52 protein-coding genes, 1 pseudogene and 1 riboswitch are annotated in these 56125 nt (G+C 74.4%); of the genes and pseudogenes, 25 read left to right on the forward strand and 28 right to left on the reverse strand.

Going from position 1 to position 56125, the window contains the following annotated elements:
* The first annotated feature begins 548 nt into the window (after window positions 1–548).
* The 4 genes from AB0J86_RS35130 to AB0J86_RS35145 all read left to right on the forward strand — a co-directional run bounded on the left by AB0J86_RS35130 (window position 549) and on the right by AB0J86_RS35145 (window position 4781).
* Window positions 549–1196 (forward strand): hypothetical protein, encoded by a 648-nt coding sequence (locus tag AB0J86_RS35130; protein ID WP_363862010.1) that lies wholly within the window; start codon window positions 549–551, stop codon window positions 1194–1196.
* A 392-nt stretch (window positions 1197–1588) separates the two neighbouring features.
* Window positions 1589–2470, forward strand: coding sequence for a DUF4142 domain-containing protein (locus AB0J86_RS35135; protein WP_363862011.1), 882 nt, complete (start codon window positions 1589–1591; stop codon window positions 2468–2470).
* Between the two features lie 32 nt (window positions 2471–2502).
* On the forward strand, window positions 2503–3498 hold the full coding sequence (locus AB0J86_RS35140; RefSeq protein WP_363862012.1) for a Pecanex-like protein 1: 996 nt from the start codon (window positions 2503–2505) through the stop codon (window positions 3496–3498).
* A gap of 365 nt (window positions 3499–3863) precedes the next feature.
* A complete protein-coding gene (locus AB0J86_RS35145; RefSeq protein WP_363862013.1) occupies window positions 3864–4781 on the forward strand; it encodes a DNA-3-methyladenine glycosylase 2 family protein in 918 nt (305 codons plus the stop codon).
* Window positions 4782–4980: 199 nt separating this feature from the next.
* Here the strand turns inward: AB0J86_RS35145 and AB0J86_RS35150 are convergent, their stop codons facing one another.
* On the reverse strand, window positions 4981–5553 hold the full coding sequence (locus AB0J86_RS35150; protein WP_363862014.1) for a TetR family transcriptional regulator: 573 nt from the start codon (window positions 5551–5553) through the stop codon (window positions 4981–4983).
* Between the two features lie 77 nt (window positions 5554–5630).
* Between AB0J86_RS35150 and AB0J86_RS35155 the strand changes: the two genes are divergently transcribed.
* Window positions 5631–6431, forward strand: coding sequence for an SDR family oxidoreductase (locus AB0J86_RS35155; protein WP_363862015.1), 801 nt, complete (start codon window positions 5631–5633; stop codon window positions 6429–6431).
* Between the two features lie 25 nt (window positions 6432–6456).
* Here AB0J86_RS35155 and AB0J86_RS35160 read toward each other — a convergent pair whose 3' ends face one another.
* Window positions 6457–6669, reverse strand: a complete 213-nt coding sequence (locus AB0J86_RS35160; RefSeq protein WP_363862016.1) for a hypothetical protein — start codon at window positions 6667–6669, stop codon at window positions 6457–6459.
* 198 nt (window positions 6670–6867) lie between these two features.
* Between AB0J86_RS35160 and AB0J86_RS35165 the strand changes: the two genes are divergently transcribed.
* Both AB0J86_RS35165 and AB0J86_RS35170 read left to right on the forward strand, forming a co-directional pair.
* The gene (locus AB0J86_RS35165) at window positions 6868–7959 is read left to right on the forward strand and encodes an ATP-dependent DNA ligase (RefSeq protein WP_363862017.1); all 1092 of its coding nucleotides are present in this window, start codon (window positions 6868–6870) and stop codon (window positions 7957–7959) included.
* A gap of 70 nt (window positions 7960–8029) precedes the next feature.
* Complete coding sequence (locus tag AB0J86_RS35170; RefSeq protein ID WP_363862018.1) at window positions 8030–9601, forward strand: alpha/beta hydrolase; 1572 nt, start codon at window positions 8030–8032, stop codon at window positions 9599–9601.
* A 30-nt stretch (window positions 9602–9631) separates the two neighbouring features.
* Here AB0J86_RS35170 and AB0J86_RS35175 read toward each other — a convergent pair whose 3' ends face one another.
* The gene (locus tag AB0J86_RS35175; protein WP_363862019.1) at window positions 9632–11020 is read right to left on the reverse strand and encodes a sugar porter family MFS transporter; all 1389 of its coding nucleotides are present in this window, start codon (window positions 11018–11020) and stop codon (window positions 9632–9634) included.
* Window positions 11021–11183: 163 nt separating this feature from the next.
* Between AB0J86_RS35175 and AB0J86_RS35180 the strand changes: the two genes are divergently transcribed.
* Window positions 11184–11642, forward strand: a complete 459-nt coding sequence (locus AB0J86_RS35180; RefSeq protein ID WP_363862020.1) for a GNAT family N-acetyltransferase — start codon at window positions 11184–11186, stop codon at window positions 11640–11642.
* 64 nt (window positions 11643–11706) lie between these two features.
* Here AB0J86_RS35180 and AB0J86_RS35185 read toward each other — a convergent pair whose 3' ends face one another.
* From AB0J86_RS35185 to AB0J86_RS35220, 8 genes are all read right to left on the reverse strand, one after another.
* Window positions 11707–12423 carry an ABC transporter ATP-binding protein gene (locus AB0J86_RS35185; RefSeq protein ID WP_363862021.1) on the reverse strand — a complete coding sequence of 239 codons (717 nt, stop codon included), beginning with the start codon at window positions 12421–12423 and terminating at the stop codon, window positions 11707–11709.
* The gene (locus AB0J86_RS35190; protein WP_363862022.1) at window positions 12413–13396 is read right to left on the reverse strand and encodes an ABC transporter ATP-binding protein; all 984 of its coding nucleotides are present in this window, start codon (window positions 13394–13396) and stop codon (window positions 12413–12415) included. Before AB0J86_RS35190 ends, AB0J86_RS35185 begins: the two co-directional genes overlap by 11 nt.
* A gap of 28 nt (window positions 13397–13424) precedes the next feature.
* Complete coding sequence (locus AB0J86_RS35195) at window positions 13425–16103, reverse strand: FtsX-like permease family protein (RefSeq protein ID WP_363862023.1); 2679 nt, start codon at window positions 16101–16103, stop codon at window positions 13425–13427.
* Window positions 16100–19327: an FtsX-like permease family protein gene (locus tag AB0J86_RS35200; protein WP_363862024.1), complete on the reverse strand. Its 3228-nt coding sequence runs from the start codon at window positions 19325–19327 to the stop codon at window positions 16100–16102. The genes AB0J86_RS35195 and AB0J86_RS35200 overlap by 4 nt, the downstream gene beginning before the upstream one ends.
* 150 nt (window positions 19328–19477) lie before the next feature.
* Window positions 19478–19852, reverse strand: a complete 375-nt coding sequence (locus tag AB0J86_RS35205; protein WP_363862025.1) for a hypothetical protein — start codon at window positions 19850–19852, stop codon at window positions 19478–19480.
* Window positions 19849–20310, reverse strand: a complete 462-nt coding sequence (locus AB0J86_RS35210) for a hypothetical protein (protein ID WP_363862026.1) — start codon at window positions 20308–20310, stop codon at window positions 19849–19851. Before AB0J86_RS35210 ends, AB0J86_RS35205 begins: the two co-directional genes overlap by 4 nt.
* Before the next feature lie 820 nt (window positions 20311–21130).
* Window positions 21131–22240 carry a non-homologous end-joining DNA ligase gene (gene ligD / locus AB0J86_RS35215; protein ID WP_363862027.1) on the reverse strand — a complete coding sequence of 370 codons (1110 nt, stop codon included), beginning with the start codon at window positions 22238–22240 and terminating at the stop codon, window positions 21131–21133.
* Window positions 22241–22376: 136 nt separating this feature from the next.
* A complete protein-coding gene (locus AB0J86_RS35220) occupies window positions 22377–22871 on the reverse strand; it encodes a hypothetical protein (protein ID WP_363862028.1) in 495 nt (164 codons plus the stop codon).
* Window positions 22872–22983: 112 nt separating this feature from the next.
* Here AB0J86_RS35220 and msrB point away from each other — a divergent pair, with 112 nt between their 5' ends.
* Entirely contained in the window at window positions 22984–23394 is a 411-nt protein-coding gene (gene msrB / locus AB0J86_RS35225) for a peptide-methionine (R)-S-oxide reductase MsrB (RefSeq protein WP_363862029.1), read from the forward strand.
* Here the strand turns inward: msrB and AB0J86_RS35230 are convergent.
* The gene (locus AB0J86_RS35230) at window positions 23383–24156 is read right to left on the reverse strand and encodes a DUF2306 domain-containing protein (protein WP_363862030.1); all 774 of its coding nucleotides are present in this window, start codon (window positions 24154–24156) and stop codon (window positions 23383–23385) included. The genes msrB and AB0J86_RS35230 overlap by 12 nt on opposite strands.
* Before the next feature lie 114 nt (window positions 24157–24270).
* On the opposite strand from AB0J86_RS35230, the gene AB0J86_RS35235 reads away from it, so the two are divergent.
* Window positions 24271–25002, forward strand: a complete 732-nt coding sequence (locus AB0J86_RS35235) for a TetR/AcrR family transcriptional regulator (protein WP_363862031.1) — start codon at window positions 24271–24273, stop codon at window positions 25000–25002.
* A gap of 169 nt (window positions 25003–25171) precedes the next feature.
* Here AB0J86_RS35235 and AB0J86_RS35240 read toward each other — a convergent pair whose 3' ends face one another.
* Window positions 25172–25447 (reverse strand): isoamylase early set domain-containing protein, encoded by a 276-nt coding sequence (locus AB0J86_RS35240; protein WP_363862032.1) that lies wholly within the window; start codon window positions 25445–25447, stop codon window positions 25172–25174.
* 258 nt (window positions 25448–25705) lie between these two features.
* Here AB0J86_RS35240 and AB0J86_RS35245 point away from each other — a divergent pair, with 258 nt between their 5' ends.
* Window positions 25706–25963, forward strand: coding sequence for a Prokaryotic metallothionein (locus AB0J86_RS35245; RefSeq protein ID WP_363862033.1), 258 nt, complete (start codon window positions 25706–25708; stop codon window positions 25961–25963).
* A gap of 59 nt (window positions 25964–26022) precedes the next feature.
* Window positions 26023–26475, forward strand: a complete 453-nt coding sequence (locus AB0J86_RS35250) for a GNAT family N-acetyltransferase (protein WP_363862034.1) — start codon at window positions 26023–26025, stop codon at window positions 26473–26475.
* Between the two features lie 73 nt (window positions 26476–26548).
* Here AB0J86_RS35250 and hemQ read toward each other — a convergent pair whose 3' ends face one another.
* From hemQ to hemE, 3 genes are read right to left on the reverse strand one after another with little or no spacing between them, the layout of a single operon-like run.
* The gene (gene hemQ, locus AB0J86_RS35255) at window positions 26549–27316 is read right to left on the reverse strand and encodes a hydrogen peroxide-dependent heme synthase (protein WP_363862035.1); all 768 of its coding nucleotides are present in this window, start codon (window positions 27314–27316) and stop codon (window positions 26549–26551) included.
* Window positions 27313–28767: a protoporphyrinogen oxidase gene (gene hemG, locus AB0J86_RS35260; protein WP_363862036.1), complete on the reverse strand. Its 1455-nt coding sequence runs from the start codon at window positions 28765–28767 to the stop codon at window positions 27313–27315. The genes hemQ and hemG overlap by 4 nt, the downstream gene beginning before the upstream one ends.
* Window positions 28768–28802: 35 nt before the next feature.
* On the reverse strand, window positions 28803–29894 hold the full coding sequence (gene hemE / locus AB0J86_RS35265; protein ID WP_363862037.1) for a uroporphyrinogen decarboxylase: 1092 nt from the start codon (window positions 29892–29894) through the stop codon (window positions 28803–28805).
* A gap of 125 nt (window positions 29895–30019) precedes the next feature.
* Between hemE and AB0J86_RS35270 the strand changes: the two genes are divergently transcribed.
* Together AB0J86_RS35270 and AB0J86_RS35275 are read left to right on the forward strand one after the other, a co-directional pair.
* Window positions 30020–30592: a DUF3000 domain-containing protein gene (locus AB0J86_RS35270; protein WP_363862038.1), complete on the forward strand. Its 573-nt coding sequence runs from the start codon at window positions 30020–30022 to the stop codon at window positions 30590–30592.
* Window positions 30593–31055: 463 nt separating this feature from the next.
* Complete coding sequence (locus AB0J86_RS35275) at window positions 31056–32309, forward strand: ribonuclease D (RefSeq protein WP_363862062.1); 1254 nt, start codon at window positions 31056–31058, stop codon at window positions 32307–32309.
* A gap of 101 nt (window positions 32310–32410) precedes the next feature.
* Here AB0J86_RS35275 and galE read toward each other — a convergent pair whose 3' ends face one another.
* Window positions 32411–33412: a UDP-glucose 4-epimerase GalE gene (gene galE, locus AB0J86_RS35280; RefSeq protein WP_363862039.1), complete on the reverse strand. Its 1002-nt coding sequence runs from the start codon at window positions 33410–33412 to the stop codon at window positions 32411–32413.
* Window positions 33413–33607: 195 nt separating this feature from the next.
* Here galE and AB0J86_RS35285 point away from each other — a divergent pair, with 195 nt between their 5' ends.
* From AB0J86_RS35285 to AB0J86_RS35295, 3 genes are all read left to right on the forward strand, one after another.
* A complete protein-coding gene (locus tag AB0J86_RS35285) occupies window positions 33608–34804 on the forward strand; it encodes a thiolase family protein (RefSeq protein WP_363862040.1) in 1197 nt (398 codons plus the stop codon).
* The gene (locus AB0J86_RS35290; RefSeq protein ID WP_363862041.1) at window positions 34804–36903 is read left to right on the forward strand and encodes a 3-hydroxyacyl-CoA dehydrogenase NAD-binding domain-containing protein; all 2100 of its coding nucleotides are present in this window, start codon (window positions 34804–34806) and stop codon (window positions 36901–36903) included. The genes AB0J86_RS35285 and AB0J86_RS35290 overlap by 1 nt, the downstream gene beginning before the upstream one ends.
* 417 nt (window positions 36904–37320) lie before the next feature.
* The gene (locus AB0J86_RS35295; RefSeq protein ID WP_363862042.1) at window positions 37321–38082 is read left to right on the forward strand and encodes a hypothetical protein; all 762 of its coding nucleotides are present in this window, start codon (window positions 37321–37323) and stop codon (window positions 38080–38082) included.
* 146 nt (window positions 38083–38228) lie between these two features.
* On the opposite strand, the gene AB0J86_RS35300 is transcribed toward AB0J86_RS35295, so the two are convergent.
* On the reverse strand, window positions 38229–38537 hold the full coding sequence (locus AB0J86_RS35300) for a CGNR zinc finger domain-containing protein (RefSeq protein WP_363862063.1): 309 nt from the start codon (window positions 38535–38537) through the stop codon (window positions 38229–38231).
* Here AB0J86_RS35300 and AB0J86_RS35305 point away from each other — a divergent pair.
* The gene (locus AB0J86_RS35305) at window positions 38447–39328 is read left to right on the forward strand and encodes a GNAT family N-acetyltransferase (RefSeq protein ID WP_363862064.1); all 882 of its coding nucleotides are present in this window, start codon (window positions 38447–38449) and stop codon (window positions 39326–39328) included. The two genes, AB0J86_RS35300 and AB0J86_RS35305, sit on opposite strands and share 91 nt — an antisense overlap.
* Window positions 39329–39394: 66 nt before the next feature.
* Here AB0J86_RS35305 and AB0J86_RS35310 read toward each other — a convergent pair whose 3' ends face one another.
* From AB0J86_RS35310 to AB0J86_RS35320, 3 genes and pseudogenes are all read right to left on the reverse strand, one after another.
* Window positions 39395–39778 carry a VOC family protein gene (locus AB0J86_RS35310; protein WP_363862043.1) on the reverse strand — a complete coding sequence of 128 codons (384 nt, stop codon included), beginning with the start codon at window positions 39776–39778 and terminating at the stop codon, window positions 39395–39397.
* A 369-nt stretch (window positions 39779–40147) separates the two neighbouring features.
* Window positions 40148–41323: pseudogene (locus AB0J86_RS35315) on the reverse strand (HAMP domain-containing sensor histidine kinase); the annotation flags it as partial.
* On the reverse strand, window positions 41320–42006 hold the full coding sequence (locus AB0J86_RS35320; RefSeq protein ID WP_363862044.1) for a response regulator transcription factor: 687 nt from the start codon (window positions 42004–42006) through the stop codon (window positions 41320–41322). The gene AB0J86_RS35320 and the pseudogene AB0J86_RS35315, both read right to left, overlap by 4 nt.
* Window positions 42007–42152: 146 nt before the next feature.
* On the opposite strand from AB0J86_RS35320, the gene AB0J86_RS35325 reads away from it, so the two are divergent.
* Window positions 42153–43523 carry a C39 family peptidase gene (locus AB0J86_RS35325; protein WP_363862045.1) on the forward strand — a complete coding sequence of 457 codons (1371 nt, stop codon included), beginning with the start codon at window positions 42153–42155 and terminating at the stop codon, window positions 43521–43523.
* A gap of 46 nt (window positions 43524–43569) precedes the next feature.
* On the opposite strand, the gene AB0J86_RS35330 is transcribed toward AB0J86_RS35325, so the two are convergent.
* Window positions 43570–44976, reverse strand: coding sequence for a PQQ-binding-like beta-propeller repeat protein (locus tag AB0J86_RS35330; RefSeq protein ID WP_363862046.1), 1407 nt, complete (start codon window positions 44974–44976; stop codon window positions 43570–43572).
* 191 nt (window positions 44977–45167) lie between these two features.
* On the opposite strand from AB0J86_RS35330, the gene AB0J86_RS35335 reads away from it, so the two are divergent.
* From AB0J86_RS35335 to AB0J86_RS35345, 3 genes are all read left to right on the forward strand, one after another.
* Window positions 45168–46898 (forward strand): hypothetical protein, encoded by a 1731-nt coding sequence (locus tag AB0J86_RS35335; protein ID WP_363862047.1) that lies wholly within the window; start codon window positions 45168–45170, stop codon window positions 46896–46898.
* An 89-nt stretch (window positions 46899–46987) separates the two neighbouring features.
* A riboswitch (guanidine-III (ykkC-III) riboswitch) is annotated at window positions 46988–47054 on the forward strand.
* A gap of 18 nt (window positions 47055–47072) precedes the next feature.
* Complete coding sequence (locus AB0J86_RS35340; protein ID WP_363862048.1) at window positions 47073–47387, forward strand: SMR family transporter; 315 nt, start codon at window positions 47073–47075, stop codon at window positions 47385–47387.
* A 130-nt stretch (window positions 47388–47517) separates the two neighbouring features.
* Complete coding sequence (locus AB0J86_RS35345; protein ID WP_363862049.1) at window positions 47518–48288, forward strand: MBL fold metallo-hydrolase; 771 nt, start codon at window positions 47518–47520, stop codon at window positions 48286–48288.
* Between the two features lie 55 nt (window positions 48289–48343).
* On the opposite strand, the gene AB0J86_RS35350 is transcribed toward AB0J86_RS35345, so the two are convergent.
* The gene (locus AB0J86_RS35350; RefSeq protein WP_363862050.1) at window positions 48344–49036 is read right to left on the reverse strand and encodes a hypothetical protein; all 693 of its coding nucleotides are present in this window, start codon (window positions 49034–49036) and stop codon (window positions 48344–48346) included.
* 295 nt (window positions 49037–49331) lie between these two features.
* Between AB0J86_RS35350 and AB0J86_RS35355 the strand changes: the two genes are divergently transcribed.
* Together AB0J86_RS35355 and AB0J86_RS35360 are read left to right on the forward strand one after the other, a co-directional pair.
* Window positions 49332–51350: a hypothetical protein gene (locus AB0J86_RS35355; RefSeq protein ID WP_363862051.1), complete on the forward strand. Its 2019-nt coding sequence runs from the start codon at window positions 49332–49334 to the stop codon at window positions 51348–51350.
* Between the two features lie 46 nt (window positions 51351–51396).
* Window positions 51397–52380 carry an FAD-dependent oxidoreductase gene (locus tag AB0J86_RS35360; protein ID WP_363862052.1) on the forward strand — a complete coding sequence of 328 codons (984 nt, stop codon included), beginning with the start codon at window positions 51397–51399 and terminating at the stop codon, window positions 52378–52380.
* A gap of 21 nt (window positions 52381–52401) precedes the next feature.
* On the opposite strand, the gene AB0J86_RS35365 is transcribed toward AB0J86_RS35360, so the two are convergent.
* Window positions 52402–52851, reverse strand: coding sequence for a hypothetical protein (locus AB0J86_RS35365; RefSeq protein WP_363862053.1), 450 nt, complete (start codon window positions 52849–52851; stop codon window positions 52402–52404).
* Entirely contained in the window at window positions 52848–53357 is a 510-nt protein-coding gene (locus AB0J86_RS35370) for a SigE family RNA polymerase sigma factor (protein ID WP_363862054.1), read from the reverse strand. Before AB0J86_RS35370 ends, AB0J86_RS35365 begins: the two co-directional genes overlap by 4 nt.
* A gap of 158 nt (window positions 53358–53515) precedes the next feature.
* Between AB0J86_RS35370 and AB0J86_RS35375 the strand changes: the two genes are divergently transcribed.
* Window positions 53516–53911, forward strand: a complete 396-nt coding sequence (locus AB0J86_RS35375) for a hypothetical protein (protein ID WP_363862055.1) — start codon at window positions 53516–53518, stop codon at window positions 53909–53911.
* A gap of 181 nt (window positions 53912–54092) precedes the next feature.
* Here the strand turns inward: AB0J86_RS35375 and AB0J86_RS35380 are convergent, their stop codons facing one another.
* The 3 genes from AB0J86_RS35380 to AB0J86_RS35390 are packed head-to-tail and all read right to left on the reverse strand — an operon-like array spanning window position 54093 to window position 55980.
* Window positions 54093–55097: an NADPH:quinone reductase gene (locus tag AB0J86_RS35380; protein ID WP_363862056.1), complete on the reverse strand. Its 1005-nt coding sequence runs from the start codon at window positions 55095–55097 to the stop codon at window positions 54093–54095.
* Window positions 55097–55396, reverse strand: coding sequence for an antibiotic biosynthesis monooxygenase (locus AB0J86_RS35385; protein ID WP_363862057.1), 300 nt, complete (start codon window positions 55394–55396; stop codon window positions 55097–55099). Before AB0J86_RS35385 ends, AB0J86_RS35380 begins: the two co-directional genes overlap by 1 nt.
* Window positions 55393–55980, reverse strand: coding sequence for a TetR/AcrR family transcriptional regulator (locus AB0J86_RS35390; protein ID WP_363862058.1), 588 nt, complete (start codon window positions 55978–55980; stop codon window positions 55393–55395). The genes AB0J86_RS35385 and AB0J86_RS35390 overlap by 4 nt, the downstream gene beginning before the upstream one ends.
* Between the last annotated feature and the right edge of the window lie 145 nt (window positions 55981–56125).

The following is a 56125-nucleotide window of genomic DNA, read 5'->3' on the forward strand; positions in this document are numbered from 1 at the left end:
GAGGATGGCCGCCGCGACCGCCTCGGTGGCGCCCGCGGTGATCAGTACCTCGCCGTCGGGGTCGTATGCCAGACCCCAGAAGCGGCCCCGCGAAGCCCGTCAGGCTTGATGTCTTCGCGGGGCACGGCGGGCCCGACCCTTCGCGGGGTGCGGTCCGCCCGGACGCCGAGGTCCCGTTCCCGCCGGGTTGCGGTCCGCCGCTCGGGCGGGAGGTCGGCTCAGGGGTGCCCGCCGTGGGAACGCGCGATTGGCTGCGGCTCGGGCGACGATGCCGCGGGACCGCTAGGAGGGTGTTTGCGGAGGCTCGCGACGGGCGAGCCTCCGCAAACACCCTCTACGTAATTGGGGGTGGGCACTGGGTAATTGTTCGAGCGTGCGGGGAATTCGCGGCGCGTGGCGACGGTCCGCCGATCGAGGTGGTACGGGATGGGCGGGCGGATGGTTCAACGGATTTCTGTGAAATGGTCCACCGTCAATTCTTAATCCGGCGGGGGCCGGGGGCCGTACTACCGCGTGACTTGCCAACTCTAGGAGGGCACGTGGCACCGATGAAGCGATCCGTCATCCTGGCCGGCGCGATGGCCGGCGCATTGGCCGCCCTCACGGCCTGCGCCCCCGCCGGATACAACGCCGACGCCGCGGGCGACACCCAACCGGTGGCCAACGAGGCAGCCGCCGCGGCCGAGCCCACCCCCAGCGCCAGCCCCTCGGCCGAGGCGCCGCCGGCCAAGGAGGTCGACCTCACCGAGCAGCTCATCGGCAAGAAGATCGCCAAGATGGGGCAGGTCGTGACCGACGAGAAGGGCTGGGTGCTGTACCGGTTCGACAAGGACAGCGCCAACCCGCCGACCTCGAACTGCGCCGGCGACTGCGCCCGGGTCTGGCCCCCGGCGCTGACCGACGGGCAGCCGAAGCTGCAGGGCATCTCCGAGGAGAAGGTCGGCACGGTCGACCGCGCGGACGGGACGAAGCAGCTCACCCTGGGCGGCTGGCCGCTGTACCGGTACATCGGGGACCCGAAGCCGGGCGCCTGGAAGGGCCAGGGCGTCGGCGGTACCTGGTTCGTGGTCGCGCCGGACGGCAAGAAGAACCTCACCTGCCTGCCGAAGGGAACCCCCACCCCGGTACCCCCGCCGGCCGCGGACGGCGACGGCGGCTCGGCCCAGAACAGCGGCGGCAGCAGCTACTCGTACTGATCGGGTCGGCGGCGACGACCCGGGCGGCGGCAGCGGCCGGCGCGACGTCACGGTGGCCGGCCGTAGCCCCCGCGCGAGGGGTGACGGCCGGCGCGCCGCGTCGGCGCCCAGGTCGCCGAGGAGCCGGGCCGGGCGTACGCCGGCGCGGAGCGGGCCGCTTTCCTCCGGGGTTTCCCGCCCTCGGGGGTTTCCCGGGCCGGCGCGAACCGGCGGCATCGGCCGAACGGACGATCCCCGGGGATCACCGCCGCCAACATAAGTCTTTTTTAAGTGTGGCGTAAGAAAGTCCTATGTCTCGCCGGACGCATTGACGGTGTGCCAATGCGCTCCATACGGTTTCGTCGAGTTTTGATCCGGCGAGTTCCGGTCCATTGTTTTGGAGGGTGGCACCTATGGTGACGGCAGCGCCGCGCCCGTACCGGCAACGCCTGACCGCGATTCTGGTCACCGGTACGGCCGCTTTGCTTCTCGGCGCGTTGTCGGTGCCGGCGCCGGCCGGGGCGAGCCCGAACGCGGGCGGCCCGCTGGACCAGGTGGCGGCGGCGGACGGGGTGCCGGCGCGGCTGCCCGCGGCGCTGCGGACCACGGCGCCGGGGAGCAACGGGGTGCCGAACCCGATCGAGGAGTTGCCCAGGTCCCCGTCGGCGGGCGGGCCGCTCGGCGCGGCCGACCGGGACCTCGTGGTGAAGGTCCGGCTCGCCGGTCTCTGGGAGATGCCGGCCAGCAAGATGGCCACCGAGAAGGGCAGCTCGCCGCGGGTACGCGAGATCGGCGTCGAGATCGGCAAGCAGCACGCCCGGCTCGACGAGTTGGCCCGCGCCGCCGCGGCGAAGCTCAACATCCCGCTGCCCGACGAGCCGACCGCCGAACAGCAGGGCTGGCTGGGCGAGATGCGGCGGGCCTCCGGCGCGGACTTCGACCGGGTCTACGTCGACCGGCTCCGGGCCGCGCACGGCAAGATCTTCCCGGCCATCGCCACCGTCCGCTCCGGCACCCGCAACGACATCGTCCGGGAGCTGGCCGCACAGGCCAACGCCTTCGTCCTGACCCACCTGACCCTGCTGGAGAGCACCGGGCTCGTCGCGTACGACGCGCTGCCGCAGCCGCCGCCCCCCGCCCCCGCCGCCGCGGCGGCCGCGGCCGTCGGCGGCGGATCCCTCTTCGACCCGCGGGCCAACGCCGGCGGTGTGGACCCGACCGTCGTCTGGATCGTGCTCGCCGCCGCGTTGATCGCCGGCGCGTACAGCACGGTCCGCCTGATCCGAGCCCGCTGACCCCCATCCCTCAAGGAACGAGGTACCACCAGGTGAACACTCGCCAGCGGTACGCCCGGCGGCGCCAGCTGTCGGCGACCGGTAAGCCGACCCGCAACAGGCGTCTCATCGCCGTCCTGGCCACGCTCGGCGTCTTCGGCGCCCTCGTCGCCGTGACCCAGGTGTCCTCCGCCGGCACGTGGGGCCGGCGACCGCCCCGGGGCAGTGCCGCGTGCCCGCCGGCCACGACCGCGCCGGCGACGAGCGCACCGGCGGGCACCCCGGCCGCGGGCGGTTCGGCGACGCCCGGTCCGGCCAACGGCGCGAACCCGTCCGGCTCCCCGTACCGGGACCACGGCGCGATGCAGCACCCGGGCGACGGCCAGCAGCCGGGCAACCTCGACGCGCAGTCGCGCCGGGGCCGGGGCAACTGCACGCCGAGCAGCGGCGGCAACAACGGTGGCAACAACGGGGCGACCCCGCCGGCCGGCGGCAACGGCGGGCTGGAGATCCTCGGCAACAGCTGCGCGAACAGCCGGCTCCAGGCGCACGACGGCTTCCAGCTCGGCGAGCGCTGCGTCGGTACGGCCTTCGGCGAGGTCGCCTCGGCCGAGGACAACCCGACGCTGCTGATCACCGACGCGCCCCGCCGGGTCCGCGCCAACCAGCCGTTCACCATCAAGGTCAGCACGCGCAACCTGGTCCGGGACCGGTTCCTCGCCGCGGCGCAGGGCGGCTACTACAAGGAGAGCGGCTTCCTCAACGACCAGGGGCTGACCCGGGGCCACTTCCACACGGCCTGCCGGATGCTGGCCAGCCAGCGCTCCGCGCCCGCGCCGGATCCGGTACCGGCCTTCTTCGTGGCGACCGAGGACGGCAAGGGCGGCGCCCAGCCGGACGAGGTGACGGTGACGATCCCGGGCCTGCCGACGGCGGGCGAGGCGCAGTGCGCCTCCTGGGCCGGCGACGGCTCGCACCGGGTCCCGATGATGCAGCGCGCGAACCAGATCCCGGCCTTCGACGTCATCCGGATCACGGTCACCCGCTGACCGGTGCCGGGGCGGTCCAGGCCCGCCCCGGCACCGGCTCCCTACCCGGAGCGGGCCCGGGAGGCGTCGTACCCGTCCCATCCGCGGGTCGCGACGCCAGGTCCCCCAACCCCTCACCCACAGGTCCGCTCCGGTCCGGGCGGCGTCGGGACGCGCACGGTCGTCCCGGCGCCGCCCTTTCCGTGTACGCCCCGTCCGCGCCGGTCGCCGCTCTCCTGGTGTACGCCCCGTCCGTGCCGGTCGCCGCTCTCCTGGTGTACGCCCCGTCCGTGCCGGTCGCTCGCGGCCGGCGCCCCCGGGGCGGGTCCACCGCTCGCGGCGGGCACCACGAGCCGGCGGCGGGCGCGGCATGGCAGAGTGTCCGGGTGACCGAGACCCGGCCGGAGCTGACCCGGCGGCTGCGCCCGCCGGCGGGCTACCGGTTCTCGGAGTCGGTGGGGCAGCTCGCGATGGGCCGGCACGACCCGTGCGCCCGCCTCGTGGACGGCGCCTTCTGGTGGTCGACGCGCACCCCGGCGGGCGCCGCCACGCTCTCGCTGCGGCCCGACGGCGGAGAGCTGCTGGCCGCCGGCTACGGTCCGGGCGCGGCCTGGGTGGTCGAGCGGGCCGACGCGGTCGCCGGGCTGCGCGACGACCTCACCGGCTTCGCCGAACTCGCCGCCGCCCATCCCGTGGTGGAGCGGCTGGCGCGGGAGCTGCGCGGGCTGCGGTTGCCCGCCACCGGACAGGTCTTCCCCCGGCTGCTGCGGGCGATCCTGGAGCAGAAGGTCACCGGCAAGGAGGCGTACCGGGCGTACGCGGCCACGGTCCGCAGGTTCGGTACGCCGGCGCCCGGACCGGTGCCGCTCTGGACCCCGCCCGAGCCGGCCGCCGTCGCCGCGGCCCCGTACTGGGTGTTCCACCCGTTCGGGGTGGAACAGCGGCGGGCCGAGACGCTGCGGCGGGCCGCCGCCGTCGCCGACCGGCTGGAGCGCTGCGCCGACCCGGCCGAGGCGACCCGACGGCTGACGTCCATCCCGGGGATCGGGCCGTGGACCGCCGCCGAGGTGGTACGCGTCGCGTTCGGCGACCCGGACGCGGTCAGCGTCGGCGACTACCACATCCCGAACATGGTGAGCTGGGCGCTGGCCGGTGAGGCGCGGGGCGACGACGCCCGGATGCTGGCGCTGCTGGCGCCGTTCCGGGGGCACCGCGGGCGGGTCTGCGCGCTGCTGACCGCCGGCGGCTGGCAGGCGCCCCGGTTCGGCCCCCGGATGCCGATCCGCTCCTTCGCCCGCTTCTGAGGTCCCTTTGCGGGCGACCGCACGCCGATGCCACGAGCAGCCACCTGCCGGGCGACGCCCCCACCCTGCGCCCGTCGTGGTGGCTTGGTCAACGGCTTGGCGATGTCGCCCGACTCGTCCGGTGCGCGGGTGCGGATCATGTCCTCCGCCGGACGGAGATCATGCCCAAGATCCCTCCATCACCAACCGCGACACGCCTTCAGGCCGGCTCGACGACCGCCCCCAACATGCGGGTTATCCGGACGGTCAGCAGGTCGGGGTCGGCGTCGCGCAGGGCCGGGGTACCGATGATCCGGCGCATCAGCCAGGTGCCGGCCAGTAGCGCCAGGCCAAGTTCGGCCCGTTCCTGGGCGTGCCGGCCGTCGAGTGCGGCGGTGAACCGCGCGCCCACGTGCTTCGCGATGCCCTCTCTTATGATCTCCGCAGCTCGCGGGTTGGCCGCGGACTTGAGCATCAGCTCGAACGGCCCCAGATGATCGGCGTCCGGTGCGGTGCCGGCCACCAGGGCGCGGGCCGTCTCCGCCGCGAGATCGGCCGGGCCGCGCGGAACCATCGTGGGCCGGGCGAATGAGACGTCGACGACCTCGGTGAAAAGCCCTTCCTTGGAACCGAAGTAGCGATTGACCAGCATCGCCGTCACCCCGGCGGCCTCAGCGATCTCGCGCACGCCCACACCGTCGTAGCCGTGCCGGGTGAACGCGTTGATCGCCGAGGCCAGGATGGCCTGCCGGGTCGCCGCGGCATTTCGCGGTCGCGCCGCGCTGTCCGTCATGGCTACATAGTCTACCGGTGTAAACTTACGGTGGGTAGTCTACGACTGTAGACAAAATCTCCACCTCAGGAGTTCTCATGGATCTTCAGCTCACTGGCCGTCGCGCACTGATCACCGGATCGACATCCGGACTCGGGGAGGCCATCGCCCGGCTGCTCGCCCGGGAGGGCGCCGAGGTCGTCATCCACGGCCGCGGCGCCGAACGGGCGCAGGTCGTCGCCGACTCGATCGCCACCGAGGGTGGGAAAGCCTCGATCGCCGTCGGCGACCTCGCCACCGACGCCGGCGCGGACCAGGTGGCCGAGAGCGCGCTGAGCGGCGGCGACATCGACATCCTGGTCAACAACGCGGGCGCCTACCAGCACCTGAACTGGGCCGACGCCACCCCGGACATCTGGGTGGACACCTACAACATCAACGTCGTGTCCGGCGTACGGATGATCCAGCGCATGGTTCCCGCCATGCGCGAGCGCGACTACGGCCGGGTCGTCACCATCGGCGGCGGCCTCGGCATACAGCCGTTCAACAACCATCCGCACTACAACGCCTCGCTCGCCGCCCGGCACAATCTGGCCGTGTCGCTCGCCCGGGACCTGGCCGGCACCCGGGTCACCTCCAACGTCGTGTCCCCCGGCGCGATCCTCGTCCCGGCCGTGCAGGACTTCCTGGTCAAGCTGTCACCCGAACGCGGTTGGGGAGAGACCTGGGAAGAGATCGAGTTCAACTCGGTTCGCGAGATCGTGCCCAACGACCGCGTGCGCTACGGCAGACCCGAGGAGATCGCGGGAGCGGTCGCCTACCTCTGCGGCCCCTCCGCCGAATACATCAGCGGTGCGACGATCCGCGTCGACGGCGGAACCGTTCGCAGCGCCTTCTGAGGCGGAACCTCCCGGGGCCGGAGACTCAGACGACCTCGCGGAGGTCGGCCAGGGTCAGCGGGGTGCGGTCGCGCAGCAGCCGCTCCAGCGCCTCGACGCTGCCGACCTCGCCGAGCACGTCCTTGCCGCCGCCCACCTCGGGCCGGTACAGCCGGACCAGCCGGTAGCGGTACCGCCCCTGGATCAGCTCGATGGTCACCCGCCAGCGGCCGCAGCAGTCGCACACCCAACCCCGCACCCCGCGAAACTAGCTCTGAGCTGCGAAAACGCGGAGTGCGGACCGGTCACCGGCGAGGCTGGTGGGACGGGTGGGACGAGGCGGCGCGGTGATCTGCGACACTCCGGCGGCGCGGGCCGGCACCGCGGCGGCACCGGCCGGGACCGACGCGCCGACGGTTACCCCCACCGGCGGCAACCGGTCTGGTTGACTGGGCGGGTGCGACTGCCGATCAGCCCACCGGTCGAGCCGATGCTGGCCAAGAGCGTGCCGGAACTTCCGGTCGCCGAGGGCATGACCTACGAGCCCAAGTGGGACGGCTTCCGCTGCCTGGTGTTCCGCGACGGCGACGAGGTCGAGCTGGCCAGCCGGGGCGGCAAGACGCTGACCCGGTACTTCCCGGAGGTGGTCGAGCAGGTCCGCCGGCAGCTGCCCGAGCGCTGCGTGGTCGACGCCGAGGTCATCGTGGTCCGGCGCGACGGGCCGGGCGGCGCCGCGCGGCTCGACTTCGAGCTGCTGAGCCAGCGCATCCACCCGGCCGCCTCGCGGGTGAAGAAGCTGGCCGCCGAGACCCCCGCCGACCTGGTCGCCTTCGACCTGCTCGCGCTGGGCGACGAGGCGCTGCTGGAGAGCCCGTACGCGGCCCGACGGGCCCGGCTGACCGAGGCGCTGGCCGGGGTCACCCCGCCGGTGCACGTCACCCAGGTCACCACCGACGTGCCGACGGCCCGACGCTGGTTCGACCTGTTCGAGGGCGCCGGGCTGGACGGGCTGGTGGCGAAGGCGGCCGACCTGCCGTACGCCCCGGGCAAGCGGCTGATGTTCAAGGTCAAGCACGCCCGCACCGCCGACGTGGTGGTGGCCGGCTTCCGCTGGCACAAGTCCGGTCCGGTGGTCGGTTCGCTGCTGCTCGGCCTCTACAACGGCGACGGGATGCTGCACCACGTCGGCGTGAGCGCCTCGTTCACCGCGGCCCGCCGGGCCGAGCTGCTGGAGGAGCTGGAGCCGTACCGGCACGACCTGGTCGGGCATCCCTGGCTGGCCGACGCTGCCGGCGACGGGCAGCGCGTACCGGGCGGTCTCAGCCGCTGGTCCGCCGGGAAGAACCTGGACTGGGAGCCGCTGCGCCCCGAACTGGTGGCCGAGGTCGGCTACGACGCGATGGAGGGCGACCGGTTCCGGCACACCGCGCAGTTCGTCCGCTGGCGGCCGGACCGGCAGCCGAACTCCTGCGACTACGAACAGCTCGAACGACCGGTCCGCTTCGACGTGGAGCAGGTGCTCCGGGGCGACCCGGGCAAGCCGGCCTGACGGTACGGCCGCCGGGTAGGTCCGGCGGCGCCGCCGGACGTACCCGGAAAGAAAATCATGGAGGAAGCTGGTGCCCCGCATTACCCGCCTGCCGCTGGTCGGGCTCGTCGCCGCCACGCTGCTCGCGGCCGGCTGCACCCCGCCGGTCTTCGCCCCGCGCACCGAGCGCGGCGCGGCGCCGGTCCCGGCCGGCTCGGCCGCCGCGTGGAAGCCGTGCCCCGAGACCGCCCGGCAGGTGGCCCGGCGCACGGCCCCCAGCATGACGTACGAGTGCGCCACCGTCTCGGTGCCCCGGGACTGGCTCGCGGCGGGCAGCCCGGGCACCGGCGCGAGCCCGAGCCCGAGCGGCACGTTCGAGATCGCCCTGCTGCGGGCCCGCTCGACCAAGCAGCGTGACCGGATCGGCTCGCTGCTGGTCAACCCCGGCGGGCCGGGCGCCTCGGGCATCGACACGGCGGTCTACCTCTCCTTCGGTCCCGCCTTCGGCGGCCTCCCCGACGAGATCACCCGGCGCTTCGACATCGTCGGGTTCGACCCGCGCGGCGTCGACCGGTCCAGCCCGGTCAAGTGCATCTCCGACGCGGACCTGGACGCCAACTTCGGCTACGACCCGGACCCGCGCGGCCAGTCGTCGTTCGACGGGCTGGTGGCGCTGAACAAGCGGATCGGTTCCGGCTGCGCCGGCAGGTACGGCGACCAGTTGCGCCTCTACTCCACCGAGCAGGCGGCCCGGGACATGGACGCGGTACGGGCCGCCGTGGGCGACGAGAAGACCACCTACCTCGGCTACTCCTACGGCACCCTGCTCGGCGCCACGTACGCCCAGTTCTTCCCGCGCAACGTGCGGGCGCTCGTGCTGGACGGGGCGGTCGACCCGCGGCAGGACGCGGTCGCCGGTTCGGAGAGCCAGGCCAAGGGCTTCGAGCGGGCCTTCGACAACTTCGCGGGCTGGTGCGCGCGGACCGCCGCCAAGTGCCCCATCGCCCCCGACGCCCGGGCCGCCGTGACCGAGGCGATCGACAAGGCCCGTACCGATCCGGCGAAGGGCAACGACGGCCGGGCGGCCACCCCCGGCTGGGTGCTCTACTCCGTGATCTCCGCGCTCTACACCGAGTCGCGCTGGCAGGACCTGGCCACAGCCATCGCCCGGCTGCGCAACGGCGACCCCGACCAGGTCTTCACGCTGGCCGACGAGTACGCCGAGCGCGACCCGAACGGCCACTACTCCAACCTCTTCGACGCGAACCTGGCGGTCAGCTGCGCGGACGAGCCGAGCCGCCCGACCGTGGCGCGGGTCCGCCAACTCCAGTCGCAGTGGCGCGAGAAGTACCCGCTCTTCGGCCCGCCGCTGGCGGTGGGGCTGCTGGGCTGCGCGGAGTGGCCCGCCCAGCGGGACCCGTACCCGACCGGCGCGGCCACCGGCGCCCCGCCCATCGTGGTGGTCGGTACCGTCGGCGACCCCGCCACCCCGTACGAGCAGACGCCGAGGCTGGCCGAGATGCTCGGCGTGGGCCGGGTGCTCACCTGGGAGGGCGAGGGGCACACCGCGTACCCGCAGACCCCGTGCATCACCTCGGCGGTCGACGCGTACCTGGTGGAGCTGACCGTACCCCGGGAGGGGCTGCGCTGCCCGGCCCGCTGAGCGGGCCGGGCGTCGGCGCGGGGCGGCCGGTCAGCGGCGGGTGAGGCGGGCCTCGATCTCCTCGAGGCTCACCCCCCGGGTCTCCGGCACCCGCCGCCAAAAGAAGATCATGGCGAGCACGGTCAGGAACGCGTAGAGCAGGAACGCGCCGGTGCGGGTGGCGGCGCCGGCCAGGCTCAGGAAGGTCGCCGAGACGGCGAAGTTGGCCAACCAGTTCGCGACCGTGACCGTGCTCATCGCCCGGCTGCGGATCCGTTGCGGGAAGATCTCGCTGATCAGCAGCCAGAACATCGGCCCCAGGCCGATGGCGAAGCCGGCGACGAAGAGCAGCAGCGCCGCCAGCGCCAGCCACGGCGCCGAGTCGCGCAGCGCGCCGACGCCGAAGTAGAGCGCGAGCAGCAGCAGCGCGACGCCGAGCCCGGCGGTACCGCCCAGCAGCAGCGGGCGGCGGCCGACCCGGTCCAGCAGCAGGATCGCCAGCACCGTGAAGGCGACGTTGGTCAGCCCCACCGCCAGCGCCTGGGAGACCGCCTGGTCGGTGCCGAGGCCGGCCTGTTCGAGGATGGTCGGCGCGTAGTAGATCACGGTGTTCACGCCGACGAACTGCTGGAAGAGGGCCAGGCCCAGACCGACCAGGAAGACCCGCCGGAGCCGGGGCGCGAACAGGTCCCGGGTGGCGACGCGCCGGCCCGCGCCGGACCGCATCCCGGCCACCTCCCGCTCCACGTCGGCGTCGCCGTAGCCGGCGTCGAGCCGGGTCAGCACGGCCCTGGCCGGCTCGTCGCGGCCGTGCTCGGCCAGCCAACGCGGCGTCTCCGGCAGGGTGAGCATGCCGGCGACCAGGGCCAGCCCGGGCAGGGCGGCGAGCCCGAGCATCCACCGCCAGTTGCCCGGTACGTCCTTCAGGGCGAAGTTCATCAGGTACGCCACCGCGATCCCGACGGTGACGGCGAGCTGGTTGAACGAGGTGAGCCCGCCGCGCGCGGGCGGCGGTACCGACTCCGAGATGTACATCGGCGAGACGAACGAGGCGGCGCCGACCGCGAGCCCGAGCACGAACCGGCACCCGACGAGGGTGGGCAGGTCCGGGGCGAGCCCGCAGCCGAGGGCGCCGACGACGTACACGCCGCCGGCGACGATCAGCGTGCGGCGCCGGCCGAGCCGGTCGGCCAGGTAGCCGCCGACCAGCGCGCCCACGGTGGCGCCGATCAGCAGCACCGAGACCACCGCCTCCTGGGCGAGCGGACCGGCGCCGAAGTCGCGCCGCACGAAGAGCAGCGCGCCGGCGATGACGCCGGTGTCGTAGCCGAAGAGCAGCCCGCCGACGGCGGCGATGGCGGCGACCCGGACCACCACGGGGTTGGCGCGCAGCGTACGGACGAAGCCGCGGGCCGGTACCGCGCCGGCGCCGCCGGTCACGGGAGGTCGCCGGGGCGTGCGTCGCTGCGAGCCACGGGCACCTCCTCCACGCGCGCGCCCGCGCGCGGCGCGCCAGGTGCCCCGCCTACCCGCCTGCGCGCCCCTGACACCCGATCCGGGGGTGGCTTCGGCGCGGCCGGCACCGGTGTGCCACGCTGCCGCGGTGACCGAGATCCTTTTCCGGCCCGCGCGGCGCGCCGACGTACCGGCCGTGGTGGCGCTGCTCGCCGACGACGAACTGGGCGCCGCCCGGGAGGTGGTGAGCGAGGAGGTGGACGCCGCCTACTGGGCCGCGTTCGAGGCCGTCGACGCCGACCCCCGCAACGTCCTGGTCGTCGCCGAACGGGACGGCGATGTGGTCGGCACCATGCAGCTCACCTTCATCCCGTCGCTCACCCGCCGGGGCGGCGAACGCGCCGAGATCGAGGGGGTACGGATCCGCGCCGACCAGCGCGGCGCCGGCCTCGGCCGCTCGATGATCACCTGGGCGGTCGACCAGGCCCGCGCGCGCGGCTGCGCCCTGGTCCAGCTCACCACGGACAAGCGGCGCACCGACGCGCACCGGTTCTACGCGGCGCTGGGCTTCCAGGCCAGCCACGAGGGGATGAAGCTGATCCTGTAGTCCGCGCCCGGGCCGCCGCCCGGCGCCCGGGGGCCCGGCCGCCGGGCGCGAGCCGGCAGCCGGCTCAGTCGACGAGCTGGCCGTCGCGGAGCAGCAGCGCCCGGTCGGCGAGGTCGATCAGGGCGGGGTCGTGCGTCGCCACGAGCGCGGTCATGCCCCGGGCGTGCACCACCGCCCGGAGCAAATCCATGATCGCTCGACCGGTCTCCGAGTCCAGCTGCCCGGTCGGCTCGTCGGCGATGAGCAGGTCCGGCTCGTTCGCCAGCGCCCGGGCGATCGCGACCCGCTGCTGCTGGCCGCCGGAGAGCTCGTACGGCCGCTGTGCCGCCTGGGCACCCAGCCCGACCAGCTCCAGCAGCATGGCCACCCGCTCCTCGCGCCGCGCCGCCGGTACCTTCGCCAGCCGCAGCGGCACCCCGACGTTCTCCGCGGCGGAGAGGATCGGGATCAGCCCGAAGGTCTGGAAGACGAAGCCGATGGTGCCCCGGCGCAGCTCCAGCAGCTCCCGTTCGGCCGCCGCCGCCACGTCCCGGCCGCCCACCAGCACCCGCCCCGACGTCGGCCGGTCCAGGCCGCCGACCAGGTTCAACAGGGTGGTCTTGCCGGCGCCCGAGCGGCCCCGTACCGCCACCAGCTCGCCCCGGCGGGCGGTGAAGGAGACGCCCCGCACCGCGTGCACCGCCCGTTCCCCGCTGCCGAAGGTACGGCTGATCTCCTCGACCACGACCATCTCGTCGGTGAGCTGCTTCCCACCGGCCACGGACGACTGCTCACTGGGCATCGGGAACCTCCTGGCCCGGACGGACTTCCACGTGGTCGGGCTCCAGGTTGAGCCGGACCCGGTCGCGCAGCGACAGCGCGTCGACGAAGGCGGCCGGCAGTTGCAGCCGGCCGGTCCGGTCGAGCACCGCGTACTCCTCGCTGACCAGCTCCGTACCGCCGTCGGCGGTGGCGCGCGCGGTACGGCGTACCTCGGAGGCGGTCCGGCCGTCGCGGATCGCGACGGTGCGGCGGACCTGGTCGGCGACGGCGTGGTCGTGGGTGACCACGACGACCGTGACGCCGAGTTCGGCGTTGATCGTCCGCAGCGCGCCGAAGACGTCCGCGCCGGTCGCCTCGTCCAGTTCGCCGGTCGGCTCGTCGGCGAAGAGCACCTCGGGGTCGTTGGCCACCGCCACCGCCACCGCGCAGCGCTGCTGCTCGCCACCGCTCAGCTGCCCGGGGCGACGGTCGGCGCAGTGGCTCACCCCGACCAGGTCCAGCAGCTCCCGGGCCCGGTCCCGGCCCGCGCGGCCCGGCCGGCGGCCGGCCATCCGCATCGGCAGCTCGACGTTCTCCAGCGCGGTCAGGTACGGCAGCAGGTTGCGGCCGGTCTGCTGCCAGACGAAGCCGGCGATCCGGCGCCGGTAGCGCAGCCGGCTGCGGGTCGAGAGGCTGAGCAGGTCCTGGCCGGCGACGCGGGCGACGCCCGCGGTCGGGGTGTCCAGCCCGGAGAGGATGTTGAGCAGGGTGGACTTGCCGGAGCCGGAGGCGCCCACGATGGCGAGCAGTTCCCCCCGGTCGACCGTGAGGTCCAGGCCCTGCAGGGCGACCACCTCCACCCCCTCGGTCTTGAAGATGCGCACCAGTCCGTCGCAGACGATGTGGCCGCGCAGCCGGTCGCTGCCGCCGGCCCGCTCGGCGGCGCGCTGGGCCGCCCGCCGTTGCAGGGCGGCGAGGTCGGGTGCCGGCGACTGCGGCAGGGTCGCCGTCACGGTCGGCTCTCCAGGGTCGCGGTCATGATCAACTCTCCTCTCCGAGCCGGAGCACCTCACCGAGGCGCATCCGGCGGTTGTTCAGGGCCTCGACCAGCAGCGCCACGCCCAGGGCCAGTACGCCGAGCGCGACCACGCCGCCGAGGAGCGCCGGGTCGAACCGCGGTCGTACCGGCACCCCGTCGGTGAACGCCGACAGCCCGAGGGCCGGCGTGAGCAGCAACGGCATCAACACCCCGACCACCGCGCCGGTCAGCACGGCGGCCCCCACCAGCGGGGCGAGTTCGACGAGCAGCAGGCCGCGCCACTGCGGGCGGGACAGGCCCATCGTGCGCAGCCGGGACAGCACCCGCCCCCGCGCCCGGGCCCCGGCGAGCACCGCGAACGCGACGGCGAGCAGCCCGAGCCCGGCCCCACCGGACGCCCCGGCGACGAACCCGAAGCTGAGCAGCCCGTTCGCGCCGCCGCGGTCCAGCTCGGCGCGGACCGTCGAGCGGTACGTCACCTCGGCCGGCCGCTCCGGGGCCGAGGCGGTGACCAGCCCGGTGCCGAAGTAGCGGGCCTGACCCGCGTCACCCACCTCGCGCAGCGCGCGAGCGTCCAGGCCCGTACCGGCCAGCACGAAGCCGGTCGGGATCAGCGGTCGCTCCGCCGCCGGGCGCAGCGCCTGCCAGGGCAGCACCACGAACCGCTCGGTCCCCGGGGCGACCAGCGGGAACGACGAGGCCACCGCGGCGGCGCGGAACTCGTACCGCCGCTCCTGGGCGGTGACGGTGGCCGGCCCGGGCAGGTCCGCGGCGACCGCCGGCGACACCACCGCCGGCACCGGCCCGGTCCCCGACGCCGCCCCGGTCAGCGCGGCCGGCAGGTCGACCGCCGCCCCCGAGTCGGCCGCCACCCGGGCGAACGCCGGCCCGTCCACCACCAGCACCGAGACCGGGTCGGCCGGCGAGCGCGGTCCGGCTCCGGCCCACGAGAGCTTCTGGTCCGCCTGCCGCAGCAGCGGCGCGACCGACCGCACCCCCGGCACGCCGGCCAGCTCGTCGGTGGTCTCCGGCGCGAACCGGTCCCCGGTGAGCAGCGCGTCGGCCGGCACCGCGAGCCCGGCCGCCCGGTCCCGGCCGTCGGCGACACCGCCGGCGACCGCGCCGCAGAAGGCCGCCGTACCGACGGCGAGCACCACCACGACCAGCGGCCCGGTGACCGTGCCCCGGCCGGCGCGGGCCAGCCCGAGGAAGACCACGCTCCCCCGGGCCCGGGCCGCCAGCCGGCTGGACAGCCGCAGCGGCCACGGGTAGCCGCGCAGCGCGAGCGTGGCCGCCCCGATCGCCAGCAGCACCGGCACGCCGGCCAGCAGCGGATCGACCGTACCGGCGGCGGGCAGGCCGCGCCGGCGCAGCAGGAAGGTACCGAGCGCGGCCAGCGCCAGCACGCTCACCTCCAGGGTCACCCGCCGGGCCGAGGGGCGCAGCCGGAGCAGGTCGCGCCGGGCACCGGCCGCCGGGCGGGTGGCCAGCGTCGCCACCGGCGGTGCCAGTACGGTCACGGCCGCGGCCACCAGCACCAGCCAGCCCGTCGCGGCCGGGCGCCCCGGCACCGCCAGCCCGGCCGCCCAACCGGCCAGCGCCGCCACCGGCACCACCAGCAGCGACTCGGCCAGGCTTCGGCCGGCGATCCGGCGCCGGCTGGCGCCCCGGGCGGCGAGCAGCGCGTACTCGGCGGCCCGCCGCCGGCCCGCCAGCCGCGCGGCGAGCACCACCAGGCCGAACAGGGTGGCCAGCACCCCGGCGGTGACGATCGTCAGCACCGCCCGGGTGGTGGCGAGCGAGCGGGCGAAGCGCTCCAGCGGGATGTCGATCCCCCGCGCGACCACCGCGTGCGGCAGCGGCGGCGGGGTGAGCCGCCGCACCGCGTCGATCAGCGGGCCGACCTGTTCCGTGTCGAGCCGCTGCGGCGAGATCCGGTACCGCCAGCTGAAGGTGATCGGCCAGCCGGCCTCCTCCAGGCGCACCAGGGCCGGGTCGGTGGTGAGCGCCACGCCGACGAAGGGGCAGCCCTCGCAGGCCGGCTCGGTCACCCGCAGCGGCGACGGCAGCGAGTCCCAGACTCCGGCGGCCGGGTCGACCGGGCGGTAGAGCCCGGCGAGCACGACCTCCAGCGGAGAAGCGGTCGGACTCTTCGGTGCCAGCCGCAGCCGGGCGCCCAGGCGCAGCCCCAACTTCTCGGCGACGTCCGCCGCCAGGGCCACCTCGGTCGGGCCGCGGCCGGCCGGCGCGCTCGGCCAGCGGCCCGAGACCATGGTCACCGCCTCGGCGGCGCCGGTGCTCGCGCGCACGGCCAGGTCGATCCGGGGCGCGTTCGGCGGCACGCCGGGACCGCCGATCGTCGCGGGCACCGTCTCCGCGGCGTACCAGCGCTGGTCGATCAGGCCGCGCAGCGGGGCCGGCATGGCGTCCTGCCACTCCGACAGCCGCCCGGCCCGCTCCGGCAGCACCGGCACCGGCCGGCCGAAGGAGTCCGGCTCCTGCCGGTAGCTGATGTCCCGTACGGCGGCGGGCTGGTCCGCGATCTGTTCCCGCAGGCCCTGGTCGGCGAGCCGGTTGGCGAGCCGGGGCGCGGCGGTGACCAGCAGCGCGGCGACCAACGCCAGCACCGCCAGCAGCGCGAACTGGCCGGCGTGGGACCGTACCCGGCGCACTGTGCTCATTGCTCCCCACCGATCCTCAGCTGGGCGGCGGCGACCCGCTGCCCGATCGTCGCGGCCACCAGCGCACCCAGCACCATCGCGGCCACCAGCAGGCCGACCGCGATGGCGGCGACCGGCGCCCAGGGCAGGACGAAGGCGGGATCCGGCACCGGCCGTCCGCCGGACGGCGTCAGGATCACCAGCGGCGCCATGGTCGCGCCCACCCCGGCGCCGACCAGCACCCCGACGCCGACCCCGATCCCGGCCAGGAACGCCTGCTCGGCCAGGAGCGAGCGGGCCAGCAGGCGGGGCGTGGCGCCCAGCGTGTGCAGCACCGCCAGCTCGCCGAGCCGGCGGCGGGCGGTCGCCCAGACGTCGACCCCGAGACCGACGACCGCGAGCAGCACCGCTCCGAGCGCGGCGGCCAGCAGTCCGGTGCGCGCCCCGCGCCAGTACGGGTCCCGCTCGGCGGCCCGGGCGACCGCGCGCCGGTCGAGCACCGTCACCCCGGGCAGCTTCGCGGCCGCCGCGGCGACGGCGCCGTCGGCGCCCGGGTCGGTCGCCACCCACCACTCCGGGTACGCCCGCACGGTGCCGTTGGCCCGCAGCTGCTCGGCGACGGCCGAGGGCAGGTCGAGCAGGACGCCGGCGCCGGCGTCCGCGCTGCCGCCCGGCAGGGCGGGGATCAGGCCGACGACGCGGACGGGCAGCGGCCCGCCCGGCAGCGGCAGCGTGCCCGTCGCGCCGACCGGCAGGCCCAGCGCGCCGCTCACGTCGGCCGTGACGACCGCCGGTACGGGCGCCGGGTCCACCCCGGCGTGGACGGTGAAGCGAACCCCGGACAGCTCCAGCGTCTGCCCCCAGGAGAGTTCGCCGGGGCGGAACCGCTCGTAGCGCACGGTCAGCGCGGAGCCCGCGCCGCTGGTGCTCGCCTCGGCGGCCCGTACGTCCGGCGGCAGCCCGTCGCGCAGCCCCCACCGCGCGGCGCCCACGTCCAGCGGTACGGCCGCACCGTCGGCGCCGACCGCGGCCAGCCCGGTGAGACGGACGTCGTACCCGATGCCCCGGGCGCTCCACTCGGGCGGGCCGAAGTCCGCGTCGAGGCCGACCAGGCGCAGCGCGTCGCCTCCGGTGGGCAGGTCGACCGCGAACCGCAGGGGCGCGCCGTCGCGGCCGGTGCGGCCCAGCGGCAGCCGGTGCACCAGCCCGTCCGCGCCCGCGAGCAGGACCGCGGTGGTGACCTGCGGGCCCGCCCCGGCGCCGTCGACCGGGGTGGCGACCGTGCCGGTGAGCCGCCGGGCGCCGGCCGGCAACCCGGCGCCCGGGGCCGGCGGGCGGGCCGCCACCATCCGGTCGAGGGCGGCGCGGTCGGCCGTGGCGCCGCGTACCACCCTGGGCGCGGCGGCCGCGTCGAGCGCCAGCACGGTGGTCGGCAGGTTCTCCCGCCCGACGCCGATGCTGTCCCGCCAGGCCGGCAGCACCGCGCGGGCCCCGGGCAGGGCGGCGAGCTGGCCGGCCCGCTCCGCGGGCGCGGCCCCGTTGCGCTCGGTCACCCGCACGTCCGCGCCGACCCGCTGGTCGGCCTGGTCGACCAGGGAGTGCTGCCAGGTGGTGACGAGGGACCAGGCCAGGGTGCCGCCGCCCACGGCGAGGGCGAGCAGGAGCACCGGGCCGACGTGCGGCCGGCGGCCGGCCTGCCACATGCCGAAGACGGTCGCGGTCCAGGAGCGGCGGGAGACGAGCCGCTCCACGAGCCGGGTCACCGGCGGCAGCAGCCGCAGCGCGATCACCGCGCCGGCGAGCACCCCCAGCGTGGGCGCCGCCGCGAGCAGCGGGTCGATGCCGAGTCCGGCGCCGGCACCGGCCAGCGGCGAGGAGTACTGCCGCAGCTGGAACCAGGCCAGCGCGGCGAGCGCCACCAGCGCCAGGTCGATGCTGGCCCGCTGCGCCGCCGCCCAGCGGGCGGGACGGGAGCGGGCGGCCCACTCCTCCAGGTAGGTGCCGCCGCGGCGCAGCGCCGGCCCGAGCATCGCGGCGAGGCACCCGACGGCGACGAGACCCGTCACCAGCCAGGTGAGCGGGGTGAGCCGCGGGTCGAGGCGCAGGTCGGCGAGGGCCGTACGGTCACCGGCGTAGCGCAGCGCCCCGGTCGCCAGCAGCGGCGCGAGCGCCACCCCGGGCAGGATCACCAGGACCGCCTCGCGGGCGGCGAAGCCGGCGATCTGGTGCCGGGCCGCGCCTCGGGCGCGCAGCAGCGCGGTCTGCCCGCGCCGGTCCTCGCCGAGCAGCCCGGCGACCAGCACCAGCGTGTAGCCGCCGAGCACGATCACCAGCAGGATCGGGGTGAGCAGCGCCGAGCGGCCGACCAGGTCGGCCCGGCTGAGCCGGTCGATCAGGCGGTCGAGGTGGGTGGTGACCTGCCCCGAGCTGCCCAGCCCGGCCGCGTCGGGCAGTTCCTCGACCACCCGCGCCGTGGCCCGCCGCACGTCGGCGAGCCGGGCCGCGTCGACCCCGGCCAGGGCCGGTTCGACCAGCCAGCTCGCCGAGGTCGTGCCGGGGAAGCTGCGGGCGAAGTCGGCCGGGTCGAGCACGAGCGGCCCGTACGCGGTGTTGTCGGCGCCGCCACCCGCCGCGCCGTCGGCGCCGGTACCGGGGGCGAGCAGCCAGTACGGCTCCCGCCCGTCGCGGGGCCGGAAGACGCCGGCGACCCGGACGTCACCGCGCTGGCCGCTGCCGCGGTCGGCGAGCGGGATGTTGTCGCCGACGCCGACCTCCAGGGTCCGCGCGGCCCGCTCCGGCAGCACCACCTCCAGCGGGGAGCGACCGGGGCGGGGCCAGTCGCCGGCCACGAGGTCGGCGTGGGCGGGCAGCGCCTCCAGGGTGACCATCGAGGCGAAGACGGGGTCCTTGCCGGTCCCGCCGAGCCGGCCGACGAGCTGCCGGCCGGTGCCGTACCGGGCGCCGAGCACCCGTGCCGGTACGCCTCCCAGCCCGTCGGCGAAGCCGGCCCGTACGGCGGCGTCGCGCTGGCCGTACGCCGCCTCGCCGCGCCCGGCCGAGCCGCTGATCAGCAGGCTCCGCTCGTCGGCGGGGGCGGCCTGGGTGACGCTGCGCTGGCCGGCGTCGACCGCCTGCCGGTTGTAGTCGTACAGCCCGGTGATCATCGCCATCGCGACCAGGGCCGCCACGCAGGCCGCGAGCAGCAGCCCTCTCGCCTGGCGCGCACGCCGCAGGACCAGCCTCATGGATCGCCTTCCCGGGCCCCGGGGCGGGGCCGCGCCCAAGGAAACCGGGACCTGGCCGGGAAAGGTTGGCGGGCGTTATTTGATCGTTATTCCGTCGCCCGGCTGGCCGGGATCCACGCGGCGCCGGCGCCGGTTCCGTTCGGATCCGGTTCAGCCGTGGTGGATCAGGTCGCGGAGCCGCTCGATGGTCGCGTCCGGGGCGAGGATCGCGGCCCGCCAGCGCCGCATCATCGCGGTCATCTCCTGCACCGCGTCGCGCAGTTCGGCGAGTTCCCGGTGCATCGCCACGGCCTGCTGACGGGAGTTGGACGCCTCGGACTCCAGCTCCCGTACCCGCATCTTCAACGGTTCGACCAGCGTCAGTGCGGTGTCGGTGAGGACGTCGGCGGTGTCGGCCTGGAACTTGCGGCGCTGGAGCAGGACGGTGACGATCGCGGTGATCCCGCCGGTACCGCCCAGCAGTCCCAGGGCGGAGAGCAGGATCTGTACCCACGGCGGACCGGTGGGGGCGGGTGCGGCGATCACGGGTCATCTCTTTCCATCGGCGGTGGTGCCGGGGGTGCCGGGAGCTCCGAGGCCGCGTGGGCGAGTTCGCGCAGGTCGGTCCAGATCTGCGCCGCGCGCCACCAGGAGGCGACCGCCACGGCGACGATGAACGTGCCGGCCGCCAGGGCCATGTCCCCGGCGACGGCGAAGAGGGCGATGGCGTACATGCCGGTGCTGGAGCCGAGGGTGACCATCGCGCCGAGTTCGATCCCGAGGGCGGTGACGACGTGTCCGGGCCAGACGAGCCCGATCAGCCCGACCAGGCCGACGACGACGAGGCTCCACTCCCACGTGACCTCGACCACCCCGGGCATCGCCAGCGCGACCGAACGCGGGCGCGCGTCGGAGACGATCAGCGCGATGCCGCAGCCGAGCGTGGCGAGCAGCAGCGTGACCTCGAACGGGTGGCGGCCTGAATTGACGTGTGCCTGGTGCACTGGGCACCTCCCGGCGGTACGGCGGGGACCGGTCGGGGTGCGCGCGGGCACCGCGATGCCAACCGCCGCCCGGTCTGGTCGCGGCCGGCGGTGGCTCGCGGACCACCGCGCGGACGGGGCCGGGAACTCCGAGGGGTCGGGCAGGGCGCGGCCGGCGGAAGCGACATCCGACACTGGAGATTGCTTCATCCCGGCCCCCTGTTTGTTCAGTCGTACCACGGCCCCCAGCGACCGTCCACGCGGTAACGTGCCGCATTTCCGCTGGTCAGGCCGGTGGCTAGGGAGGATCGGGGCGGCGCCACGACGGGTCTTTCGCACGCGGAACTTGCGTCCTGGCAACGGATTCACGTTTCCCGCCGGCGCGGCAGACGTGAGCGCGGGGCACCCGGATACCCGGAGAACCGGCCCCACCGACCGGTGTCCGGGCCGGACTGTCCGAGATCCGACGTAGCGAGGTGCATGGCACCCGCCTCCGCGACTCTCCCGACCCTGGCCACCGGCGGGAGCCGGAGCCCCCAACAGGGCCACGGCCGCGGTCAGCGGCGCCAGTCCGGATCAGGACATCTGATGTCGAGCAATCTTGGTACGGGACGGCCCGGATAGGGGCCGTCCCGTACCAAGATTGGCGGCGGCCCGGCTCCGCCCAAGCCGGTAGCCCGCACGCGTCCGATCTGCACGCCGTCCCCGCCGAGGGAAGTTCGTCGGGTGGCCGCGCGCCCAGGCGCGCAACGATGCCGCCACGGCTACTCACCGGTCCTGGCGGTACAGGGACCAAGGACTACGGGCCGGTCAGTGTGGTGCCCGCCGCCGCGGTCGCTGATCAGGCGCTGTCCTCGGCGGCGGGACGCCGGGCGCGGCTGGGCTGCACCCGGGGCGGCTCGCCCGGCATCTTCGGATGGTCCGGCGGGTAGGGCAGGTCGCCGGAGCCGGCCCGGTCGTCCCGCTCGGCCCACTCCAGCAGTGGGGTGATGTCCCAGGGCGTGTCGTCGATGGCGGCGTGCGGGTCACCGACCTTCGCGAGCCGCTCCGGCACGGTACGGAGGTCGAAGTCGTCCGGGTCGACGTCCGGCAGCTCGTCCCAGGTGACCGGGGTGGAGGCGGTCGCCCGGACGTTGGCGCGCAGCGAGTAGGCGCAGGCGATCGTGCGGTCCCGGGCCATCTGGTTGTAGTCGAGGAAGACGCGCTCGCCGCGCTCCTCCTTCCACCAGGCCGTGGTGACCAGGTCGGGGCGCCGCCGCTCCACCTCCCGGGCGAAGGCGATCACCGCCCGGCGCACCTCGGTGAACGTCCACCGGGGATGGATCCGCAGGTAGATGTGGACCCCGCGACCGCCGGAGGTCTTCGGGTACCCGGTGGCGCCCAGCTCGTCCAGCAGCGCCCGTACCTCACCGGCGGCCTCGACCGCGTCGCGGAAGTCGGTACCGGGCTGCGGGTCCAGGTCGATGCGCAGCTCGTCGGGGTGGTCCACCTCGGTCCCCCGTACCGGCCAGGGGTGGAACACGATCGTGCCCATCTGCGCGGCCCAGGCCACGTGTGCCAGGTCCGCCGGGCAGAGTTCGTCGGCGCTGCGGCCGCTCGGGAACCTGATCTCCGCGGTGCGCAGCCACGGCGGTACGCCCCGGGCCGGTACCCGCTTCTGGAAGAACATCTCCCCGCCGATGCCCTCCGGGAAGCGCTGGAGCATCGTGGGGCGCCCGCGCAGGGCGCGCATGATCCCGTCACCGACCGCGAGGTAGTAGTCGAAGACGTCCTTCTTGGTGAAGCCCCGCTCGGGGAAGATGATCCGGTCCGGGCTGCTCAGCCGCACCTGGTGGCCGGCCACCTCGACCTCGATCGCCGCCGCCTTGGTGCTGCGGGACCGGGGTTTGCCCGCCTTCGCGCCGATCTCGCCGCCCGTCTCGGCCCCGTCGGTGCTCGCGCTAGCGCCCATTCGCCGACCATATGTCACCCGCGCTCCGACCGGGGGCCGCCTCGCGATCCACCGCGCCGCCAGGCCGGACCCGGGAGCCGCCGCCAGGCCGGCCCCGGCCCCGGCCCCGGCCCCGGCCCCGGCCCCGGCGGCATGGTCAGCCGGGGCGGCTCCAGTCCCGGTGCGTCGCCCACAGGTGACAGATCATGAAGAGCTTCCGCTCGAACATCGGGTCCCGGCCGAGCAGGCACCCGTCGTAGGGGGCCCGCAGCCGCAGGATCGACCCGTCGTACAGGTAGACCGCGACCGCGGTGCGGTACCGCCGCCGCTCCGCCCGTACGTCGACCACCGCGCGCCAGGGCGCGAACCGAACCGCGTCCGGGGAGCCGCACCGCACACCCGACTCGTCGATCCGGGCCCCGACCCGGCGGCGCGCCAGCACCCCGCCGAGCAGCCCGAGCGGCACCGGCGCGAGCGCGGCCAGCCAGACCGGCGCCGGTGGTACCGCCGGTTGGGGCGGCCGCCCGGCGACCGCCTCCAGCAGCACGGGTACGGCCAACGCGGCCAGCGCCAGCGCCAGGCTGCCCAGCAGACCCGGGCAGAGGCCGCAGGCGAGCGCCTGCCGCCACGTCGGGCGGAAGGTGACCACCACCGGTCGCGGGTGTCCGCTCCGGTGCTCCCCATCCGGCCCCACGGCCGCCCGCATGTTCTGCTAACGACGCGGACGGCGGCGGGTAACCCGCGACACGCCGTACGCTTGATCCGTGGCTGTTGACAAGAGCGAACTGCCGACCACCGAGGAAGAGTGGCGGGTCCGGCTGAGCCCCGAGGAGTTCCGGGTGCTGCGGCAGGCCGGCACCGAGCGCCCGTGGACCGGCGAGTACGTCGAGACGAAGACGCCGGGTGTCTACCAGTGCCGGGCCTGTGGCGCGGATCTCTTCTCCAGCGACACCAAGTTCGACTCGCACTGCGGCTGGCCGAGCTTCGACCAGGCGCTGCCCGGGGCGATCCGCTACCTGGAGGACCGGTCGTTCGGCATGGTCCGCATCGAGGTGCGCTGCGCCAACTGCGACTCGCACCTCGGGCACCGCTTCGACGGCGAGGGCTACACCCCCAGCAACGCCCGCTACTGCATCAACTCCGTCAGCATGCGCCTGCGCCCCTCAGGGGAGTGACGGGGCGGACGCGGCGGCGTCGGCCGGCGTCGCGCTCCTGTCGCCGTACGGGGTCCGGCCGCGGCGGCGCGGGGCGCGGGAACGCTCCAGCCACCACTCGGCGACCAGCAGGTTCACCACCCAGCTGAGCCAGATGCTCGACTCGGCGGCGGCCTGGATCATCGCGTCCTCGTCGCCACCGTAGTAGCTGTCGGTCAACGGCGTCAGCGCGACGATGGCGAGCACCAGCCAGAGCCGGTTCACCACGATCGAGGTGGTCAGCGCGAAGCTGCGTACCATCCACCGGCGGTGCTCGGCGTACCGGCGCTGCCGGGCCATCCGGTAGCCGGCCAGCGAGAAGAGCAGCCAGACCACCGCGAGCAGCGCGTTGCCGATCCGGCCCACGACGCCCTGCAGGGAGACCACCGCGACGACCACCCCCGCGAGCCCGCCGGGGAGCACGCCCGCGAAGAAGTACGCCCGGCCGAGCCAGCGGTGTGCGGCGGGGTACCGCCGCCGGAACCAGGGCCAGACCTGGAGGCAGGACGTGACCAGCGCGACGGTGCCGAAGCCGATGTGCGCCAGCAGCAGCGGATAGTGCCAGGCGAACCCCTCGCGCAGCGGCAGCCGGCTCCGGTCCGGGTCGAAGGTCAGGTACGGCGGGAGCGAGAAGGCGAGGAACGCGATGGTGAGCACGGCCAGTGGCACCACCCAGGGGCGGCGCCACCACGGGCCGGTGCGGCCCGGCCGGGAGGTGATCGTTTGCTCGGTACGCTGCGTCATGACTGCTCCCCGTGCTGCGGCGGACGACGACCCACGGAAACTGCGTAGGCGATACGCGTTTCAGGGTACGTCATACGCAGTAATGGGGGCAGGCCCCGACCGAGAGGTGTCCGCATGACGACGGAAGACCGCGACTCCCCCGGGCCCCCCGGCGGGCGACTGCTCTGGGAGAGCCGGCAGCGGCCCGGACGGGGACCGCGGCCGGCGCTGAGCCTGGAGCGGATCGTGCGCGAGGGGATCGAGGTCGCCGACACCGAGGGGCTGGCCACCCTCTCGATGCAGCGGCTGGCCGCCCGGCTCGGCGCGGGAACGATGTCGCTGTACCGCTACGTGCCCAGCAAGGACGAGCTGGTCGTGCTCATGTTCGACGCGATCATCGGCGATCCGCCCGCCACCGACCCCGCCGACTGGCGCGGCTCGCTGCGCGGCTGGGCGCTGGGTGTCCGGGAAGCCTTCCACCGCCACCCCTGGGCCCTCGCCGTCGCGGGGAGCAGCCGCGTCATGGGCCCCAACGAAACGGCCTGGACCGAGGCCGCCCTGTACGCGCTCTCCGGCACCGGGCTGCCGCCGGACGCGATGATGGACATGCTCTTCCTGGTCAACGGCTACGTACGGGGAGCCGCCCAGCTGTCGGTCGATCCGGCCCACGGCCCGGTCTTCGACCTGACGGCGGTGCTGGAGTCCGAACGACGCGACCGGTACCCGACGCTGCTCGCGGTGGTGACCTCGGACGAGGTCACGGAGGCGTACGACCACCGGACCGACCGCGGCTTCGAGTGGGGGCTGCGACGCGTCCTCGACGGCATCGACCTGTTCCTTACTGCCCGACGAGAGCCGCAGGAGTAGAGCCGCCGGGAGTAGGCCCGGGGGCGAGCGCGGCGGTGCTGACCGCGCCCCCGCGCCCTCGTCGCCCGCGCCCCCGTCCCCCGCGCCTCGTCGCCCGCGCCCCCGTCACCCGGGCGGCCGGCTGCGGGCGGCCGACGCCGGATGCGGCGCGGGCACGGACGGGTGCGGCTCAGATCAGCAGCCGGCCGCCGTACTGGTCGACCTGGTCGGCCCCCTCGTCGTCCAGCCAGACGCCGCCCGTGGCGAGGTAGCGGAACCGGTACTCCCCCGGCGCCAGCCGGACGGTGACGGTGCGGGTCCCGTCCCGGCGGGGCACCAGCTCGTGCCGCCCCGGCTGCCAGTCGTTGAACGTGCCGACGACGCTGACCGTGCCGGGCGGAACGTCCCCGGGGAGGCAGAAGGTCACCCGCGTCTGGTTGCCGAACAGCCGGCTCCGCTTGATCATGTCGACTCCTCCGAGCTCAGGTCGCCACACCCTGGCTAACGGGCCGCGCCGGTCGGTCGTCGCGGGCGACCCGCGCCGGTCGCTAGGCGACCGGGACGCCGTCGCCGAGCCGCCGGTGCGCCGCTGCGAGGCGACCGGTGCGCCGCCGCGCCGCCCGCCGATGCGCCATCGCGTACCGGCCGATTCGGCCGTTCCGCTTGCCGCACCCCCGCCGATGCCGCACGCTGCTGGCAGGCGTACGAAATGGGGGGATTTGTCATGGCGACCTGCGAGGTCTGCGGCAACGACTACTGGATGTCGTTCGAGGTACGGACGGTCAGCGACACGCACACGTTCGACTCGTTCGAGTGCGCGATCCAGAAGCTGGCGCCGGTCTGCGAGCACTGCGAGTGCCGGATCATCGGGCACGGCGTGGAGGTCTCGGGCCGCTTCTTCTGCTCCGCGCACTGCGCCCGCGTCGTCGAGGGCGAGCGCGGCGCCGCGATCAAGGACACCGTCGGCGCCCGCCCCGCCTGAGGCGCCCCACCCCTCGGGGGCATCGACGGGAACCGGCGGCGCCCGCCTACGATCGCGGAATGCCACCAGAGCAGACCGAGTTCCACATCGCCTTCTTCGCCGACCTCGACGCCCGTACGCTGCACGACCTGCTCCGCCTGCGGATCGAGGTGTTCGTGGTGGAACAGGAGTGCCCGTACCCGGAACTCGACGGGCGGGACGTCGAGCCCGGCACCCGGCACCTCTGGCTGAGCCGCGGCGGCGAGCCCCTCGCCTACCTGCGCATCCTCTCCGACCCGGGCGGGGTGGAGCGGATCGGGCGGGTGCTGGTGGCCAAGCAGGCCCGCGGCGACGGCCTGGCCGGGCGGTTGATGAGCGAGGCGCTGGCCGTGGTCGGCAACCGCGTGTGCGTGCTGGAGGCGCAGTCCTACCTCGCCGACTTCTACGCCCGGTACGGCTTCGTCGTCACCGGCCCGGAGTACGTCGAGGACGGCATCCCGCACCTGCCGATGCGGCGCGAGTCGCCGGCCTGACCCGACGAGCGCGGGACGCGGGAACGCGAGACCGCCGAGCCCGGGAGCGCGTCCGGCGCCCCGGGAGCGCGGGTCAGGGCAGCGCGGCGACCAGTTCGGCGACCGAGCGGCGGCGACCGGTGAAGAACGGCACCTCTTCGCGTACGTGCCGGCGGGCCCGGGAGGCGCGCAGGTCGCGCATCAGGTCCACGATCCGGTGCAGCTCGTCGGCCTCGAAGGCGAGCAGCCACTCGTAGTCGCCGAGCGCGAACGAGGCGACCGTGTTGGCGCGTACGTCCGGGTAGCCCCGGGCCATGCCGCCGTGCTCGGCGAGCATCTCCCGCCGTTCGGCGTCCGGCAGCAGGTACCACTCGTACGAGCGGACGAAGGGGTAGACGCAGACGTAGGCGCGGGCCGGCTCGCCGGCCAGGAACGCCGGGACGTGGCTCTTGTTGAACTCGGCCGGCCGGTGCAGCGCCATCTGCGACCAGACCGGGGCCAGGCAGTGGCCCAGCGCGGTACGCCGGAACAGCCCGTACGCCTCCTGGAGCGCGTCGCTCGACGAGGAGTGCCACCAGATCATCAGGTCGGCGTCGGCGCGCAGCCCGGAGACGTCGTAGCTGCCCCGGACCACCACGTCCTTGGCCTGCAACTCGTCGAAGAGGCTCTGCACCTCGGCGGCGACGCCGTCGCGCAGGGCCGGCAGCTGGCCGGTCACCCGGAAGACCGACCACATCGTGTAGCGGATGGTGTCGTTCAGCTCGCGCAGCCGCGCCGCCTTGGTCTGCTCCGGGCCGCCGGCGGGCGCGCCCGAGGAGGCGCCGGACGGGATGCCCGGGGTACCGCTTGGTTCCGCACTCATGCCATCGATCCTTCCAGGGCCTTGATGATCTCTTCGGCGGCGGCCTGGCCGGAGCGGACGCACGCCGGGATCCCCACCCCGTCGTAGCCGGCGCCGGCGAGCGCCACGGTCGGCCGCCCGGCCCGCAGCGCGGCGCGCGCGGCGGCCACCCGGTCCAGGTGCCCCGGCGCGTACTGCGGCAGCGCGCCGCCCCACCGCTGCACGTGCCCGGCGACCGGGGCGGGCAGGCCGGCGCCGGCGGCCGCGGTGCCGACCAGCCGGGACAGTTCCCGGTGCGCGGTGGCGGCCAGCTCGTCGTCGTCGCGCTGGAGCTGCTCCTCCTCGCCGTACCGGCCGAGCGAGACGCGCAGCAGCGCGATCCCGTCCGGCCGCCGCAGGTGCGCCCACTTCGTGGTGAAGAAGGTGGCCGCCTTGATCAGCATCCCCTCGCTGGCGGGCACCAGCAGGCCGGAGAGCTCCGGCAGCGCCGGCGCCGGCACGGCGAGCGTGACCAGCGCGAGGCTGGCGTAGTCCAGCTCGCCGACCCGGCCGGCGGCGGCCGGGTCGACCTCGGCGAGCAGCCGGGCCGCCGGCCGCGCCGGCAGGGCGAGCACGACCGCGTCGACCTCCACCAGCTCCGGCTCCCGGGTCGGGCCGACGACCAGGGACCAGCCGTCCGGCGTGGGCCGCAGCTCGCGTACCGCCGCGCCCGTGCGGATCTCGCCGACCGGCGCGTCCGGGTCCGTGCGGGCGGTCAGCTCCGCCGCGGCGGCCTCGACCAGCCGGCTCATCCCGCCGGCCACGGTGGCGAAGACCGGCCGGCCCGGCGTGGCCGGTCGGGCGGTGGCCTGGGCGGCCCGGACCGCGCCGGTGAGGGTGTGTTCGGTACGCGCCGTGCGGGCCAGCGCGGGCATCGTGGCGGCCAGCGACAGCCGGTCGGCGCGCCCGGCGTACACCCCGCCGAGCATCGGGTCGACCAGCCGGTCCACCACCTCGTCGCCGAGGCGCCGCCGCACCAGCTCGCCGACGGCGACGTCCTGGCCCGGTTCGAGCAGCGGGCGGCCCTCGTCGCGGTCCCGCTCCGCCTCCGCCCGCGCGACCGCCGCCACCCGGGTCAGATCCCCGGGTACGCCGACCAGCGTGCCGCCCGGGACCGGGCGCAGCTCCCCGTTGACGGCGAGCCCGGCCTGCCCGGTCGCCGGGTGCACCAGCGCGTCGCCCAGCCCGAGCCGGCGGGCCAGCGCCGTGGCCGGCGAGTCCCCGCCGTCCGGGTCACGGACCAGGAACGCCTCGGCGCCCAGCTCTACGGCCGAGCCGGCCAACTCGCCGGTGCGCAGCTTGCCGCCGGTCGCGCCGGACTGCTCGTACACGGTGATGGTGCTGCCGGGCGGCGCCAGCTCGCGCAGCCGCAGCGCGGCCGCCAGGCCGGTGACACCCCCGCCCACGACGGCGATCCGCCATCCCTGCCGCATCTGCGCCCCTTCCCGCGCGCCGCCCGAGCCCCGCGTCAGCGGGCGGAGGCCGTATGGATGAGTTCCACCACCCGGGTCAGCACCTCGGGGTCGGTCTCCGGGAGCACGCCGTGCCCCAGGTTGAAGACGTGTCCCGGCGTGGCGGCGCCCTCGGCCAGCACCCGCCGCACCTCGGCCTCGATCACCGGCCACGGCGCGAAGAGCACGCAGGGGTCGAGGTTGCCCTGCACCGCCCGGTGCGGGCCGATCCGACCGCTCGCCACGTCCAGCGGGGTGCGCCAGTCGACCCCCACCACGTCCGCGCCGGCCTCGCCCATCGCGGGCAGCAGCTCGGCCGTGCCGACCCCGAAGTGGATCCGCGGTACGCCCGCGTCGGCGAGCCCGCCCAGCACCGCGGCCGAGTGCGGCATCGCGTACCGGCGGTAGTCCGCCTCGGAGAGCGCGCCGGCCCAGGAGTCGAAGAGCTGCACCGCGGAGACGCCGGCGGCGACCTGTACCCGCAGGAACGTCAGCGTGATCTCGGCGAGCCGGGCGCAGAGCGCGTGCCAGACCTCGGGCGCGCCGTACATGAGCGCCTTGGTGCGGGCGTGCGTGCGCGACGGCCCGCCCTCGACGAGGTAGCTCGCCAACGTGAACGGCGCTCCGGCGAAACCGATCAGCGGGGTGGCGCCGAGTTCGCCCACGAGCAGCCGGACCGCCTCGTCCACATAGGAGACGTCGGCCGGGTCGAGCGGGCCGATCCGCGCGACGTCGTCGAGGGTGCCCACCGGCTCGGCCACCACCGGGCCGGTGCCCGGCACGATGTCCAGGTCCACCCCGGCGGCCGCGAGCGGCACCACGATGTCGCTGTAGAGGATGGCCGCGTCGACGTCGTGCCGGCGTACCGGCTGCAGGGTGATCTCGCGGACCAGTTCGGGGCGGCGGCACGACTCCAGCATCGGGACGCCGGCCCGGACCTCCCGGTACTCCGGCAGCGAACGCCCCGCCTGTCGCATGAACCAGACCGGCGTGTACGGCACCGGTTGGCGCCGGCAGGCCCGGACGAACGGTGAGTCGGCGGGGCCGTCGACAGCGGAACTTCCGTCTCGGGCCGCACCGCCCGCGGTGGTGGTGGTCATCGGCGCCATCGTGCCACGCGCCCGCGGCGCCCCGGCGGGCAGCGCCCGATTTCTGCGACCCAGGCCACGCGTGAGCGACCACCGGTCCGGCGCGGCGATCCACCGCCGGCCACCGGGCGGCTTAGGCTGCCGATATGGCGCCTCCGATCGTGCTCCCCGAGACCTTCGCCCGCGCCGTGGCGGGGTTGCGGTCCACGGCGCCCCGCGACGAGATCCGGCTCGAAGAGGTGACCGCCCCGCAGCGGCTGGCCCCGTACGCCTTCGCGCTGAGCGGCAGCGTGCTGCGCGACGGCGAGGAGGTCGCCTCCGGCCGGCTCATCCTGCTGCACGATCCGGCCGGGCACGAGGCGTGGAACGGGGTGCTGCGCCTCGTCACGTACGTCACGGCGGAGCTGGAGAGCGACCTGGCGGCGGACCCGCTGCTGCCGACGGTGGCCTGGACCTGGCTCACGGACGGGCTGACCGGGCAGGGCGCCGAGTACCGGGCGATCGGCGGCACGGTGACGCAGACGACCTCGACCCGCTTCGGCGACCTGGCCGGGCCGCCGGCCACCGCCGACCTGGAGCTGCGCGCGTCCTGGACGCCGGTCGACGACGACCTCGGCGCGCACCTGCGCGGCTGGTGCGCCATGCTCGCCTCGACGGCGGGGCTGCCGCCGCCCGGGGTCACCGCGCTCCCCGAACACCGCCCCGCCGGCGCCGCCTGACCGGTGCCGGCCCGGATCCGAAACCGAACCCCGAGCGGCGGTCCGTCCCCAGATCACCCCCTCGGGTGCCGCGCCGTCTCGATCCCGGTCACCCGTTTACCGCCCCAACGCACCCGGCACCCGACTTTCCCGCCCCGACCAGCGGCGGCCCTCGACGGGTGCCCCCGACCCCGGCGGTCACGGCGCCACCCGGACCACGTCAGGGGTTGGGCCCGCCGTGCCGCGCGAAGACATCACGCCTGACGGGATTCGCGGGGTACGGCGGGCCCAACCCCACCACGGCGAGATTCACGACCCACCACGGCGAGACCCACGACCCACCACGGCAAGACCCACGAGACGCGCCGTACCCGACCGGCTGCGCACGGCGCTTCGCGCCGACGACTAGGGTTGTCGGGTGACCGACGAACCACCCCTGCGCCGTCGGGCCGCGCAACGCCAAGCAGGGACCGAGCCGCACAGCCTGCCGGCCTCCGCGCCGGAGCCCGAGACCGTGGGGCCCGACCCAACGCCTGGCGGGCCGGTTCCGCTGATCGCCCCTCGTGAAGGCACTCCCGCCCCACTGGAAACACCCGCCGAACTCGCCGACGCCGTCGCCCGCTTCGCGGCCGGTACCGGGCCGGTCGCCCTCGACGCCGAGCGCGCCTCCGGCTACCGCTACAGCCAACGGGCCTATCTGGTCCAGCTCCGCCGGGCCGGCGCCGGTACCGTCCTGATCGACCCGCTGCCCCTGGCCGACCTGCGCAGCCTCGACGAGGCGATCGCCGAGGCCGAGTGGGTGCTGCACGCGGCGAGCCAGGACCTGCCCTGCCTGGCCGAGCTGGGGCTACGGCCCCGGCGCCTGTTCGACACCGAGCTGGCCGCGCGGCTCGCCGGGTTCGAGCGGGTCGGCCTGGCCGCGCTGACCGAGCAGTTGCTCGGCTTCACCCTGGAGAAGCACCACTCGGCCGCCGACTGGTCGAGCCGGCCGCTGCCGGAGTCCTGGCTGACGTACGCGGCGCTCGACGTGGAGCTGCTGGTCGAGCTCCGCGACGCGCTCGCGGCCGAGCTGGAGCGGCAGGGCAAGCACGAGTGGGCGGCCGAGGAGTTCGCCGCGCTGGTGCGCTGGGGCGCCCAGCCGCCCCGGCAGCGGGCCGACCCGTGGCGGCGTACCTCCGGCATCCACCGGGTGCGTGGCGCGCGGGCCCAGGCCCGGGTGCGCTCGATGTGGTACGCCCGGGACGCCATCGCGGCGCGGCGGGACTCGGCCCCGGGGCGGGTGCTCCCCGACGCCGCGATCATCGCCGCCGCCGAGCTGGACCCGAAGGACGAGCGGACGCTGCTGACCCTGCCGGGCTTCGGCGGACGCTCGGTACGCCGGCTGGCGCGTACCTGGCTGGAGGCGCTGAACGAGGCGCGTCAGCTGCCCGACACCGCGCTGCCGGTGAGCCCGCCCGTCGAGGGACCGCCCCCGCCGCACCGCTGGGCCGAGCGCGATCCGGTGGCCGCCGCCCGGCTGGCCCGCTGCCGCGAGGTGGTGACCGGGATCGCGGCGGCGCACACGCTGCCGCCGGAGAACCTGATCGCGCCGGACTCGGTCCGGCGGCTGGCCTGGACGCCGCCGGAGGAGATCAGCATCGCGACGGTGGCGGAGGTGCTGCGCGGGTACGGCGCCCGGGAGTGGCAGCTCGCGCTCCTCGTCGCCGACCTCACCGCCGCCCTGGCCGAGCCGGCCTGACCGCTGCGCCCCGCCGCACCCGTCGATCATGGAGTTGTGGCCCCTACAACGGGGCGCATCAGGTCAGAACCACGACCACGACTCCATGATCGACGCGGCGGTCAGTCAGCGAGCAGGCTGTCGCGCCGGGCCGACCAGGCGAGCGAGTGGCGGATGCCGTCCTCGACGGAGAACTCCGGCTTCCAGTCGAGCAGGGTCCGCGCCCGGAGGCTGCGGGTGTACGAGCCGGCCGAGTCGCCCGGGCGCGGCCCGGTCTCGCGTACCCGCAGCGGGCGACCGGCGACGGTCTCGAACGCGGCGACGAGTTCGCGTACCGTCGTGCCGCTGCCGGTACCCAGGTTGATCACCTCGTACGACCGCTCCCCGCCGGGGGGCAGGATGGTGTCGAACCGGCGCAGCGCCTGCACGTGGGCCCGCGCGAGGTCCCAGACGTGCACGTAGTCGCGGATGCCGGAGCCGTCGCGGGTCGGCCAGTCGACGCCCGTGACCAGGAACTCCTCGTCGTCCTCGAACGCGCCGATCAGCTTGCCGAGGGCGTGCGTGGGGCGGCGGACCTGCAGGCCGGTACGGAGCCGCGGGTCGGCGCCGATCGGGTTGAAGTAGCGCAGCGAGAGGGCGCGTAGGTCGGTGGCGACGCAGGTGTCCCCGAGGATCCACTCCGTCATCGCCTTGGTCCGGGCGTACGGGCTGGTCGGGTCGAGCGGCGACTCCTCGTCCACGGAGAAGTCGTCGCCGGGACGGTAGATCGAGGCCGAGGAGCTGAACAGGAAGCGCTCGCGGCCGTTGCGCACCACGTGCTCGATGAAGTCGATCGACTTGGCCACGTTCTCCCGGTAGTAGCGCAGCGGCTCGGCCACCGACTCCGGTACGACGATCAGCGCGGCGGCGTGCACCACGGCCGAGATGTCGGGGTGCTCGGCGAAGATCCGGTCGAGCAGCGGCCCGTCGGCGATGTCCCCCTGGTAGAAGATCCGGTCGCGGGTGAACTCGATCCGGCCGGTGCAGAGGTTGTCGAGCACCACCGGCTCGATCCCGTCGTCCAGGCAGGCCGACACGATCGTGCTGCCGATGAAACCCGCGCCACCCGCCACCAGTACCTTCACGCCCGACCTCCGGCTCTCGCCCGACCTGCGCGTCCGGGTCCGGCGACCCGGCGCGTTCCCGCCGGGCCAACGTACCGGACCTCGCGAGGACGCCGGGTGAACATTGTGTGGCCGGTACCACAGACCTCGCGCGAACCCGGCTAGTTACCGACGAGTAGCATCCGAGAGACACGCACCGCCGGCTAGGAGGCTCAAGTGCCCCGTGAAGTCCGCGACGTCGTCTTCGTCGACGGCGTCCGCACTCCGTTCGGCAAGGCGGGTGGGATGTACGCCAACACCCGCGCCGACGACCTGGTCATCCGCTGCATCCGCGAGCTGCTGCGACGCAACCCCCAACTGCCGCCCGAGCGGGTCGACGAGGTCGCCGTCGCGGCCACCACCCAGATCGGCGACCAGGGCCTCACCCTCGGCCGCACCGCCGCGCTGCTGGCCGGGCTCCCCAAGACCGTCCCCGGGTACGCCATCGACCGCATGTGCGCGGGCGCCATGACCGCGGTCACCACGGTCGCCGGCGGCATCGCCATGGGCGCCTACGACGTCGCCATCGCCGGCGGCGTGGAGCACATGGGCCGGCACCCGATGGGCGAGGGCGTGGACCCGAACCCGCGCATCCTCGCCGAGAAGCTGGTCGACCCGTCCGCGCTGGTGATGGGGGCGACCGCGGAGAACCTGCACGACCGGCTCCCGCAGATCACCAAGGAGCGCGCCGACGCCTTCGCGCTCGCCTCGCAGGTCAAGACCGCCAAGGCGTACGCCAACGGCAAGCTCCAGGAGGACCTGGTACCGGTCGCGATCCGCGACCCGGAGACCGGCTGGGGGCTGGCCACGGTGGACGAGGCGCCCCGGGAGACCTCCCTGGAGAAGCTCGCCACCCTGAAGACCCCGTTCCGCCCGCACGGCAAGGTCACCGCCGGCAACGCGGCCGGGCTCAACGACGGCGCCACCGCGAGCCTGCTCGCCGCCGAGGACGTGGCCCGCGAGCTCGGGCTGCCGATCGCCATGCGGCTGGTCTCGTACGGCTTCGTCGGCGTCGAGCCGGAGGTGATGGGCTACGGCCCGATCCCCTCCACCGAGAAGGCGCTGCGCCTCGCCGGCCTGACCATCGACGACATCGGCCTGTTCGAGCTGAACGAGGCGTTCGCCGTGCAGGTGCTCGCCTTCCTCGACCACTTCGGCATCGCCGACGACGACCCGCGCGTCAACCAGTGGGGCGGCGCGATCGCCATCGGACACCCGCTCGCCTCCTCCGGCGTACGGCTGATGACGCAGCTGGCGCGGCAGTTCGCCGAGCGGCCCGACGTGCGCTACGGCGTGACCGCCATGTGCATCGGCATCGGCATGGGCGGCACGGTCATCTGGGAGAACCCGAACTGGGACGGAGGGGCCAACTGATGGCCGCGGAGTACCCGAACGAGGTCGTGACGAAGGCGCTGCTGCGCCTGGTCGCCGTACCCGGCCTGACCAGGCCGGTCGCCTTGATCACGCTGGACAACGGCTTCGACCACAAGAAGCCGAACACCTTCGGGCCGGCCGGCCTGGCCAGCCTGGACGCCGCGCTCACCGAGGCGTTCGCGGCCGAGCCGGCGTTCGTCGCGGTGACCGGCAAGCCGTACATCTTCAGCGTCGGCGCCGACATCACCGGCCTTCCGCTGCTCACCGAGCGCGCCCAGGCGCTGGAGATCGGCCGGCTCGGCCACCGGGTCTTCGCCCGGCTCCGGGAGAGCACCGTACCGACGTTCGCGTTCGTCAACGGCGCGGCGATGGGCGGCGGGCTGGAGCTGGCGCTGCACTGCCACTACCGGACCCTCTCCGGCGGCGCCGCGGCGCTGGCCCTGCCCGAGGTGGGGCTGGGCCTGGTGCCGGGCTGGGGCGGCACGCAGCTGCTGCCGAACCTGATCGGCATCCCCGCCGCCGCCCAGGTGGTCATCCAGAACCCGCTGACCCAGAACAAGATGCTCAAGCCGAAGCAGGCCGCGGAGCTGGGCATCGCGGACGTGCTGCTGGAGCCGGCGGACTTCCTGGAGCGCTCGCTCGAGTGGGCCGCCGGCGTGGTCCGCGGCGAGGTCACGGTGACCCGTCCCGAGGTCGACAGGGAGATGTGGGACGGGGTGCTCTACTTCGCCAAGCAGCAGCTCGACGAGCGGCTGCACGGCGCGGTGCCCTCGGCGTACCGGGCGCTGGAGCTGCTCGGGCTCGCCCGCGACGCCTCGTTCGCCGACGGTACGGCCGCCGAGGACGAGGCCCTGGCCGACCTCGTCTTCAGCGAGGAGCTGCGCAGCGGCCTGTACGCCTTCGACCTGGTGCAGCGGCGCGCCAAGCGGCCCGCCGGGGCGCCCTCGCCGGGCCTGGCCCGCGACGTCACCAAGGTCGGCATCGTCGGCGCCGGGCTGATGGCCTCGCAGCTCGCCCTGCTCTTCGCCCGCCGCCTCCAGGTGCCGGTGGTCCTCACCGACCTGGACCAGGCCCGGGTGGACAAGGGCCTCGGGTACGTCCGCGGCGAGATCGACAAGCAGCTCGCCAAGGGCCGGCTCGACCAGGGCACGGCGGCGAAGCTGCGCGGTCTGGTCAGCGGCGCGGTGAAGGAGGAGGCGTTCGCCCCGGCGGCGCCCGGCCGGTCGACCTCCTTCGCCGACTGCGACTTCGTCATCGAGGCCGTCTTCGAGGACCTCGGCGTGAAGAAGCAGGTCTGGGCCGAGCTGGAGAAGGTCGTCACGCCCGAGGCGGTGCTGGCCACCAACACCTCGTCGCTGTCGGTCAGCGCGATGGCCGCCGACCTGGAGCACCCGGAGCGGCTGGTCGGGTTCCACTTCTTCAACCCGGTGGCCGTGCTGCCGCTGCTGGAGATCGTCCGGGGCGAGCGTACCGACGACGCGACGCTGGCCACCGCGTTCGCGGTCGGCAAGCAGCTGCGCAAGTCCTGCGTGCTGGTCTCCGACGCGCCGGCGTTCGTGGTCAACCGCCTGCTCACCCGCTTCCTCGGCGAGATCTTCGCGGCGGTCGACGCCGGTACGCCGCTGGCGGTCGCCGACGCCGCGCTCGACCCGCTGGGGCTGCCGATGCGCCCGCTGGCGCTGCTCCAGCTCGTCGGGCCGGCGGTGGCGTACCACGTCGGCGGCACCCTGCACGCCGCCTTCCCGGACCGGTTCGCGGTGAGCGAGAACCTCCGGCGCATCGCCGAGGCCGGCCGGCCGCTGCTGGTCGACGGCGAGGTCGACCCGGAGGTGGCCGCGCTGCTGGAGGTCGGTGACCAGCGGCTGACCGCCGAGCAGGTACGCCAGCGGGCGCTGGACGCGCTGGCCCAGGAGATCCGGCTGATGCTCGACGAGGGCGTGGTCGCCGAGGCGCAGGACATCGACCTGTGCATGATCCTCGGCGCCGGCTGGCCGTTCCACCTGGGCGGCGTGACCCCGTACCTGGACCGGACCGGGACCTCGGAGCGGGTCACCGGACGCCGGTTCCTGCCCCACGGCGTGGCCAGCCTGCCCGCGTAGCCTCCACCTCCCACCCGCCCCCGGGGTCGCGATCTCCCCCCATCCGATCGCGACGGCGCGCGGTGGCCGGACCCGTCCCACGCGGGTTCGGCCACCGCGCTTTCTCGCACCGGATCGGCGGTTCTCCCCGGCCGGATCGGCGACCGCCACGCCGGACCCCGGCATCGCCCTTTCGGACCGGACCGGCAAACTCTCCGAACCGAAACGGTGGTTTCTTCATACCCGATCGGTGGCCGTTCTCCGGCCGGATTTCGGCTGCGCATTTCGTGCTGCCGGCCGCCCTTTCGCATTTCGGCGTGCCGTCGGAGCCGATCTCAACGGGTAAATCCGATCTTTTCCGTCGCGGAGTAAACCCGGCGGCGTAGACATGCGGGCCATCGCTACGATCGGCTTTCCTTTCCATCGATCTGGAGAATCATGTCGCAGCCATCCTTCCCGCCGGGCCCGCAGCAGCCGGGCGCCGGCACCCCGCAGTACGGCGCACCGCAGACCGGTGGCCCGCAGTACGGGGCGCCCGGGGCGGAGCCGGGTTCGCCGTACGGCGAGCAGTACCCGTCGGCGCCCGGCGGTTTCCCGTCCGACGCCGCGCCGCCGAAGAAGAAGTCCAAGGCCGGAAAGATCATTCTGATCATCCTCGCCGTCGTGCTGGTGCTCTGCGTGGGCGGCGGGGTGGCCGCCTACTTCGCCACCAAGGACACGATCGACGAGGTCGTCGACGCCACCAAGACCACGATGGTCGAGCCGCCGACCCTCGCCGGCCGGGCCAAGTCGACCGACCCCGACCTGCAGAAGACGGCCGACGAGCTGAAGGCCGAGTACAAGTCGGACGTCCCGGACGCCACGAGCACGGTCGGCGCCTTCTACGGCACCGCGGAGAAGGAAGACCTGCTCATGATCGCCGGGGCCTCCGGGCTGGTGGCCGACCCGACCAAGGAGCTGACCGACATGGTCAGCCAGGCCGCCAGCGAGCTGGGGGCCACCAACATGGCGACCGTCGAGGCCGGTCCGCTCGGCGGCGAGGCCAAGTGCGGCGACGGCAAGGCCGAGGGCCTGAAGCTCGGCGTCTGCGTCTGGTCCGACCGCGGCAGCGTCGGCCTGGTGGTCTTCTACTTCAAGACCGGCAAGGAGGCCGAGGCGGAGTTCCTGACCGTCCGCGCCGCCGTGGAGCAGCGCTCCTGATCCATCCGGGACACCGTCGCCGGGTCGGAGCCGGGAGCCTTCCCGGCACCGCCCGGCGTGCCATCCCAGAGCCCACCAGCGACGGGCGGCCGGTACGCACCGGCCGCCCGTCGTCGTACCTGTCGAACCGGGGACGAGCGGGGGCCTCAGGCGGTGGCCGAGGTTCCGCGGAGCCGGCGGCGCGAGGCACGGTTCTTGCTGCGCGCGCCGCAGCGGCTCAAGGCGCACCACCGGCTGGAGCCGTTGCGGGACGGGTCGTCCTTGCCGTTCTCCCCCGCCGTGCTCCACGCATTTCCCGAAAATCGTCGAAGAAGGACCTGACGTGCTGACGATCCGCCCCGCCCGTCCCGAGGAACTGCCCGCGCTGACCACGTTCCCGAACGACGAGGAACGCAACGCCGCGACTGCCGGGTACCTGTCCGGGCTGCTGGAGCGCGGCTGCACCCGCCCGGAATGGTGCCTGGTCGCCGAGCGCGACGGAGCGCTGGCCGGCAACGTCGTGCTGTGGACGATCCCTGGTCGCACGGTACCGACGGATATCGTGCTGCTGGAGCCCGGTGACAGCGAGACCGGTCGGGCCCTGCTCGACCGGGCCGCGGGCCTGGCTCGATCGCTGGGCGCGCAGACCCAGGGGCACGTGCTGGACGCGCCGAGCCAGGCCCCCCAGTTCCAGCGCGGGCCGCAGCTGCGCGAGCAGTTGCTGGCCGCCAACGGATTCTCGGTCACCCGCGACGGGTGCCGGTTCCTCTGGCAGGCCGGCGATCCCCTGCCCGCCCAGGACGGACGACTGCACTGGCGATCCCTGGCGGAACTGGGCGAACAGCCGTTCGTGGAACTGCTCGCCGACGCGTTCACCGACACCAAGGACGCGGTCTTCCTCGCCGAGATCGCCGAACACGGCCTGCCCGGCGCGGCCGAGCGCAACGTCACCGACATGCTGGAACTGGACCACGAGCCCGACTGGTACGAGATCGGCTACGACCGGCAGGGCCGCCGGGTGGCCCTCAGCATGCCCGCACGCGCCCCGAGCTCCGCGGTGATCGGCCTCGTCGGCGTCACGCCGGCCGGACGAGGTCATGGCTACGCCACCGCCGCCGTCGCACGAGGCACCCAGATCCTGGCCGCCAGCGGGGCAACCGAGATCCGTGGCGACTGCGACGCGAGCAACATCGGGATGTTCCGGGCGTTCGAACGCGCGGGCTACCGCAACTTCGCCAACCGGAAGATGTTCAGCCGCGATCTGTAGATCCTGACGCGCGGAAACGACGGGCGGCCGGTGCGTACCGGCCACCCTTCGTCGTACCCGTCGGCGTCACGGATGCCGTTCGGCGGCGCTGCGCAGGACGCAGAACTCGTTGCCCTCCGGGTCGGCCAGGACCGCCCAGCCGGTGCCGTCCGGGCGGCGGTGGTCCGACACCAGGCTCGCCCCGAGCGCGGTCAACCGCTCCACCTCGGCGTCGCGGTCACGGTCGGTGGGTTGCAGGCAGAGGTGCACCCGGTTCTTGACGACCTTCTCCTCCGGCACCTGCTGGAAGAAGACCACCGGGCCGGCACCGTCCGGCGGCAGCAGCACGGCCTCCGGGTCGCCGGGGTGGTCGTCGGCGTGCCGGGAGTAGCCGAGCACCTCGGCCCAGAACCCGGAGAGCCGGTAGGTGTCGGCGCAGTCGAAGCTGACGTTCTCGATGCGGGAACTCACGTTGATCCTCCGATGTGGATGGACGCGCCCCGCGAGAACCGATCGTCAGCGCTGGTCGGGCCGGGGCGTGGGAATGACGGTACGAGACATCTCCACACCCCCTTTCGTCCGCCGGGCTGACATGGGGCACCCTGGCAGAGCCGACCCATCACGTCAATCGGGTTTGCCGGCGGGACCTGGTTCCTCGGGCAGCACCACCGTGGTCGCGACGGGTCCGGACTCGGCGGGGCCGACGCTCCCGGCCGGGCCGGCGTTGCCCGCCACCGCCGGGACGGCGTCGGGTGTCGCCGGGACGGCACTGGCTGCCGGGGTGGCCGGTGCCGGGGTGCCGTTGACCGTGGCCGAGGCGGCCACGACCGGGGTGGCCCCGGCCGCGGGCAGCGTCACGGTGACCTCCAGCCCGCCGCCGGGCTGGGCCACCGCGCTGACCGTACCGCCGTGCGCGTCGCAGACCGCCCGTACGATCGACAGCCCGAGCCCCGAGCCGCGTGCCCCGGTACGTTCCCGACCGCCCCGGCGGAACGGCTCGAACAGCCCCGGTACGTCGCCCGGGTCGACCTCGAAGCCGGTGTTGCCGACCACCAGCCAGACCTGGTCGCCGGCGGAGCCGGTACGGATCCAGATCCGGCCGTGCAGGTGGTTGTAGCGCACCGCGTTCTCGACCAGGTTGCCGGCGAGCCGCTCCAGCAGGCTCGGGTCCCCGACCACCGGGGCGGGGTCCAGCGCGGCGCCGACGTCGAGGCCGAGCCGGGTGATCTCCCGGTCCATCGCGGCGAGCGCCGCCCGGCCGCCCATGGCCAGGTCGGTGGGGACCTTGCGGCCGAGCCGGCGACCCGACTGCGCCTCGCTGCGGGCGAGCACGAGCAGGGCGTCGACGAGCCCGTTGGCCCGCTCGGAGGCGTCCCGTACGACGGTGGCCATGCGCCGGAACTCGGCCACGTCCGCCTCGTCGTCGGCGAGCGTCACGTCGATCTCGGTACGCATCACAGCCAGCGGCGTACGCAGCTCGTGCGAGGCGTTGGCGACGAAGCGCTTCTGCCCCTCGAACGCCTCGGCGAGCCGGTCGAGCATGGCGTCGAAGGTGCCGGCCAGCTCGGCCACCTCGTCGTCCGCGCCCGAGTAGCCAATCCGCTGGTCCAGCGTGGTCTCGCCGAGCCGCCGGGCGGTCGCGGTGACCCGGTGCAGCGGGCGCAGCGCCCGGCCGGCGACGACGTACGCCCCGGCGACGCCGACGATGCTGATGCCGAGCAGCGCGATCAGCCCCTTGACGAGCAGCTCCCGGGAGGCGCTCTCGGTCAGCTGGTCCTGCCACTGCCGGCCGTCGAGCAGCTGGCCGTTGGCCAGTTCGACGGTCGTGCCGGGTCGCAGCTCGTCGGCGGGGCGCAGCGCGTCGCCCACCAGCAGCCAGGCCAGCAGCACCAGGATCACCCCGGCGCCGACCAGGAGCACGCCGTTGAGCAGGGTCAGCCGCAGCCGCAGCGTGGGGCGCAGCCGCAGGCGCAGGCTCGGCAGGTGCGGCCGGCGGTGGCTGGAGTAGAGCGTCATGCCTCGACCCGCTCCGGGACGTACTGCTCCGGCACCCGGTAGCCGGCGCCGACCACCGTCTCGATCAGGGGCGGGTCGCCGAGCTTCTTGCGCAGTGTCATCACGGTGACCCGTACCGTAGTGGTGAACGGGTCGGTGTTGGCGTCCCAGACCCGTTCCAGCAGCTCCTCGCTGGAGACCACCGCGCCGCGCGCCTTGAGCAGCTCCTCCAGCACGCCGAACTCCTTGCGGGTGAGGTCGATGCCGACGCCGCCCCGGGTCGCCACCCGCTTGGCCGGGTCGACGACCAGGTCCGCGACGCTCAGCACGGGCGGCGCGGCCGGGGTGGCCCGCCGGCCCAGCGCCTGCACCCGGGCGACCAGTTCGTCGAAGGCGAACGGCTTCGGCAGGTAGTCGTCGGCGCCGCGCCGCAGCCCCTCCACCCGGTCGGCGACGGTGCCGCTGGCGGTCAGCATCAGCACCCGGGTCAGGGTGCCCGAGGCGACCAGGTCGGCACAGATCTGGTCGCCGTGCACGCCGGGCAGGTCGCGGTCGAGCACCACCACGTCGTACCGGGTGACGAACGCCATCTCGTGCCCGCTGGAACCGTCGTAGGCGACGTCCACCGCCATCCCCTGCCGGCGCAGTCCCCGCGCGATCGCGTCGGCGAGGTTGCGCTCGTCCTCGACCACCAGTACCCGCACCGCGCCTCCTCGACCGACGTGCCCTACGCGAACAAGCTATCCGGCCGGGACAAACCGCAGCTAGCGGCCGAGGCCGGACCGATTGCAGAAAACCTTCCGGTGCGGAAAACTTCGCGTCAAGATCCGCCAGCGCGATGGGGGGCACGGTGACCGCTCACTCCCCCGCCCGACGGGACGTCGCCTACCGGCGCTTCCGGACCAGGGCGGAGTTCGCCACCGGCACACTCGACGGGACGGCCTTGGACGGCGACGGCGTACGCCTCGCCGGCCCGGTGGGCGAGCTGGTGTACACGGACCCGCATACGGGCGCCAGCGGCCCGTACGAGTACGCCCGCTGGACCTCGCCCCCGCTGGCGTACGGCTTCGCGGCCACCGAGGTGATCCCCTCCTGGACCGCCGACACCCCGGACCGCACCTGGATCCAGGTCGACCTGCGCGGCACCACCGAGGCCGGCACCCGCACCCGCTGGTACACCCTGGCCCGCTGGGCCGCCGACGACACCGGCATCCGGCGCACCAGCGTGCCGGCGCAGGCGGGGCCGGACGGCGGCGTCGACGCGGACACCTTCACCGCCACGGACGGGCACGCGCTGACCGCCTGCCAGCTCCGCGTCACGCTGCTGCGCCCCGCCGGCACCGCGGCCAGCCCGCTGCTGCGCTCGATCGGTGCCGCCGCGTCGCGACTGCCCCGGCGGGGCGCCGCGGCCGCGGCGCCCGGGGCGGCCGCCGGGCCGGGAGCGGCCGCGGAGCCGGGAACGGGCGCGGAGCCGGGAACGGGCACGGAGCCGGGAACGGGCACGGAGCCGGGAACGGGCACGGAGCCGGGAACGGGCACGGAGGCGGGAGCGGGCGTCGGGCCCGGCGAGGACGCCGAGGCGGGCGTGACCGGGGCGCCCGGCGCGGCGTGGGGCCGGGTCCTCGACGTGCCGACGTTCTCGCAGAAGACGCACGACGGGCACTACCCGCAGTGGAACGGCGGCGGCGAGGCGTGGTGCAGCGCCACCTCCACGGCGATGGTCCTCGCGTACTGGCGCTCCGGCCCGACCCCCGCCGACTACGCCTGGGTCGACCCGAGCGACCCGCACCCCTGGGTCGACCACGCGGCCCGCCAGTGCTTCGACTACGCCTACCACGGGGCCGGCAACTGGCCGTTCAACACCGCCTACGCCGGACGCTTCGGCATGGAGGCGTTCGTGACCCGGCTGCGGGCGCTCGCCGAGGCGGAACTCTTCGTGGCCGCGGGCGTACCGCTGATCGTCTCGGCGTCGTACCGCAGGGGGCAGATACCCGGGCTCGACTACGACACCAACGGCCACCTGATGGTGCTGGTCGGCTTCACCGGGTCCGGCGATCCGGTGCTGAACGACCCGTACGCGCCGGCCGAGGAGACGGTCCGCAAACGGGTGGACCGGCGGCTGTTCGAGGCGGCCTGGCTGAACGCCAGCGGCGGGCTGGTGTACGTGATCCACCCCGCCTCGGTACCGCTCCCGCCCGCCCCCGCCCAGGCGAACTGGTGACCCCGTCGGGCGCGGGGCGGGCGCGGGGCGGGCGCGGCGCGCGGGGCTACTCGGGGATCGGCCAGAGCGCGGTCGAGCCGTCCAGGCGGCGGCAGGTGAAGACGGTGCGGTAGACCACGCAGCCGCCGGAGATGTCGCTCAGCTCCATCAGTACCCGGCTGGTGGCCGTGCTCGGGTCGAGTTCGGCGAGCCACGCCTTCCCGGACGGTTTCTGCCGGAGCACGAGCCGCGGCCCCCGCTGGTCCGGCTGGTCGAGCAGCGCCCAGGTGCCCAACTCGCCGACGACCCGGCCGGTACGGGTCTCCAGCGCGGTCATCGGGGCGGCCCGCTCGAAGATCATGTCGCCGGCGAGCAGGTAGTCCCCGACCGGCCAGAGGAAGCGCGGGCTGCCGTCGGTCCAGAGGGTGCGGCCGGTCGCCGGGTCCAGCACCCGGACCCCGCCCTGGGGCCGCCGGAAGCACGGGTACGCCCCGCACGAGTCCAGCCAGAACTCCGTCTTCGGGTCCCGCTGCACCGTCCACCGGCGGTCCAGCCGCGCCAGCCCGTACGCGGTCAGCGTCGTCTGGTCCGGGCCGAGCAGCATCAGCAGATCCCCGACGACCTGCACGCCGGACCAGTAGCCGGTGCTCTCGCCGACCCGGGCGGCGATGTTCCGGGGCGGCTCGACCGGCGGGGCGAGGGTGCCCGCGATCCGTCCGGTGGTCGCGTCCAGCAACCGTACCGGCTCGTCCCGGGTCCAGAGCACCACCAGGTCGACCCGGTCCGTCCCGTCCGGGTGGTTCCGCCCGTCGGGGTGGTAGCTCAGCTGGGTACGCGCCGGCACTGGGTACGCCCAGCGCTCGGCGCCCGTCGCCGGGTCGACCGCCCGCAGCGTGCCGGCCGGTTCGACCGCCTCGGTCGCGGCGTCCCGAATCGTGGGCGGGGCGTCCCAGAGCAGCGCGGCACCCTCGATCGTGAACGAGGCGAACCCGCCGGGCCGGTCCCAGCGGGTCCGGCCGGTCGCGGTGTCCAGCGCCACCGTGCGCGGCACGTCGCCCGTCTCGGGGTTCGCGCTGAGCAGCAGCGGCGCGCCGTCGGCGACGTAGGCGCCCACCGGAACGCCGCCGGCCACGGCCTGCCCGGCGGGGGTGGCGGCGATCGGCACCGGCACCCGCCACAGCGGCTCGGCCCCGGGCAGCCGAAACGCGACGACGTGGGGGTTCGGCACGCCGGCGGTACCGAGCGGGTCGATCACGAAGATCGCCTCGCCGCCCTGCACGATGCTCGTCGCACCGATGTTGATCCGGATCGTCGCCTCGGGCGCGCGGCGCGCGGGCGCGGCGGCGGTCAGGGTGAGGAGCGCCAGCAGGGCCAACCCGAACGGCCAGAGCCGGCGGGTGGCGCGCCAGTTCCACCCGGGCCCGCCCGCGACCGGCGAACGCTCGTTCGCCTCACCCAGCTCGATCATGGCCATCGACCGTCTCCCCTCCCGAACCACCGCCGGCGCCTGTACGGGATCGGGCCCGACCATCATGCTCCCGGCTGATCTTCAGGTGGCCGCCTGTACGATGTCGCGTCGTGTCTTTGCCGGTAGTGGATAGTGCCTCGGACGCTCGGTCCGGTTCCCAGTCGACCCGGTCGACCCGACGGTTGGGTCGATTCCGCGTGCCACCCCGCGCCGACCTGCTCGCCATCGGCGCGTACGTCCTGCTCGGCATCCTGGTCTGCGCCAACTACTGGGCGGACATCCAGCACCGGGTCTCCTCCCACCTGCCGACCGACCACAGCTGGTTCGAGTGGCTACTGTCGCACGGCGCGTACTCTGTGCGACACCTGGAGAATCCGCTCTTCTCGGCCCGGCAGAACGCCCCGGACGGGGTGAACATGATGGCCAACACCTCGGTGCTGGGCATCAGCATCCCGCTCTCCCCGATCACCATGCTCTTCGGGCCGCAGGTCGCGTACTCGGTCTACCTCGGCGGGGTGCTCGCCGCGACCGCCGGCACGTCGTACTGGGTGCTCTCCCGTTACCTGGTCGACTCCCGCGCGGCGGCCTTCCTGGGCGGTGCCTTCCTCGGCTTCGCCCCCGGCCTGATCCACCACGCGAACGGGCAGCCGAACTTCGTCTCCAACTTCCTGCTGCCGCTGATCGTCGCCCGGGTGCTGCGGCTCGGCGAGCCGGAACGCTGGCGGCGCAACGGCATCGTGCTGGGGCTGCTGGTCGCGTACCAGATCTTCATAAACGAGGAGATGCTGCTGCTCACCGCGCTGGCCTGCGTGGTGATCGTGCTGGCGTACGCGGCGATGCGCCCGTCGTGGGCGCGGGCCAGCTGGCGCCCGTTCCTGCTCGCCATCGCCACCGGCGGCGGGCTCGCGCTGGTGCTGACCGCCTACCCGATCTGGTACCAGTTCAACGGGCCGCAGTCCTACCGCGGCCTGCAGGGCGGCATCTTCCACAACTGGGGCGAGGACCTCGCCGCCTTCGTCACCTACTCCCGGGACACCATCGCCGGCTCCGCCGAGGTGGAGAAGACCATCGGGGTGACCGAGCAGAACACCTGGTTCGGCTGGCCGCTGGTGGTGCTGGTGCTGCTCGCCATCGTGCTGCTCTGGCGGGTCCGGCTCGCCGCCCGCCTCGCCGCCGTGGTGGCGGTCGTCTTCACGCTCGCCTCGCTCGGGCCGTACCTGCGCATCGACGGCGTCGAGACGAGCACCCCGTGGCTCTGGCACTACATCCCGGACGACCTGCCGCTGGTCGAGATGATGATGCCGACCCGGCTGAGCCTCGTCGTGGTCGGTGCGGTCGGCGTGCTGGTCGCGCTCGTCTGGGACGAGGCCGCCCGCTGGGCCACCGCCGACGACGCGCGGCGCCGCCGGGCGCGCTTCCTGGCGTACGGGGCGGTGGCGGTCGCGCTGGTGCCGATCTTCCCGCAGCCGCTGCCGGCCAAGCACATCGACGCCCCGCCGCACTTCATCAGCTCCGGCGCCTGGAAGCCGTACGTGCCGGCCGGCCGTACGCTCGTGCCGGTGCCGATCCCCAGCAACGTGCACGGCCTGTCGACGCTGCGCTGGAGCGCGCTGAGCGGGCTGGAGTTCCCCGTACCGGGCGGCTACTTCATCGGCCCGAGCCCGGAGGGACAGGGCATGTTCGGGGTGGCGCCCCGGCCGACCAGCGGGCTGATCTACGCGACCATGGACCGGGGCCAGGTGCAGCCGATCACCGACGAGAACCGCCGGCAGGCCTTGGAGGACCTGCGCCACTGGCGGGCGTCGGTGGTGGTGCTCGGCCCGGACCCGAAGCAGGACGTGCTGCGCGAGCTGATGACCGGCCTGCTCGGCCAGCCGCAGCGGGTGGACGACGTCTGGCTCTGGGACGTACGCGACCGCGTCTCCTGAGGCGCCCGCGCCGCCCCGGGGACCTCGGGGCGGCGCGTCGCCCGCGGCCGACGACGGGCGACCGACGCGGGCCGTGGCTAGGATCGAGGGGATCCCGCGCTCGCGGCGGTCCCGGACGAGGGCGTGTCGTACCCGGCCAGCGAAGACGACCGCGTCGAAGGTGGTGCCGTCGTCATGCCCTGGTTGGTGCTCGTCGTCTCGGGGCTGCTGGAGTCGGTCTGGGCCATCGCGCTCAGCCGCTCGGCCGGCTTCACCCGGCCGCTCCCCTCGGTCGTCTTCGTGCTCGCGCTGGTACTGAGCATGGTCGGCCTGGCGTACGCGCTGCGCACGATCCCGGTCGGCACCGGGTACGCGGTCTGGGTCGGCATCGGCGCGGCCGGTACCGCCGCCGCCGGCATGCTCTTCCTCGGCGAGTCGTCGAGCCTGCTCCGGATCCTGTCCCTGCTGCTGGTGGTGGCCGGGGTGGTCGGGCTCAAGCTGTTCCACTGACCGGGCGACGGATCGCCGCTGGCGGGCGGGCGCCCGCTCGACGGGGAACGACCGCGGCGGAACCGTCCCGCCGGGAAATCCGGTCACCGGGCGAGGCCGGGCGGTCTCGGCCGTGTCCTAGACTCCCGCGATGGCGAACGCCCCGCTCCGGCTCACCGTCCTCGGCAGCGCGTCACCCTATCCGCGGGTCGACAACCCGTGCTCCGGCTATCTGCTGACCAGCGGCGGGACGCGGATCTGGGTGGACGCGGGCAGCGGAACGCTGGCGGCCCTGCAACGGTACGCGCGGCTCGACGAACTGGACGCCATCTGGATCTCGCACCTGCACGCGGACCACACGTCGGACCTGCTCCCCGCCTACTACGCCGCCCGGTACGCGGACATCCGGCTGGCGGCGCCGATCCCGCTGTACGGTCCGCCGGGCATCGCCGACCGGCTGGCCCACTTCCTCACCACCGGCCCGGTCCGCAGCCCCGTCGAGTCGGCCTTCGCCGTCGAGGAACTGTACGAGGGGCACCGGGTACACGTCGGCCCGCTCGCCCTGACCAGCCGCGCGGTGGCGCACGGCATGCCCGCCTTCGCGCTGCGCGTCGACGGGCCGGCCGGGTCGCTGGCGTACTCCGGGGACACGGCGCCGTGCGCGGGCCTGACCGACCTGGCCGAGGGCTGCGACGTGCTGCTCTGCGAGGCCGACAGCGACCGGCGGCCGGCCGACGAGGAACCGGTGCACCACACGCCGGAGGAGGCGGGGGCGACGGCCGACGGCGCCCGGGCGGGCCGGTTGGCCGTCACGCACGTCGGCCCGTTCCTCACGCCGCGGCAGGCCGTCGCCCGCGCGGCCGCCCGGTTCGACGGCCCGGTCGACCACGCCGCACCCGGCGCGACCTTCACCATCGGTTGAGACCGCCGCCGGCCCGGTCGCCGGGACCGCCCGCCCCGCTCCGGCGCGCGGCGGTTCAGAAGGTGATCGAGAGGCTGTTGGTGACGAAGTCCTTGCCGCCGGCGGAAGACGTGATCTCGTAGCCGAGCTGGATGTTGCCGATGGTCACGTCGCCGAACCAGCCCTGGTTGCGGATCCAGGTCGCCACCGCGCGGATGTCGACGGTACCGGAGTTGGTGTTGCTGGTACGGATGAACGAGTAGACCTGGTTGGCCCCGTTCGAGCCCCGGTAGATGTTCCAGGTGTGCCCGCCGACGCTGGCCGTGACCTGGAAGCTGCCGAGCGGACCGACCGGGCCGTACTTGTTCATCCACAGCATGATCTCGTGCGCGTTGTCGGACGACCAGATGTCGTACGTGGTGGCGAAGGCGACCCCGCTGGTCGGTACGGTGACGTTGAAGCTGCTGGTGGTCGGTCCCATCGCGCTGACCCGCCGGCCGAGGTAGCGGGTCGCGTTCGGGTACGACTTGACGCCACCGGTGTTCGGGTGGTTGGCCCAGACACCCCAGTTGCCGGTGGAGTTGGCCCAGATGGTCTGCGGCCCGTACCCGGAGCCCCAGACGTTGTTGTAGAGCGTGTAGCCGCCGCTGGACCAGGTGCCCCACCGGTCGGTGGAGCTCCAGACGACGGCGGCCGCGGGCGTCGCGGTGATCGCCAGGACGAGGGCGAGGGCGAGGGTACCGATCGTCAGGCGCGCGGAGCGTGGCATGGCTACCTCCCGGAAGGTCGGTGGATCGGGTGACCGGGGCGGCAGCCGCGCATCGGCTGTCTGGGACGGGACGGACAACGGCTACCGCCCACCGCTAGGCACATTTAAGTTGCTGATCCAAACAAAGTCAATGGATGTGTGTCGATTTGAGGTTCGCCGCGGCGCGCCCGGCACACCCGGGCTCGCGACGGGACGGCGCGGGCGCACGGGCGTGCACGGCGCGGTCGCGGGGTGACGTCGCGGACACGAGGTGTGGTATCAGTTACGGGTTCGTCGATCGACACGGGGGATCAGGATGCGCGCGACACTGGCTCGGATCACGGCGGCGGGGACACTGGCGTCGGTCGCGCTGCTCGGCGCGACCGCCGGCCCCGCACGGGCCTCCGGCAACGACTGGTACGACCGGTACGTGGCGATGGACGCCGCCGTCGGCGACTCGTCCTACACCAGCCGCGACAGCGCCACCCTGGCCTGGGGCGAGAGCTACATCCTCAGCAGCTACCTCGACGTCTACCAGCTGACCCGGGACACCCACTGGCTCGACCGGCTGGTGACGCACGCGGACCGGATCATCGCGAACGCCGACGACCAGGACGGCGACGGCTACCTCGGCTGGAGCACGTCGCGGTACTCGCCCCAGGAACTGCTCAACACCGGCTTCGAGACCGCCACGTCGGGCGACTCCACCATGGCCGCGAACTGGGTGCGCTGGCAGACGAACAGCACGACCGCACGGCGGACGACCGACCGGGTCGGCGGCTCGTACGCCATGCAGATCAACTCCGACGGCGCCCTGTGGCGGAAGGTCTACCAGCAGCTCGGCGCGTACGAGCCGAACACGGTCTACGACCTGAAGTTCAGCGCGAAGACCAACGGCTCGGCCGCGGGCGGCCGGGCATACCTGATCGACGACACCACCGGGACGATCCTCTGCTCGAAGGCGTTCACGAACACCGCCTGGACCGCGTTCAGCCTGGAGTGCCGGACCCCGGCCGCGACCGGGCACGCGCTCCAGGTCTGGCTCGGCCACAACGACTACCGCGTCTCGGGCGGCAGCGCGTACTTCGACAACGTGAGCGTCAGCGGCCGGTTCCCGTACATGGTGCACGACGGCATGGTGGGGACGCCGATCGCGCAGTTCGTGCGCCTGGCCCAGCGGACGCCGTCGCTGCCGGCGGCATACCACGAGCGGGCGGCGGCATACCGGGCGTTCCTGGAGAACGAGATCGTGCCGCGCTGGGAGTCGAGCGCCTACATCGGCAACACCTGGGTCTCCGGCACCGGCACGTACCAGCAGTCGCCGAGGTTCGACGCGTTCTCGCACACCCGCCCCGCCAACAACTACCTGCCCTACAACCAGTCCCTCGCGTACGCCCGGATGCTGCTCGTGCTCCAGCAGGTCAACGGCAACGCCACCTACCTGGACCGGGCCCGGCGCACCGGCCAGTACTTCAAGAACGGGCTGACCCTCGCCGACGACGCCTACACCTGGCGGTACGCGTCGTACTCCGCCGCCGGCTCGGCCGAGGACACCTCGCACGCGAACATCGACATCGGCGCGGCCCGCGAACTCTACGAGAGCGGCAACATCTTCACCGCCACCGACATGCAGCGCTTCACCAACGCGCTCACCACGAAGATGTGGAACGGCTCGCTGACCGCGCCGGTGGTGACGAAGTTCGTCAACGGTACGGGCGACGCCTCGATGAGCATCTACCTGGTCGAGTGGGCCGAGTACGCCCAGTGGGCGAAGAACATCTTCCCGATCGTCGCCGAGCAGTACCGCGACCTCGCCGGGAACTCCGCGTACACCATGCTCGCCCTCGCCCGGATCATGAAGTGGGACCGGTCGAAGCTGGTCAACCAGGGGTTCGAGCTGGCGACCAGCTTCGACGCGACCCAGCCCGCGCAGTGGAACCGGGTCGGCTCGACCGCGACCACGATGTTCCGCGACCCCGCCAACGCCTTCGAGGGCGGGTACGGGCTGACCATCCGCTCGACCGGCGGCGCGGCCCAGCAGGCGAACCAGACCTGGGAGAACTGGCGCCCGGGCACCTCGTACACGGTGAGCTTCGTCGGCCGGGCCGAGGGCGCGGCCGGGGGCCGGGTCTGGGTGCTGAACGAGACGACCGGGGCGGTCCTGGCGAGCGCGCCGTTCACCAGCGCCGACTGGACCCCGGTCTCCGTCGAGTTCACCTCGCCGGGCGTGGCCACCCAGACCGTGCGCGTCTACGTCGGCAACGCCGACCCGAGCGCCGCGGGCGCCGCACACCTCGACAACCTCGGCATCCGGGCGACCGGCGACGCCTGGTGAGCCCGCCCGCTCGCCAGGCTTGCGCCGGGGCGCTTACCTGGAGCGCATGTACGACGTCGTGGTGATCGGGGCCGGGGTTATCGGGCTGAGCAGCGCCGCCCGGCTCGTGGAAGCGGGCGCGCGGGTGGTGGTGCTGACCGCCGACGACCCGGCCGAGACGGTCTCCCGGGTGGCCGCCGCCGTCTGGTACCCGACCCGGACCGAGGGCAACCCGCGGGTGCTCGACTGGGCCGCGCGGACCTTCGAGGAGTTCGCCGCCCAGGCGGGACGCGGGGTGCCGGGCGTGGTGATGCGCCCGACCCGGATGCTGCTCCGCACCCCCGCCACCGGCACCCCGTGGTGGGCGGCGGCGGTGCCGGACTTCCGGCACACCGGTTCGGAGCTGCCCGGGGTCGCCGGCGAGTGGCGGTTCACGGTGCCGGCCGTGGAGATGACGCCCTATCTGGACTGGCTGCTCGGACGGCTGACGGCCGGCGGGGCGGTGCTGCGCCGCCAGCGGGTGACGGCGCTGACGGAGGTCGCCGGGTTGGCCCCCGTGGTGGTCAACGCGACCGGGCTGGGCGCCGGCGCGCTGGTCGGCGACCCCGCCGTGCACCCGGTCCGGGGGCGGATCGTGCTGGTCACCAACCCGGGGCTGGAGACCTCCGTCCGCGACGAGACCAACCCGGGCGGTTCCACCTACATCCACCCCCGGAGCCGGGACGTGGTGCTCGGCGGCACCTTCGAGCCGTACCGGGACGACATCGCCCCCGATCCCGAGGTCGGACGGGCCATCCTGCGGCGCTGCACGGCGCTGGTGCCGGAGCTGGCCGAGGTCCGGGTGATCCGGCAGCTCGCCGGCCTGCGCCCCGCCCGCGCGGGCGGCCCCCGGGTGGACGAGGACGACGCCGGGCTGCCGGGCGGCGGTCGGCTGATCCACAACTACGGGCACGGTGGCGCGGGCATGACGCTGGCCTGGGGCTGCGCCGACGAGGTGGCCCGGATCGCCGCCCAACCGGGCGCAGCCCGGACGGACCCGCCCGTCGGGTGAGAAGACCCCGCCCGGGGCGGCTCAGCCCGGCGAGCCGCTCGCGCTCGGCTGGCCGGTGCCGTCGGTCGTCTCCCCGCCGCTCGACGGGGACGAGCCGGCCGACGCCGGCGAGCCGGTCGGTACCGGCAAACCGGTCGACGATGGCGAGGCGGTCGACGGCGACGGGTTCGCCGACGGGCTCGGTGGCGGGCTCGGCGGCGGCGAGCTCCCGGCCGGTGACGGGTCGTGGTTCGTCGAGACGCTCGGCTCCGGTGGGCCGGCGGGGTCCGGCGCCGGCGAGCCGGGCCCGGCCAGCAGGGCCAGCGCGCCGAGCAGCACGGCGGCGCAGCCGCCCGCCGCGACGACCGCGAGCGCCCGGCGCCGCCGGCGTACCCGCCGGCCCCGCCGCACGATGAGGTCGGGATCCAGCCGGACGAGGTCGCCGTCCGGCTCGCCGTGCAGTGCCGCGCGGAGCGCGTCGAGATCGGTCACCGTGCCCTCCTGACGACGGCTTCGGGTGTCTCCGCCCCGGTGATCCGGAGCTTCGCGAGCGCGCGGGACGCGGTGCTCTTCACGGTGCCCACCGACACCCGCAGGTCGTCGGCGACCTCCTCCTCGGGCAGGTCGAAGAAGTAGCGCAGCACCACCACGGCGCGCTCCCGCGCCGTCAGCCCCGACAGGGCCTGGACGATCCAGCGGCGGCGCGTCACCTCCTCGGCGACGTCCTCCGCGTACGGGGGCTCGGGCAGTTCGGCGGTGGCATACTCCCGCAGCGGCCGGCGCCAGCCGTCGATGAGCTGGTTCACCATCGTCCGGCGGGTGTAGGCGTACGCGTCCTCGCGGCGCACCCGGGACCAGCTCGCGTACGCCCGGACCAGCGCCGCCTGGGCCGCGTCCTCGGCCCGGTGGCGGTCGCCGGTCAACAGGTACGCGGCGCGTACCAGCCGGGCGGACGACGCCTCGACGAACCGTACGAAATCCTCGTCGTCGCGCCCCATGCCTCCCCCATCACCGCGGTACGCCCAACGGCTCTACGAGCGAGGCCCCCGGAAGGTTGAGTCCCGCCGTCGACAACTTTCGCCCCGGCCCGCTCGTAGGTGCTCCATACAGAACCACTCGGCGCGTCCACGCGGACGCGCGACCCCACGGAGGAAACGTGCCACTCGAAGAAGCCGCCGACCGCCCCGCCCGGCGCGGCCGGCGCCGCTCGCTGGTCGTCATCGGCGCGACCGGCGTCGTCGCGCTCGGGCTCGCGGTCACCGGTGCGCTCGCGGCCACGGCCGCCACGCACGACCAGCCACCCGCCCCGGTGCCGTCGCCGTCGTCCTCGTCGCTGCCCACGGCGGCACCGTCGCCGTCGCAGCCGACCGCGGCGCCCTCGCCGTCCCGGCCGGTGCCGCCGGCACCGGTACCGTCGCCCTCGTCAACGGTGGTTCCGCCCCGCCCGGTGCCCTCGCCGTCGTCGTCCTCGATGGTTCCGCCACGCCCCGTGCCGTCGCCGTCGTCCTCGTCGCTGCCCCCGGCGGTACCGTCCCCGTCACCGTCGCGGTGAACACGCGGCCCGCTTCCCGAGCTGGCCGCTAGGCTCCGGCGCGCGCCTTGCGAACGGCGCGCGTGGCAGAACACGCGCGCGAGCTGAACAGCGCGGGGACCGAGCAGCGCACGCCGGGCCGGCGGGGGTGGCGCCTGATCGGGCGCCACTCCCGCCGGCCCGAGGCCCGGTGGGCCGACGATCAGGATGACCGGTGCCCGGTTTCCTCGATCTCCAGGACGATCCGGCCCCGGGCGGAGCTGCGTTCGGCCAGTTCGTGCGCCTGTGCGATCTCCGCCAACGGCAACCGGGCGGCGATCGGGTAGCGCAGGTCGCCGGCAACCAGCGCGGACGTCAGGTCGGTCGCGGCGGCCTCGTTCGCCGGCTCCGGGAAGTCGTCGTTGCTCAGGAACCGGATCGTGATGTTCTTGAAGCCGAGCGGCCAGTACGGAATGCGCGGCTCGGACGCGCCGGTGGCGTAGGTGGCGATCACCCCGCCGTACCGGAGAACCTCCAGGTTGGTCGCCAGGTTGGCGTCGAAGGCCAGCTCGGCGACGCGGTCGATCGGTTCCCCGCCGGTGCATCCGAGGATCCGCGCGGCCAGGTCGCCGCCGGCGGTGTCGACGGCGTGGTGGGCGCCCGCGGCCAGGGCCTGTTCGACCTGGTCCGGGCTGCGTACTGTCGCGATCACGGTGGCACCGCCCCGGCGGGCGACCGCCACCGCGGCCCGGCCGACCGCGCCCAGGGCTCCGGTGACGAGCACCCGCTGGCCGGTCACCGGCCCGTCGGCGAAGATCGCCCGGTGGGCGGTGATGCCCGGGATGCCGAGTCCGGCGGCCTGCTCGTACGGCACCTCGGCGGGCAGCGGTACGGCGTGCCGGGCGGGCACCACGGTGTACTCGGCGGCGGTGCCGAGGGGGCGGTACGACTGGGCGAGGTAGACCCACACCCGTTCCCCGATCCGGGACGGGTCGACGCCCGTTCCCACGGCGTCGATGGTGCCCGCGCCGTCACCGTGCGGGACGATCCGGGGGAACGCCATCACCGATCCCCACCAGCCCTGCCGTTTGCCCAGGTCACCGACGTGAATTCCGGAAACCGACACCCGGACTCGGACCTCGCCCTCGCCCGGCTGCGGATCGGGCAACTCACCGACCTGGAGCACCTCGCGCGCCGGGCCCTGCCGGTCGTACCACGCCGCGCGCATCACGCGTCCGCCGGATCGAGGGTAGTGCCCTCCTCGCTGCTGACCACCTCGTCGATCAGCTCGAAGAACGCCTGGATGCCGGGCCGGTCGCCGCCCCGGCGCCGGGACTCGGCGAAATCCTCGGACGAGCGCCAGAAGACGATGTCCAGCCACTCGTCGGCGGGCAGCCGGATCAGCCGTGCGCCGAGGAAGCCGGTGCGGTCGGTCTGGAAATCGCGCAGCATCGCCGGCCGCGCGGCCAACAGGGCGTCGGCGCGCGCCGCGGGTACGCGGAAACGGGTGATTTCGACGGTGGTCATGTTCCTCGGTCCGTTCGGATTCTGGAGGTTCGCTCGGTCACGCCGAGCATCAGCCTGAGCTGGGTGAGCAGGATGTCGCGGAACGCCGCGGGCGACGGCGTCGGATGGTGCTGGACGCGGGAGACGATCAACCCGGCCAGCGCGGAGAGCAGAAAATCCGTCACGGTCTCGGCGTCGTGCGCGAGCGTGAACTCACCCCGCTCACCGCCCTCCCGCACGGCGGCCAGAAACGGCGCCCGGTACCGCGTCTGCACCTCCGCGCTGTAGTCGCGGAGGTCGTCGTCCCGCATGGCCGATCGCCAGAATTCCACGAGGACCTGCCTCGTGCTCTCCGAATTGTGCAGACTCCGGTCCATCAGCGCGACGAGTCGTCGCCACGGATCGGGTTCGGCGCTCGCCACCGCCGTCAGGGCTTCGACCTCCCGGTCCGTGAAGACCTCCATCGCCTCGACGACCATGTCCTCGCGCGAACCGAAGTAGTTCTGCAGGGTGCTGATCGCGACGCCGCTGGCCGCCGAGACGTCCGTGAACCGCGTGTTCTCGTAGCCGCGAGCGGCGAGCACGCCCGCCACGGCCGCCAGCACGGCCGCCCGTTTCGCCCCGCCCGCGCGCCTTCTCCGAATCGCCATGGCGCTACCCCGTCGCCGGGATGTCGCCGTACCGGCGGAGCGCGTTCCGCCGGTTCCACCTGTCTTCCGCCACCCGGGGCCGGTGGTGGGACGCCTCGCC

Origin of the sequence: Micromonospora sp. NPDC049559 (assembly GCF_040676675.1) — a bacterium.
GTDB lineage: Bacteria > Actinomycetota > Actinomycetes > Mycobacteriales > Micromonosporaceae > JBFAPK01.

What these genes read in the sequence shown, in the direction of transcription:
- AB0J86_RS35130 (WP_363862010.1), top strand. Translation starts at nt 549, where the DNA reads ATGAAGCGATCCGTCATCCTGGCCGGCGCGATGGCCGGCGCATTGGCC.
- AB0J86_RS35135 (WP_363862011.1), top strand. Translation starts at nt 1,589, where the DNA reads ATGGTGACGGCAGCGCCGCGCCCGTACCGGCAACGCCTGACCGCGATT.
- AB0J86_RS35150 (WP_363862014.1), bottom strand. Translation starts at nt 5,553, where the DNA reads ATGACGGACAGCGCGGCGCGACCGCGAAATGCCGCGGCGACCCGGCAG.
- AB0J86_RS35155 (WP_363862015.1), top strand. Translation starts at nt 5,631, where the DNA reads ATGGATCTTCAGCTCACTGGCCGTCGCGCACTGATCACCGGATCGACA.
- AB0J86_RS35185 (WP_363862021.1), bottom strand. Translation starts at nt 12,423, where the DNA reads ATGCCCAGTGAGCAGTCGTCCGTGGCCGGTGGGAAGCAGCTCACCGAC.
- AB0J86_RS35195 (WP_363862023.1), bottom strand. Translation starts at nt 16,103, where the DNA reads ATGAGCACAGTGCGCCGGGTACGGTCCCACGCCGGCCAGTTCGCGCTG.
- AB0J86_RS35200 (WP_363862024.1), bottom strand. Translation starts at nt 19,327, where the DNA reads ATGAGGCTGGTCCTGCGGCGTGCGCGCCAGGCGAGAGGGCTGCTGCTC.
- ligD (WP_363862027.1), bottom strand. Translation starts at nt 22,240, where the DNA reads ATGGGCGCTAGCGCGAGCACCGACGGGGCCGAGACGGGCGGCGAGATC.
- AB0J86_RS35230 (WP_363862030.1), bottom strand. Translation starts at nt 24,156, where the DNA reads ATGACGCAGCGTACCGAGCAAACGATCACCTCCCGGCCGGGCCGCACC.
- AB0J86_RS35235 (WP_363862031.1), top strand. Translation starts at nt 24,271, where the DNA reads ATGACGACGGAAGACCGCGACTCCCCCGGGCCCCCCGGCGGGCGACTG.
- AB0J86_RS35240 (WP_363862032.1), bottom strand. Translation starts at nt 25,447, where the DNA reads ATGATCAAGCGGAGCCGGCTGTTCGGCAACCAGACGCGGGTGACCTTC.
- AB0J86_RS35245 (WP_363862033.1), top strand. Translation starts at nt 25,706, where the DNA reads ATGGCGACCTGCGAGGTCTGCGGCAACGACTACTGGATGTCGTTCGAG.
- AB0J86_RS35250 (WP_363862034.1), top strand. Translation starts at nt 26,023, where the DNA reads ATGCCACCAGAGCAGACCGAGTTCCACATCGCCTTCTTCGCCGACCTC.
- hemQ (WP_363862035.1), bottom strand. Translation starts at nt 27,316, where the DNA reads ATGAGTGCGGAACCAAGCGGTACCCCGGGCATCCCGTCCGGCGCCTCC.
- hemG (WP_363862036.1), bottom strand. Translation starts at nt 28,767, where the DNA reads ATGCGGCAGGGATGGCGGATCGCCGTCGTGGGCGGGGGTGTCACCGGC.
- hemE (WP_363862037.1), bottom strand. Translation starts at nt 29,894, where the DNA reads ATGGCGCCGATGACCACCACCACCGCGGGCGGTGCGGCCCGAGACGGA.
- AB0J86_RS35270 (WP_363862038.1), top strand. Translation starts at nt 30,020, where the DNA reads ATGGCGCCTCCGATCGTGCTCCCCGAGACCTTCGCCCGCGCCGTGGCG.
- AB0J86_RS35290 (WP_363862041.1), top strand. Translation starts at nt 34,804, where the DNA reads ATGGCCGCGGAGTACCCGAACGAGGTCGTGACGAAGGCGCTGCTGCGC.
- AB0J86_RS35295 (WP_363862042.1), top strand. Translation starts at nt 37,321, where the DNA reads ATGTCGCAGCCATCCTTCCCGCCGGGCCCGCAGCAGCCGGGCGCCGGC.
- AB0J86_RS35330 (WP_363862046.1), bottom strand. Translation starts at nt 44,976, where the DNA reads ATGGCCATGATCGAGCTGGGTGAGGCGAACGAGCGTTCGCCGGTCGCG.
- AB0J86_RS35340 (WP_363862048.1), top strand. Translation starts at nt 47,073, where the DNA reads ATGCCCTGGTTGGTGCTCGTCGTCTCGGGGCTGCTGGAGTCGGTCTGG.
- AB0J86_RS35345 (WP_363862049.1), top strand. Translation starts at nt 47,518, where the DNA reads ATGGCGAACGCCCCGCTCCGGCTCACCGTCCTCGGCAGCGCGTCACCC.
- AB0J86_RS35350 (WP_363862050.1), bottom strand. Translation starts at nt 49,036, where the DNA reads ATGCCACGCTCCGCGCGCCTGACGATCGGTACCCTCGCCCTCGCCCTC.
- AB0J86_RS35355 (WP_363862051.1), top strand. Translation starts at nt 49,332, where the DNA reads ATGCGCGCGACACTGGCTCGGATCACGGCGGCGGGGACACTGGCGTCG.
- AB0J86_RS35360 (WP_363862052.1), top strand. Translation starts at nt 51,397, where the DNA reads ATGTACGACGTCGTGGTGATCGGGGCCGGGGTTATCGGGCTGAGCAGC.
- AB0J86_RS35370 (WP_363862054.1), bottom strand. Translation starts at nt 53,357, where the DNA reads ATGGGGCGCGACGACGAGGATTTCGTACGGTTCGTCGAGGCGTCGTCC.
- AB0J86_RS35380 (WP_363862056.1), bottom strand. Translation starts at nt 55,097, where the DNA reads ATGCGCGCGGCGTGGTACGACCGGCAGGGCCCGGCGCGCGAGGTGCTC.
- AB0J86_RS35385 (WP_363862057.1), bottom strand. Translation starts at nt 55,396, where the DNA reads ATGACCACCGTCGAAATCACCCGTTTCCGCGTACCCGCGGCGCGCGCC.